The 57,279-nt window shown below is 65.5% G+C and carries 49 protein-coding genes, 1 tRNA gene and 1 pseudogene (2 of these 51 cut by a window edge); 25 read left to right on the top strand and 26 right to left on the bottom strand.

The features are described 5' to 3' along the window. Positions 1 to 85, top strand: partial view of a hypothetical protein gene (locus E5673_RS00550; RefSeq protein ID WP_132737344.1) — the final stretch only. 320 nt of this gene lie to the left of the window's left edge; only the last 85 of its 405 coding nucleotides appear in the window; its start codon lies off the left edge, out of view; the stop codon is at positions 83 to 85. 108 nt (positions 86 to 193) lie between these two features. Beyond that, positions 194 to 514, top strand: coding sequence for a DUF3297 family protein (locus tag E5673_RS00545; RefSeq protein ID WP_136188531.1), 321 nt, complete (start codon positions 194 to 196; stop codon positions 512 to 514). Positions 515 to 645: 131 nt separating this feature from the next. On the opposite strand, the gene E5673_RS00540 is transcribed toward E5673_RS00545, so the two are convergent. From E5673_RS00540 to ligA, 6 genes are all read right to left on the bottom strand, one after another. Beyond that, complete coding sequence (locus E5673_RS00540; RefSeq protein ID WP_136188530.1) at positions 646 to 2,514, bottom strand: ABC-F family ATP-binding cassette domain-containing protein; 1,869 nt, start codon at positions 2,512 to 2,514, stop codon at positions 646 to 648. Between the two features lie 442 nt (positions 2,515 to 2,956). Further along, positions 2,957 to 3,973, bottom strand: a complete 1,017-nt coding sequence (locus tag E5673_RS00535) for a cell wall hydrolase (RefSeq protein WP_136188529.1) — start codon at positions 3,971 to 3,973, stop codon at positions 2,957 to 2,959. 286 nt (positions 3,974 to 4,259) lie between these two features. Beyond that, entirely contained in the window at positions 4,260 to 5,057 is a 798-nt protein-coding gene (locus tag E5673_RS00530; RefSeq protein WP_031393111.1) for a LytTR family DNA-binding domain-containing protein, read from the bottom strand. Beyond that, entirely contained in the window at positions 5,054 to 6,199 is a 1,146-nt protein-coding gene (locus E5673_RS00525) for a histidine kinase (protein WP_082441718.1), read from the bottom strand. The genes E5673_RS00530 and E5673_RS00525 overlap by 4 nt, the downstream gene beginning before the upstream one ends. A 138-nt stretch (positions 6,200 to 6,337) precedes the next feature. Then, positions 6,338 to 9,808: a TonB-dependent receptor gene (locus E5673_RS00520; RefSeq protein WP_136188528.1), complete on the bottom strand. Its 3,471-nt coding sequence runs from the start codon at positions 9,806 to 9,808 to the stop codon at positions 6,338 to 6,340. A gap of 206 nt (positions 9,809 to 10,014) precedes the next feature. Continuing rightward, positions 10,015 to 12,138, bottom strand: a complete 2,124-nt coding sequence (gene ligA / locus E5673_RS00515) for an NAD-dependent DNA ligase LigA (RefSeq protein WP_136188527.1) — start codon at positions 12,136 to 12,138, stop codon at positions 10,015 to 10,017. Between the two features lie 116 nt (positions 12,139 to 12,254). Between ligA and E5673_RS00510 the strand changes: the two genes are divergently transcribed. Beyond that, positions 12,255 to 13,226: an SDR family oxidoreductase gene (locus E5673_RS00510; RefSeq protein WP_136188526.1), complete on the top strand. Its 972-nt coding sequence runs from the start codon at positions 12,255 to 12,257 to the stop codon at positions 13,224 to 13,226. A gap of 126 nt (positions 13,227 to 13,352) precedes the next feature. After that, complete coding sequence (locus E5673_RS00505; RefSeq protein WP_136188525.1) at positions 13,353 to 13,697, top strand: hypothetical protein; 345 nt, start codon at positions 13,353 to 13,355, stop codon at positions 13,695 to 13,697. A 129-nt stretch (positions 13,698 to 13,826) separates the two neighbouring features. Here the strand turns inward: E5673_RS00505 and recN are convergent, their stop codons facing one another. After that, complete coding sequence (gene recN, locus E5673_RS00500; RefSeq protein WP_136188524.1) at positions 13,827 to 15,491, bottom strand: DNA repair protein RecN; 1,665 nt, start codon at positions 15,489 to 15,491, stop codon at positions 13,827 to 13,829. An 80-nt stretch (positions 15,492 to 15,571) separates the two neighbouring features. After that, complete coding sequence (locus E5673_RS00495; RefSeq protein WP_056066724.1) at positions 15,572 to 16,546, bottom strand: outer membrane protein assembly factor BamD; 975 nt, start codon at positions 16,544 to 16,546, stop codon at positions 15,572 to 15,574. 169 nt (positions 16,547 to 16,715) lie between these two features. On the opposite strand from E5673_RS00495, the gene E5673_RS00490 reads away from it, so the two are divergent. Together E5673_RS00490 and E5673_RS00485 are read left to right on the top strand one after the other, a co-directional pair. Beyond that, positions 16,716 to 17,540 (top strand): class I mannose-6-phosphate isomerase, encoded by an 825-nt coding sequence (locus tag E5673_RS00490; protein WP_136188523.1) that lies wholly within the window; start codon positions 16,716 to 16,718, stop codon positions 17,538 to 17,540. Between the two features lie 287 nt (positions 17,541 to 17,827). Then, on the top strand, positions 17,828 to 19,003 hold the full coding sequence (locus tag E5673_RS00485; protein ID WP_136188522.1) for a glycosyltransferase: 1,176 nt from the start codon (positions 17,828 to 17,830) through the stop codon (positions 19,001 to 19,003). Between the two features lie 138 nt (positions 19,004 to 19,141). Here the strand turns inward: E5673_RS00485 and E5673_RS00480 are convergent, their stop codons facing one another. Genes E5673_RS00480 through yajC form a run of 4 tightly spaced genes read right to left on the bottom strand, consistent with a single transcriptional unit; the run spans position 19,142 to position 22,452 of the window. Then, positions 19,142 to 19,516 (bottom strand): MTH938/NDUFAF3 family protein, encoded by a 375-nt coding sequence (locus tag E5673_RS00480; RefSeq protein ID WP_136188521.1) that lies wholly within the window; start codon positions 19,514 to 19,516, stop codon positions 19,142 to 19,144. A 7-nt stretch (positions 19,517 to 19,523) separates the two neighbouring features. Continuing rightward, positions 19,524 to 20,489, bottom strand: coding sequence for a protein translocase subunit SecF (gene secF, locus E5673_RS00475; protein ID WP_132737393.1), 966 nt, complete (start codon positions 20,487 to 20,489; stop codon positions 19,524 to 19,526). A 14-nt stretch (positions 20,490 to 20,503) separates the two neighbouring features. Then, positions 20,504 to 22,108 (bottom strand): protein translocase subunit SecD, encoded by a 1,605-nt coding sequence (gene secD, locus E5673_RS00470; RefSeq protein ID WP_136188520.1) that lies wholly within the window; start codon positions 22,106 to 22,108, stop codon positions 20,504 to 20,506. Then, positions 22,108 to 22,452: a preprotein translocase subunit YajC gene (gene yajC, locus E5673_RS00465; RefSeq protein WP_056066746.1), complete on the bottom strand. Its 345-nt coding sequence runs from the start codon at positions 22,450 to 22,452 to the stop codon at positions 22,108 to 22,110. The genes secD and yajC overlap by 1 nt, the downstream gene beginning before the upstream one ends. Positions 22,453 to 22,622: 170 nt before the next feature. On the opposite strand from yajC, the gene E5673_RS00460 reads away from it, so the two are divergent. Both E5673_RS00460 and E5673_RS00455 read left to right on the top strand, forming a co-directional pair. Continuing rightward, positions 22,623 to 22,931 (top strand): antibiotic biosynthesis monooxygenase, encoded by a 309-nt coding sequence (locus E5673_RS00460; protein WP_136188519.1) that lies wholly within the window; start codon positions 22,623 to 22,625, stop codon positions 22,929 to 22,931. Between the two features lie 107 nt (positions 22,932 to 23,038). Next, positions 23,039 to 23,115: transfer RNA gene (locus tag E5673_RS00455), tRNA-Pro, on the top strand. 141 nt (positions 23,116 to 23,256) lie between these two features. On the opposite strand, the gene E5673_RS00450 is transcribed toward E5673_RS00455, so the two are convergent. Beyond that, complete coding sequence (locus E5673_RS00450) at positions 23,257 to 25,539, bottom strand: NADP-dependent malic enzyme (RefSeq protein WP_136188518.1); 2,283 nt, start codon at positions 25,537 to 25,539, stop codon at positions 23,257 to 23,259. A 522-nt stretch (positions 25,540 to 26,061) separates the two neighbouring features. On the opposite strand from E5673_RS00450, the gene E5673_RS00445 reads away from it, so the two are divergent. The 5 genes and pseudogenes from E5673_RS00445 (at position 26,062) to E5673_RS00425 (ending at position 29,956) form a co-directional block, all read left to right on the top strand. Next, complete coding sequence (locus tag E5673_RS00445) at positions 26,062 to 26,598, top strand: glycosyl hydrolase 108 family protein (protein ID WP_136188517.1); 537 nt, start codon at positions 26,062 to 26,064, stop codon at positions 26,596 to 26,598. 87 nt (positions 26,599 to 26,685) lie between these two features. Beyond that, a pseudogene (locus tag E5673_RS00440) lies at positions 26,686 to 26,919 on the top strand (3TM-type holin); the annotation flags it as partial. A 231-nt stretch (positions 26,920 to 27,150) separates the two neighbouring features. After that, positions 27,151 to 27,693 (top strand): ATP-dependent protease subunit HslV, encoded by a 543-nt coding sequence (gene hslV / locus E5673_RS00435; RefSeq protein WP_107954625.1) that lies wholly within the window; start codon positions 27,151 to 27,153, stop codon positions 27,691 to 27,693. A 119-nt stretch (positions 27,694 to 27,812) separates the two neighbouring features. Beyond that, the gene (gene hslU, locus E5673_RS00430) at positions 27,813 to 29,108 is read left to right on the top strand and encodes an ATP-dependent protease ATPase subunit HslU (protein WP_136188515.1); all 1,296 of its coding nucleotides are present in this window, start codon (positions 27,813 to 27,815) and stop codon (positions 29,106 to 29,108) included. Between the two features lie 182 nt (positions 29,109 to 29,290). Next, a complete protein-coding gene (locus tag E5673_RS00425; protein WP_136188514.1) occupies positions 29,291 to 29,956 on the top strand; it encodes a nitroreductase in 666 nt (221 codons plus the stop codon). 223 nt (positions 29,957 to 30,179) lie between these two features. Here E5673_RS00425 and E5673_RS00420 read toward each other — a convergent pair whose 3' ends face one another. The 4 genes from E5673_RS00420 to E5673_RS00405 all read right to left on the bottom strand — a co-directional run bounded on the left by E5673_RS00420 (position 30,180) and on the right by E5673_RS00405 (position 33,314). Beyond that, positions 30,180 to 30,446: a hypothetical protein gene (locus E5673_RS00420; protein ID WP_056051816.1), complete on the bottom strand. Its 267-nt coding sequence runs from the start codon at positions 30,444 to 30,446 to the stop codon at positions 30,180 to 30,182. Positions 30,447 to 30,502: 56 nt separating this feature from the next. Beyond that, positions 30,503 to 31,945, bottom strand: a complete 1,443-nt coding sequence (locus E5673_RS00415) for a DEAD/DEAH box helicase (protein ID WP_136188513.1) — start codon at positions 31,943 to 31,945, stop codon at positions 30,503 to 30,505. A gap of 226 nt (positions 31,946 to 32,171) precedes the next feature. Then, positions 32,172 to 32,906 (bottom strand): Crp/Fnr family transcriptional regulator, encoded by a 735-nt coding sequence (locus E5673_RS00410; protein ID WP_247599497.1) that lies wholly within the window; start codon positions 32,904 to 32,906, stop codon positions 32,172 to 32,174. 177 nt (positions 32,907 to 33,083) lie between these two features. Then, complete coding sequence (locus tag E5673_RS00405) at positions 33,084 to 33,314, bottom strand: hypothetical protein (RefSeq protein ID WP_136188512.1); 231 nt, start codon at positions 33,312 to 33,314, stop codon at positions 33,084 to 33,086. 151 nt (positions 33,315 to 33,465) lie between these two features. Between E5673_RS00405 and E5673_RS00400 the strand changes: the two genes are divergently transcribed. The 5 genes from E5673_RS00400 (at position 33,466) to E5673_RS00380 (ending at position 38,570) form a co-directional block, all read left to right on the top strand. Further along, positions 33,466 to 34,485, top strand: a complete 1,020-nt coding sequence (locus E5673_RS00400; RefSeq protein WP_136188511.1) for a fumarylacetoacetate hydrolase family protein — start codon at positions 33,466 to 33,468, stop codon at positions 34,483 to 34,485. Positions 34,486 to 34,624: 139 nt separating this feature from the next. Next, positions 34,625 to 35,914, top strand: a complete 1,290-nt coding sequence (locus E5673_RS00395; RefSeq protein WP_056490339.1) for a thiamine pyrophosphate-dependent enzyme — start codon at positions 34,625 to 34,627, stop codon at positions 35,912 to 35,914. Positions 35,915 to 35,970: 56 nt separating this feature from the next. Then, positions 35,971 to 36,978 (top strand): alpha-ketoacid dehydrogenase subunit beta, encoded by a 1,008-nt coding sequence (locus tag E5673_RS00390; RefSeq protein WP_056053047.1) that lies wholly within the window; start codon positions 35,971 to 35,973, stop codon positions 36,976 to 36,978. Further along, complete coding sequence (locus E5673_RS00385) at positions 36,978 to 38,342, top strand: dihydrolipoamide acetyltransferase family protein (RefSeq protein ID WP_136188510.1); 1,365 nt, start codon at positions 36,978 to 36,980, stop codon at positions 38,340 to 38,342. Before E5673_RS00390 ends, E5673_RS00385 begins: the two co-directional genes overlap by 1 nt. Before the next feature lie 6 nt (positions 38,343 to 38,348). Continuing rightward, positions 38,349 to 38,570: a polymer-forming cytoskeletal protein gene (locus E5673_RS00380; RefSeq protein ID WP_136188509.1), complete on the top strand. Its 222-nt coding sequence runs from the start codon at positions 38,349 to 38,351 to the stop codon at positions 38,568 to 38,570. Positions 38,571 to 38,577: 7 nt separating this feature from the next. Here E5673_RS00380 and E5673_RS00375 read toward each other — a convergent pair whose 3' ends face one another. From E5673_RS00375 to E5673_RS00355, 5 genes are all read right to left on the bottom strand, one after another. Next, positions 38,578 to 39,204, bottom strand: a complete 627-nt coding sequence (locus tag E5673_RS00375) for a hypothetical protein (RefSeq protein ID WP_136188508.1) — start codon at positions 39,202 to 39,204, stop codon at positions 38,578 to 38,580. A 25-nt stretch (positions 39,205 to 39,229) separates the two neighbouring features. Further along, on the bottom strand, positions 39,230 to 40,006 hold the full coding sequence (locus E5673_RS00370; RefSeq protein WP_210731781.1) for an SDR family oxidoreductase: 777 nt from the start codon (positions 40,004 to 40,006) through the stop codon (positions 39,230 to 39,232). Between the two features lie 145 nt (positions 40,007 to 40,151). Then, positions 40,152 to 41,348 (bottom strand): acetyl-CoA C-acyltransferase, encoded by a 1,197-nt coding sequence (locus tag E5673_RS00365; protein ID WP_136188506.1) that lies wholly within the window; start codon positions 41,346 to 41,348, stop codon positions 40,152 to 40,154. 65 nt (positions 41,349 to 41,413) lie between these two features. Beyond that, the gene (locus E5673_RS00360; protein WP_136188505.1) at positions 41,414 to 42,862 is read right to left on the bottom strand and encodes a glucoamylase family protein; all 1,449 of its coding nucleotides are present in this window, start codon (positions 42,860 to 42,862) and stop codon (positions 41,414 to 41,416) included. Positions 42,863 to 42,937: 75 nt separating this feature from the next. Next, entirely contained in the window at positions 42,938 to 45,883 is a 2,946-nt protein-coding gene (locus E5673_RS00355; RefSeq protein WP_247599496.1) for a carboxypeptidase regulatory-like domain-containing protein, read from the bottom strand. A 324-nt stretch (positions 45,884 to 46,207) separates the two neighbouring features. Between E5673_RS00355 and E5673_RS00350 the strand changes: the two genes are divergently transcribed. Continuing rightward, on the top strand, positions 46,208 to 46,999 hold the full coding sequence (locus E5673_RS00350) for an enoyl-CoA hydratase/isomerase family protein (protein ID WP_136188504.1): 792 nt from the start codon (positions 46,208 to 46,210) through the stop codon (positions 46,997 to 46,999). Positions 47,000 to 47,077: 78 nt separating this feature from the next. Here E5673_RS00350 and gorA read toward each other — a convergent pair whose 3' ends face one another. From gorA to pgi, 3 genes are all read right to left on the bottom strand, one after another. Further along, entirely contained in the window at positions 47,078 to 48,451 is a 1,374-nt protein-coding gene (gene gorA / locus E5673_RS00345) for a glutathione-disulfide reductase (RefSeq protein WP_247599495.1), read from the bottom strand. Positions 48,452 to 48,557: 106 nt separating this feature from the next. Further along, positions 48,558 to 48,935 carry a DUF4174 domain-containing protein gene (locus E5673_RS00340; protein WP_136188502.1) on the bottom strand — a complete coding sequence of 126 codons (378 nt, stop codon included), beginning with the start codon at positions 48,933 to 48,935 and terminating at the stop codon, positions 48,558 to 48,560. A gap of 198 nt (positions 48,936 to 49,133) precedes the next feature. Beyond that, on the bottom strand, positions 49,134 to 50,624 hold the full coding sequence (gene pgi, locus E5673_RS00335) for a glucose-6-phosphate isomerase (RefSeq protein ID WP_056489844.1): 1,491 nt from the start codon (positions 50,622 to 50,624) through the stop codon (positions 49,134 to 49,136). 125 nt (positions 50,625 to 50,749) lie between these two features. Here pgi and lepB point away from each other — a divergent pair, with 125 nt between their 5' ends. The 3 genes from lepB (at position 50,750) to era (ending at position 53,421) form a co-directional block, all read left to right on the top strand. Continuing rightward, positions 50,750 to 51,559, top strand: a complete 810-nt coding sequence (gene lepB / locus E5673_RS00330) for a signal peptidase I (RefSeq protein ID WP_136191269.1) — start codon at positions 50,750 to 50,752, stop codon at positions 51,557 to 51,559. Continuing rightward, positions 51,556 to 52,218: a ribonuclease III gene (gene rnc, locus E5673_RS00325; protein ID WP_056065532.1), complete on the top strand. Its 663-nt coding sequence runs from the start codon at positions 51,556 to 51,558 to the stop codon at positions 52,216 to 52,218. Before lepB ends, rnc begins: the two co-directional genes overlap by 4 nt. A 279-nt stretch (positions 52,219 to 52,497) precedes the next feature. Then, complete coding sequence (gene era / locus E5673_RS00320; protein WP_247599494.1) at positions 52,498 to 53,421, top strand: GTPase Era; 924 nt, start codon at positions 52,498 to 52,500, stop codon at positions 53,419 to 53,421. A 313-nt stretch (positions 53,422 to 53,734) separates the two neighbouring features. On the opposite strand, the gene E5673_RS00315 is transcribed toward era, so the two are convergent. Beyond that, entirely contained in the window at positions 53,735 to 54,466 is a 732-nt protein-coding gene (locus E5673_RS00315) for an NAD-dependent deacylase (protein WP_136188501.1), read from the bottom strand. 172 nt (positions 54,467 to 54,638) lie between these two features. Here E5673_RS00315 and E5673_RS00310 point away from each other — a divergent pair, with 172 nt between their 5' ends. The 3 genes from E5673_RS00310 to E5673_RS00300 form a co-directional block, all read left to right on the top strand. Further along, positions 54,639 to 55,052, top strand: coding sequence for a hypothetical protein (locus E5673_RS00310; protein ID WP_136188500.1), 414 nt, complete (start codon positions 54,639 to 54,641; stop codon positions 55,050 to 55,052). A 248-nt stretch (positions 55,053 to 55,300) separates the two neighbouring features. Then, positions 55,301 to 56,089, top strand: coding sequence for a hypothetical protein (locus E5673_RS00305; RefSeq protein WP_136188499.1), 789 nt, complete (start codon positions 55,301 to 55,303; stop codon positions 56,087 to 56,089). A gap of 217 nt (positions 56,090 to 56,306) precedes the next feature. After that, on the top strand, positions 56,307 to 57,279 hold the 5' portion of the coding sequence (locus E5673_RS00300; RefSeq protein WP_136188498.1) for a fumarate hydratase. 545 nt of this gene lie beyond the right edge of the window; only the first 973 of its 1,518 coding nucleotides appear in the window; it begins with the start codon at positions 56,307 to 56,309; its stop codon lies off the right edge, out of view.

Here is a 57,279-nt window from a genome sequence, read left to right as displayed (position 1 = left end):
CGAAGATTACCGCCCGCGGTGCTGGAACGAGTGGCGCGTCGACCCCTATTACGGCGACCGGGTCGCGGTGCAGGTCTGCAGCTGATCCGATCACACGATCGCACGGAGGCGTCGGGAGCAATCCCGGCGCCTCTTTTGCGTCCGGTGCCTTTTTTCTGGCGCGTGCCCAGTGCTTGCCGCTAGACGCGCGACCATGACCGACACGCCAAACACCCCCGAGACCGAAGCCGCCGCCACCCCGGCCGCAACCGGCGACACGCCCCCCGATCGCCTGTCGATCAACCAGCGCAGCCCGTTCTTCCAGCAGGACCTGCTCGAACGCGGCATCGGCATCCGCTTCAAGGACAAGGTCCGCCACGACGTCGAGGAATATTGCATCTCGGAAGGCTGGATCCGAGTCGCGCTCGGCAAGAAGGTCGACCGCAACGGCAACCCGCTGACACTGAAGCTGGTCGGCCCAGTCGAGGCTTGGTTCGAGCGTCCGGCAGCAGGCGCGGACACTAACGAGGGCTGACTCGATCTTCCCCCCTCCCTGAAAGGGAGGGGTCGGGGGTGGGTAGGCCAGCTTGAGCCGCAACCGCCTGAACACGCGGAACCCGACCCACCCCCAACCCCTCCCTTCCAGGGAGGGGCGTAAGGAGAGGGTTAAGCCTCCACGCCCTCCAGCGCTTCGCTAGCCTCCAGCCACTTCGCCTCGCTAGCCTCGAGCTTCGCATGCACTTCTGCGCGACGCTTGCTCAGATCCCCCATCGACATCCGCGAGAACCGCGGCTCCGCACTCGCCGGATCGACCATCGCGCGGTCCAGAGCATTGCGCTCCTTGGTGAACTTCGCGGTCTGCTCCTCGATCTCGCGCAAAGCCTTGCGCAAAGCCGCGTCGTTGCTCTTCGCCTCGGCCGCAGCCTTCTTGCCCGCCTTCTTGTCGGCCTTCGACGCCGCATCGCCCTTGCCGCCATCGCCCTTCAGGACGAACGCGATGTAATCGTCGAGGCTGCCGTCGAATTCCTTCGCCGTTCCGTCGTCGACCAGCACCAGCCGATCTGCGGTCAGCTCCAGCATATGCCGGTCATGGCTAACCAGCACCACCGCGCCGGTATACGCGTTGAGCGCCTGCACAAGCGCCTCGCGCGCATCGACGTCCAGATGGTTGGTAGGCTCATCGAGGATCAGCAGGTGCGGCGCGTCGCGCGTGATCAGCGCCAGCGCCAGACGCGCCCGCTCGCCACCCGACAGCTTGCCGACCCGCGTCGTCGCCTTGTCGCCCGAGAAGCCGAACCGCCCCAATTGCGCGCGCACGGCAGCCGGAGTCGCGCCCTTCATCAGATGCGACATATGCTCGATCGGCGAATCGGTCGGATCGAGTTCCTCGACCTGATACTGCGTGAAATACCCGACCTTCATCTTGCCCGACGACGACATCTCGCCGTCCATCGGCGTCAGCTGTGCCGCCAGCAGGCGCGCGAGCGTGGTCTTGCCGTTGCCGTTGCGCCCGAGCAGCGCGACCCGGTCGTCGGGATCGAGCCGCATGTTGAGCCGCTTCAGGATCGGCACGTCGGCATAGCCAACGGTCGCCATGTCGAGCGTGATCAGAGGCGGACGCAGCTCGGTCGGGTTGGGGAAGCCGAACGACAGCGTCGGATCGTTGTAGCTCTCGGCGATCGGCTGCATCTTCGACAGCATCTTCTGCCGCGACTGCGCCTGCTTCGCGGTCGAGGCCCGCGCGGAGTTCTTGGCGATATATTCCTGCAGCTTCTCGCGCTGCACCGCCTGGTTGGCGCGCGCCGCCTCGATCTGCGCGAGACGCTCGGCACGCTGCCGCTCGAACGCGTCGTAGCCGCCCGGATACAGCGTGATCTTGCCGCCCTGCAGATGCAGGATGTGATCGACCACGTTGTTGAGGAAATCGCGCTCGTGGCTGACCACCACGATCGTCGCCTTGTAGCCCTTGAGGAAGTCCTCGAGCCACATCACCGCTTCGAGATCGAGATGGTTCGAAGGCTCGTCGAGCAGCAGCAGGTCGGGCTGCGAGAACAGCAAAGCGGCGAGCGCGACGCGCATCTTCCAGCCCCCTGAGAAGCTGTCGAGCGTCCGCGCCTGCATGTCCTCGTCGAACCCGAGCCCGAGCAGGATCTGCGCGGCGCGGGCGGGCGCGGTGTAGGCGTCGATCGCCATCAGCCGCTCGTACACGTCGCCGAGCCGGTCGGGATCCTCGCTGGTCTCGCTCTCGATCATCAGCGCGGCGCGCTCCAGGTCGGCTTCGAGCACGGTCTCGAACGGCGTCTTCACGCCGTGCGGCGCTTCCTGCGCGAGGTAGCCGATCCGTGCGCCCTTGGGCATGTCCGCCGAGCCATCGTCGGGCTCGAGCTGCCCTGCGATCACGCGCACCATCGTCGACTTGCCCGCGCCGTTGCGCCCGATCAGCCCGACGCGCGAGCCCGGCGGCAACGCGGCCGTGGCGCCATCGAGGATAACGCGTCCGCCCAGGCGCACCGTGATATTGTTCAGGTTCAGCATGGCGCTGCCGTTAGCAGATGCAGCATGGTTTTGCGAGGGTTGGGGTTTGCGCGTTCCGGGAGCCGAAGCTTCCGATCGAGCGGGGCTAGTTCCCCCGCGAAGGCGGGGGCCCAGGATCACAAACGCCACCGCCCGAGATCCTGGACCCCCGCCTCCGCGGGGGAACAAGAAGGGGCATATTGAGGCCCATGACCACTCCGCATGGCCACCACCCCGGCGAAGGCCGGGGCCCAGCTGGAAAGGTGGTCGTAACGAAGCGCGGTTCGCAGTTGGCTACGTCCCCCAACTGGGCCCCGGCCTTCGCCGGGGTGGGGCAGGTATTGGAATAGGGAGCCTCTAAAACTCCCTCCCCTTTAGGGGAGGGCTGGGGTGGGGCACCGCCCCGAGCGATACGTCCGCGGAAACGCCCCACCCCGACCCTCCCCTGAAGGGGAGGGAGCTATTAGGTTTCGTCCGACACTACCGCATCGGCGGCGTTACCGCTGCCGATCATCGCAGACGCCCGCCCACCAACGTGAACCCGGACCCCAGAAACCAACCGCGTCTGCATGACCGCCGCCCCCGCAATCGCCGAGCCAGAACGCAACACCCCCCGGTGCACCGTCACCCCGTGCAGCGCATCGGCCGGCTCCGCACTCGAGTCCGCAACGTCGTCCCGATTACCATAATGCACCGAAACGCCAGCAACCTGCGCCGCGACCGCCGCCACGCCACCACCGCTCGCCAAACCAACACCCCGAACCCCAGGCTCGACCCCGGCATAAGCCTGCCGAAACGTCAGCGCCCGCTCCAACGCCCCCTGCCAGCGATAGAACACATGCGCCCCGACCGTCGTGATCCGCGCAAGACTAGACGCCCACCAAGGCAAAATGCTCGTCGTATGAAACGACGTCGCCGCCCCAACCGGCGCATACACGCTGCCACCAAGCGCCGCCGCCGCCACCGCCCGCGCGCGGTCCCAAGCCCCCGGCTCCCGCGCCCGGTTCATCGAACCGTCGCAGGTAAAGCTGAACTGGCACCCGGTCCGCCGCTCGGCCCCCTGGTACACGACCCCGCAAACGCTGTTCGGAAAAGCCCGGTCACGCACCCGGTTCAACACCACCTGCGCCACAGCCCGCTGTCCATCCTCGGACTGCGACCGCGCCTCGTAATACACCGCCGCAGTCAGGCAGTCGGCTGCACGGCTAGCGTCATCGACAGAGTTCGAATTCAAAAACGGCGGAGCAACGAACGGCGTCGCAGCCGCAAACGGCGCATCCGGCGCTGCCGTCGCGATCTTCGCCGAGATGTCGTCGGGCACATGCAACGCCATCCGGCTCAGCAAGGCGCGCGAGTTCCGCTCCGGCTGGACCCGAGCGATCGCCGCCGGTCGATCCGCCGGCACGCACGACGTCGCCATCACCAAAGCGGGCAGGCTGATCAGCACATGCGGATAAAGGCCGTAACCCGACGTCTTCATCCCCTCGCTCTAGGACGCGGGGTTTAGGGACTGGTTAATGGCCACGGGAAACGGGGGAAGCGCTCGCTAACGAAGCGCACCCCCGTCATCCCGACGAAAGTCGGGACCTCGATCGGCAAGGACGGACGTGGAAGAGCACGCTCCTAAAAGCCCGCCCCGACCACACGCCCCGCGTCCGTCATCCTGACGAAAGTCAGGATCCAGGGTAGCAAGCGTTGCCCTAAATGACTCTGGATCCTGACTTTCGTCAGGATGACGGGGACGCGGCTAGACGACGGGCTCGAACTCAGTGAACGAACCGCGCCACCACATCACGATAAGACCGCGAAACCTTCACGCTCGCACCGGAATTCAACACCAGGAAACACTCGCCATTCGTATGCGGCTTGACCTGCTTCACCAGATCCAGGTTCACGATCGTCGACCGATGCACCCGCTGGAACCGGCGCGGATCGAGCCGCTTCTCCAGATCCTTCATCGTCTCGCGCAAAATCAGGGTATTATCGCCGGTATAGATGCACATGTAATCGCCGGCCGCATCGATCCGCTCGATCGTATCGACATCGACGCGGAAGATTTGTCCGCGATCCTTGATGTTGATGAGCTTCTCGAACCGGTTCGCGGACACCGCGTCCCCATCCGGCATGTCCGCCGCCGCATCCGGCGCGACATCGGCGAGCACTTCGCGCAACCGATCGACTTCCTCGACGCCACGCTTCTCGCTCAAACGCTGCCGAACCCGCTCGATCGTGTCGGCCAGTCGCGATTCCTCGACCGGCTTCATCAGGTAATCGACCGCCTGTGCCTCGAACGCACGCAAGGCATGGTCCGAATAAGCGGTGACGAACACGAACAAAGGCGGCTCGACCTCCATCAGGCCCTGCACGACGGAGAATCCGTCGAACCCCGGCATCTGGATATCGAGGAAGACCAGGTCGGGCTTGTGCGTCTTGATCGCGCGAATCGCCTCGCGGCCGTTCGAGCATTTTTCGATGATCTCGACGTCTTCATGGGCCTGGAGTCGGAGTTCCAGCCCCTGGATCGCCAGCGGCTCGTCGTCGACGAGAATGGTACGGATGGTCATGCGGCCTCTCTGTTCACGTCTTCAAGCTGATACGGAATCTCGATCTCGACCGAGAAGCCGCCAGCGGGCGTGGAGCGGGTTTCGAAACGGTGGTCGGGCCCATATGCCTGAGCCAACCTGTCTCTAATATTAGCGAGCCCCACGCCTGTGGATTGGCTTGAACCGATCCGGCCCTCGATCAAGCCCGGACCGGTATCGGATACGGCGATCTGCACGCGTTCCCCGGCGAGCCGCACTTCGACGCAGATTTCGGCGCCTTCCTCCTGCGGCGTGACGGCATATTTGATCGCGTTTTCGACGAGCGGTTGCAGCAGCAGCGAAGGCAGGCGGGCGCGTTCGGCGCGCGGATCGATGTCGAACTTCGGCCGCATCCGATCCTCGAAGCGCATCTTCTCGATCTCGAGATACAGCTTCAGCTGGTCCACCTCCTGCGCGACGGTGACGTGCGCGGTCGGTTCGTTAGCCAGCGTGTAGCGCAGGAACGACGACAGCCGGCTCAGCATTGCGTTCGCCCGCTCGGTCTGCTTGAGCAGCACCAAAGTCGAGATCGAGTTCAGCGTGTTGAACAGGAAATGCGGATTGAGCTGGTACCGCAGCATCGCCAGCTGCGCCGACGACGCCTGGTTCTCGAGATGCTCCATCTGGTCGATCTGCTGCTCGACGATCAGATAGAAGTTGATCCCGAAATACAGCGCCGACCACCCGAACAGCACCGTGAACGTGACGTACACCGACCCCAGCAGCCGCGTGAGCGTAACCCCCGGCGTCGCGGTCGCGATGAACGAGAAGGTGAACGCGTCGAGCACGGCGTACAGGAACGTCGCGGCGGCGAGCGTCGCGATCGTCAGGAAAATCCCGACCAGCCGGTTCATCCGGCGATACTGCCCGTACATCGTCGAGAGCAGCAGCGTAATGCAATATCCGACGATCGCCTCGACGATCACCGGGATCACCCCGTCGAGCGACAGCCCATTCGAGATCGACACGACCCCGCGCAACAGCAGATACCCGCTCCACCCGACCGCCTGCAGGATCCAGAACGCCCGCGCCTTGTTCTCGAAAAACGGCCGCGCGGTGAAGGGCAGGCGCCGGGTCGAGTTCAAGGCGGACGAGCCGGGGGGCGGGACGGAAGAATTAGCCATTGGCCCACCGTCTTACACGCCGCGCAAGGCACACGCAAAAGCCGAACGGTCTGGTCGGGCGCAAGGCCGCAAAACGAAAAAGGCCGCCGCATCCCGAAGGAAGCGGCGGCCAATTCGACCGATCAGGTCGGACGCGCTTTAGAACGTGAAGCGCGCACCGATACGGATCGAGTAGAGCGACTGGTTCACGTACACCTGGTCAGGCTGCGGCGTGAAGTTCGCGCTGCCGCCGACTGGCGAATAGCGATACTGGGCGCAGGCCTGTCCGGCGTTGGTCGCCACGGCGCCATAGGTGCCACCGGCAGGATTGGCCGCACCTGGCGCGATGCCGGTCGGCACCGCGGTCTGCAGGCACTGCACGCGGACCACCGGGGTGTTGTACGGGAAGACGTACTCGCGCTGCTGGCCCCAGTTCTTGTTCAGGAAGTTCGTGAAGTTCTCGATGTCCGCGAACAGCGTGACGCGCGAGCCGCCGACGAAGGTCGGAATTTCCTGCGCGACGTGAAGGTCGAGACGCGTGAACCACTTCGAGTTGAAGCCGTTGCGCGGCGCAGTCTTGCCACGATACTTGCCGAGACCCGACGAGTCGATGAACGCGTTGACCGCATCGCGGACTGCGGCGCTGCTGTACGAAACCTTCGCATCGTCCAGTGTCGGCACGTACATCAGGTAACGGTTGCCGCCTGTGGTCGAGTTCGAGCTGACGCCAGTGGTACCGAATACCGACGCGCGGCCGCTGCCGTTGTTGCCGAAATCCTGGAACGTGTAGCTGAACGGATGCCCGATCCGCGATTCGCCGAACAGCGCGAACGTGGTCTTGTAGTCCCCGAAGAAGGCGTGGTCGTAGTTCACGCCGTACTTGAAGAAGTACTTAACCTGGTCGTTCGAGATGCCATAGGCAACGTTGTTGGGATCGACGAATGCACCGTTCGAATAGTTCGAACCCGCGGTCGACGACGTTGCCGGCGCTGCGTCCTTGACGTCTTGGTACGTGAAGCTGCCGTTGATGCTCAGCCCCGAATCCCATGCCTTGTCGAGACGCGCGACCGCGATGTAGGCGCGGCCCTTGTTCGTGTTGGTCAGCAGGATGTCGGTGTTGGTGTTGGTGCTCGTCGCACCGCCATCGATCAGGTTCTGGTAGCGCTGGCGGCCGTCCGGGGTGAGCGAACCGGCGATCGGCACCGAACGGATGTCGGTGAAATACACCTGGTTGCGAACCTTCGAGTACAGCAGGTCGGCACCGAATACCCAGTTGTCGCCGAGCGGGCCGAGGTTTGCACTATATTCGCCCGTCAGCGTGGCGCGCCACTGCGACGGGATCTTGAAGTTCGGGTCGAGCGCATTGACCGTCGAGTTGGCCGGAACCGAACCACCCGTCAGGAACGTGTTGGCCGCGGCTGGAACCGACGTACCGGTAACGCCGGTCAGAAGGGCCGAGGCGGTGGCTGCCTGCGTGGCAGCCGGGGTGCCGGCCGGGAAGCCGTTGAACCCGGTCGCCGTGCGGCTGACGCTGAACGAGTTGGTCAGCACGCCGGTGTTCGAGAAGCTGTTCGACACATAGACGTCAGGGGTGCCGCCGCCGAAGACACCGCCGCCGCCGCGGATGCTGATACGCTGCGATGGCTTCCAGTCGAAGCCGGCGCGCGGCTGGAACAGGTCGAACCCGGAGATGTTCGCGCTGTTGTTGTTGATGTTGATGCGCTGGCCGTTGACGATCGCACCGTTCGCATAGCGGCTGGCGAAGGCAGCGCTGAGCGGCGGATTGTCGTCCATCGCATACAGGTCGTAGCGTGCGCCGAAGCTGACGTTCAGCGTCGGCGTAACCTTCCACGAGTCCATCACGCCGAACGTGTAGCTCTGGTAGCCGAACTGCGCGGCGGCTGCGTTCGGATCGAGCGCGGCCAGGCCGTTATTGCCGACGATCGCGTTGCCGTACGCAAATGACCCTGCATTGCGGTTCTGAAGGTCTGCGATCGAGTCGAAATAATAGCTGCCCGCGCTGTTCTGCAGGAACGAGTTGAAGATCGATACGCTCGAGACTTCGGTGAAAACGCGAACGTCATGGTCGTTCATGGTCAGGCGCGCCTGGACCAGGCCACCCCATGTCTCGGTGCGCAGTTCGTTGGTCTGGCGCGAGCTGTCAGGACCGAACGACACGGTGCCGGCGTTGTTCTCGCAGGCGGTCGGCGAGACGGTCAGACCCGCTGTCGCGGCCGTGCTCGTCGGGTTGGTGCAAACACGGAACTGCGCGAAACCACGGCCGAGTAACGGATCCTGGATACGGGTGTAGTTCTTGTAGAAGCCGCGGACTTCGGTCGAGAAGCTGTCCGACCATTCCGAGTTCAGCTGCGCAACACCGGTGTGCAGGCGGTTGCCCTGGATATAGGCGTTCGACGCCAGGCCCAGACCGGTCGGTGCCGTCGGGAACGTGTTCTGCAGCAGGTTGATGGCGTCGTTGGCGTAGGTGTAGGTCAACGACAGACGCTGCTTGTCGGTGATGTTCGCGTCGATCTTGGCGACGACGCGGTCGTCCTTGTCGCCGAGGTTACGCAGCACGCCGCCGGTGTCGTAATTGTAGACCGACTTCGCGATCGCGCTGATCTGGTCGACCTGTGCCTGGCTGATGCCCAGGATGCTGGTGCCGGCATTGTTGTCGGTCGGACCTTCGGCGATCGGACGGCCACCGCGGAGGCGCTCGCCGGCGACCATGAAGAACAGCTTGTCCTTGATGATCGGGCCCGACAGCTCGGCGCCGTAGTTCTCGGTCTTGAAGTTGGGGACGCTGACGCGCAGGTCCTTGGTGCGCTTGCCGACGAACTCGTCGCGCGACTGCGAGTAGAAGCCGGTGCCGTGGAAGTCGTTGGTGCCCGACTTCAGCACGATGTTGATCGCGCCGCCCTGGAAGTTGCCCTGGCGCACGTCATATGGTGCGACCTGTGCCTGGAACTGGCCGATCGCATCGAGCGGGATCGGCGAACGGCGGCTGGGCAGGCCATCGCTGTTCAGGCCGAAATTGTCGCTGACCGACACGCCGTCGACGGTGAAGCGGTTATAGCGCGCGTTCTGGCCGGCGAACGAGACCGAACGGCCGCCCGAGGGGCTGTCGTCGAGGCGGGCGAACGGATCGCGACGCTCGAGATCGCGGATGTCGCGGTTGACCGAAGCGATGTTGGCGATCTGGCGCGCGTTGAGGACGGTCGTCGGCCCCTGCGAGATAGACCGCGCGTTGGGCAGGCTGGCGGCGGTCACGACGATCTCGTCGGCGCCACCAGCAGCGTCGGTGGCCAGATCGATCGGAAGATCGAACGCCTGCGCGACGGTGATGTTGACGTCGGTGACCTGCTTGCTGCCATAGCCGGCTGCTGCGACGGCAACGGTGTAGGGGCCGCCGGGACGGAGGCCGTTGACGTTGAACGTGCCCGATGTGTCGGTGGTCGCGGTCGAGCGCGAACCGGTCGAGGGGCTGGTGATCTCGACAGTCGCGCCGTTAACCGGCGCGCCATTCGCGGTCACGGTGCCGCGGATCGAGGAGGTGGTTTCCTGCGCGGACGCAGTCATCGGGGCGATCAGCGCAATCGCTGCCGCACCCAGGAATAGGTTGTTACGCATTGAAGTTCCCCTTTGAGCTTCTGCTCGAGATCCGCGACTTTTCGTTCGGCCTGCCGCGCCCCTGCACGCCGGATATTTCGGTTCTGTGACATTGGCGAGTCGGGAAGTGTCACAGACACACTCGGTCATGGTGCGTTGCAAAAAAGCCACGCAATCGAACCCTTTCGGGGTAGCCGGAACCATTGTGGGGGAGTGTGGTCCGCGCCTCAGCTGGCGGCGACGATCTCGGCCCATTCGGCTTCGGTGATCACGCGGATGCCGAGGTCGGTGGCTTTCTTGAGCTTCGATCCTGCGCCGGGGCCGGCAATGACGAGGCCGGTCTTGCTCGACACCGACGCGGCAACGCGGGCACCGAGCGCTTCGGCTTGCGCCTTCGCCTCGTCGCGGCTCAGCGTTTCGAGGCTGCCGGTGAAGACCAGGATCTGGCCCGTCACGGGTGACTCACGGGTCTCGTGGACGACGTCCGCGGGCTTCACTTCGCGCAACAGGTCGAAAACGACTCGGCGGTTGTGCGGCTCGGCGCAGAAGCCGACGAGGGCGCTGGCGACCTCGGGACCGATCCCCGCGGTCTCGATCGCGCCGACCAGCAACTTGTCGCGGCGGAGGACGAATTTCCGCTCGGGTTCGCCGATGACCGGTTCGATCTGACTGCGAAGGAACACCGCGTGACGGAGCACCGTGCCGAGCGCGCGTGCGGACACATAGCGTCGCGCAAGGTCTCGTGCGGTAATCTCGCCGACGTGGCGGATGCCGAGCGAGAACAGGAAGCGGTCGAGCGGAATCGTCCGCTTGGTCTCGATCGCCGCGATCACCTTGGCCGCCCACACCCGCCCGTCCTTCTTCCGCGCCGCGAGTTGCTCCTCGGTCAGGCGGAAGATGTCGGCGGGCGACTCTATCAACCCGTCGCGGAAGAACGCCTCGATCAGCGTCTGGCCGAGCCCGCCGATGTCGAACGCGTGGCGCGAGGCGAAGTGGATCAGCCGCTCGACTCGCTGCGCCGGACAGATCAGCCCGCCGGTGCAGCGATAGACGACCTCGCCTTCCTCGCGTTCGGCGGCGGACCCGCATTCGGGGCAGACATGCGGGAAGACATACGCCTCGCGCTCGGCGTCGGGGGTCAGGTTCTCGACGATCTGCGGGATCACGTCGCCGGCGCGCTGGACCAGCACGCGGTCGCCGGGGCGTACGCCGAGTCGCTCGATCTCGTCGGCATTGTGCAGCGTCGCGTTGGTCACGACGACGCCGCCGACCGTGACGGGCGACAGCCGCGCGACCGGGGTCATCGCGCCAGTCCGTCCGACCTGGATGTCGATCTTTTCGAGCAGGGTCTGTGCGCGCTCGGCCGGAAACTTGTGCGCAATCGCCCAGCGTGGCGCCTTCGCGACCTGACCCAGTCGTGCCTGCCAGTCGAGCCGGTCGACCTTGTAGACCACGCCGTCGATGTCGAACGGCAGGTCGGCGCGCTCGGCTTCGATCTTGCGATAAACGTCGAGCGCCGCGGCCGTTCCTTCGACCCGCGCGAACCCGTCGGCGATCGGGAAGCCCCAGCCGCGCAACGTGTCGACGACCTCGGCCTGTGTCTCGCCCGGCACGACGCTCGCCTCGCCCCAGCCATGCGCGAGGAACCGGAGCGTGCGGCTTGCGGTGACGCTCGCGTCCTTCTGGCGCAGCGATCCGGCGGCGGCGTTGCGCGGATTGGCGAACTGCCGCGCGTCCTTGCCGCTCTCCTCGGCCTCGGCAAGCAGGCGCGCGTTCAAGGCGGCGAAGTCGTCCTTCGCCATATACACCTCTCCGCGAACCTCGAAGATCGCGGGCGCTTCACCCTTCAACTGCTGGGGGATGTCGCCGATGGTGCGGACGTTCGCCGTCACGTCTTCGCCGACCTGCCCGTCGCCGCGCGTGAGGGCCTGGACCAGCCGCCCATCCTCATACCGCAGCGAACACGAAAGCCCGTCGATCTTCGGCTCCGCGGTCAGTGCCACCGGCGCGTCGTCCGCCAGCTTCAGGAACCGGCGCACGCGTGCGACGAACTCCTCGACCTCCTCGTCCGCAAACGCGTTGTCGAGGCTCATCATCGCCTTGGCATGCGCGACCTTCGCGAGATGCCCTGCGGGTGCAGCACCGACGGTGCGGCTCGGCGAATCAGTCCGCACCGCAGCCGGAAATGCCGCCTCGAGCGCCGCATTGCGCCGCACCAGCGCGTCATAGTCGGCATCGCTGATCTCGGGCGCGTCGTCGGTGTGATAGCGCGCGTTATGATACGCGATCTGCGCGGCGAGCGTTTCCAGCTCGGCGGCGGCTTCGGTCTCGGTCGCGGAAAGGTCGGGCATCGCGCCGGGTTAGGGGAGGGCGCCACCTTTCGACAAGACCTGGATCAACATGGCGTGAACATTCGCCCGACTTGCGCGCTGACATCCCAAGGCAATTTTTCGCAGGACACGCCATCATGACCGACACCAGCCGTCGAGACCTCTTCAAGGGCGCCGCCGTCACCGGCCTCACCGCAGCCGCCGCACCCGCCTTCGCGCAGGGGGCCGCGCCGCTCGCGGATCCGAAGACCAAATATCCCTCGCAACCCTTCCCCGAACAGCGCCAGAAATGGCCCGCACTTCAGCGCAACATGCACCCCGTTCCGGATTGCGGTGAAGCGAGCTACCGCGGGTCCGGGCGACTGGCCGGTCGCAAGGCACTCGTCACCGGCGGCGATTCGGGGATCGGTCGTGCCGCCGTCATCGCGTTCTCGCGCGAAGGCGCCGACGTCGCGATCAACTATTACCCGACCGAGGAACCCGACGCGCAGGACGTCGCCAAGCTACTCCGCGCGGAAGGCCGCAAGGTCGTCCTGATCCCCGGCGACCTGACCGATGCGAAATTCTGCAACGACCTGATCGCGCGCGCCAATCGTGAGCTCGGCGGGCTCGACATCCTCGTCAACAACGCCGCCTATCAGCAGTCGAAGGACTCGATCGCCGAGATCAGCTTCGAGCAGTTCGATCGCACCATGAAGACGAACGTCTACGCGATGTTCCACCTCTGCAAGGCGGCGATCCCGCTGATGAAGCCGGGTGCGTCGATCATCAACACCGCCTCGGTCAACTCGGTCAGCCCCGAGAAGGAGTTGCTCGATTATGCCTCGACCAAGGGCGCGATCCTGATCTTCACCAAGGCGCTTGCGAAACAGCTCGCCAAGCAGGGCATCCGCGTCAACGCGGTAGGGCCGGGCCCGATCTGGACGCCGTTGCAGGTCGCAGGCGGGCAATTGCCGGGCAAGATGGGCGAGTTCGGGCAGGATACGCCACTCGGTCGCGCCGGCCAGCCGGCCGAACTGGCGGGTCTCTACGTTGCGCTGGCGGACCCGAGCGACAGCTACACCACCGGCAGCTTCTTCGGCGCGAACGGCGGCACCGGCGCGTCCTGAATTCGCTAATCACCCCGGCGAAGGCAGGGGCCAGTTGGCAAGATCGTTGTAAGGGAGCACTGTGTTCCCCCAACTAAACTTTGCCAACTGGGCCCCGGCCTTCGTCGGGATGAAAGCGGGGGTGCGATGAAAACAGCAGTTATGATCATCGCCATCGTCCTTGCCGCTCCCGCCGCCGCCCAGCAGACTCACGTCTCCCCTAAGCCGGCCCCGGCGATCGGCTATGACTGGAACGACGATTCGTCCGCGGACGACCGCGTCCAGCAATCGCTATGGCCGCGCTCCGACGCCAGTGCCGCCGGGCTCGACGACATGATCCACACCGAACAGGCGCCGGTCCGTGCGGTGATCCACGAAGACGGCGATTTCGGCAGCCGGGCGCTGCACGGCCTGCGCAAAGTCGGCGGCGATTACATCGTCGTGCCGGTGCTGAAGATCCACTTGGGGCACCCGCGGCAGGCGATGCCCTGAGATTAGCCTTTCGCGGCACCGTTCTCCCGCGAACGCGGGAGTCCAGGGTCACAGGCGCTGCGGGTGGTACCCTGGACCCCCGCCTCCGCGGGGGAACGGTATTGGCTTCGCGAAGTCGAGCCTAAAGCCTCAACCCTGCTCGAGCAACCGCTCCGCCTGAGCCCGCGCTTCATCCGTAATCTGCGCGCCCGACAGCATCCGCGCGATCTCTTCCCGCCGTTCGTTCTCGGACAAGGCCCGCACGCCAGTCCGCGTGACCGTCCCGTCACTGCTCTTGGCGATCAGCAGATGCTTCGCCCCCCGCGCCGCGACCTGCGGGCTGTGCGTCACCACCAGCAACTGCGTGCTCAGCGCCAGCCGCGCGAGTCGCTCGCCGATCGCGCTCGCCACGGCGCCACCGACGCCGCGGTCGATCTCGTCGAACACCATCGTCGACGCGCCGCCCTCTTCCGCCAACGCGACCTTCAGCGCGAGGATGAAGCGCGACAACTCGCCGCCCGACGCGATCTTGGTGAGCGCCGCGAACGGCGCCCCCGGGTTGGTCGAGATCTCGAACTCGACGCGGTCCTTGCCCGCCGCCGACCAGCCCTCTTCACTCAGCGGCGCGACCACCGTCTGGAACCGCGCCGCGTCCAGCTTCAACGGCGCCAACTCACCCGCCACCGCCACATCGAGGCGCTTCGCCGCCGCCAACCGCCGCTTCGTCAAAGCATCCGAAGCCGCATCGAATGCCTTCCGCGCTGACGCAACGCGTGCCTCGATCTTCGCGATCCCGCCCTCGCCCGCATCGAGCCGTTCCAGCCGCGCGCGCATCTCGTCCGCCAGCGCGGCCAAGTCATCCGGCTGCACGCGGTGCTTGCGCGCCATCGCCCGCAGCTCGAACAACCGCGCCTCGTCGTCCTCCAGCGCGCGCGGATCATACGCCATCTCCGCCCGAGCATCGCGCAGGCTCTCCTCCGCCACCGAAGCCTCGATCACCGCGCGATCGACCGCCGCCAGCGCATTGCCCAGCGCGACATGATCCTCCGCGATCCGCTCGAGCACGCGCGCGGCCTGGCGCAGCTTCGCCATCCCGCCGTCCTTGCCCTCGAGGAAATCGTCGATCGCCGCCAGGTCGTCCGCGATCTTCTCCGCGCGCTGCATCGACCGCCGCGTATCCGCCAGCGTCTCCTCCTCGCCCGCGACAGGCGCCAGCGCGGTCAGTTCGGCAACCGTATGCTCAAGCCACTCGCGATCTCGCGCCGCCGTCTCGATATCCGCGCGAGCCGCCGCCAACTCCGCTTCGGCCGCCCGAAACGCAGCGTACGCCTTCCCGGTAGCCCCAGGCTCGGTCCGCCCGAAGATGTCGAGCAGCGCCCGATGCCCGCGCGCATTCAGCAACCCGCGCTCGTCATGCTGCCCGTGGATCTCAACTAGATGCGGCGCCATCTCGCGCAGCAGACCCGCCGACGCCGGCTGGTCGTTGACGAACCCGCGACTGCCGCCGTCCGCCTTGACGATGCGCTTCACGATCAACGGTTCGCCGTGCTCGATCTCCAGCCCGTTCTCGTCGAACAACATCGCAAGCGGCGATTCGGGGGCAGGGGCATCGAACGTCGCGGTCACGACAGCTTGAGCAGCGCCATGCCGCACCAGCCCGCTGTCGCCGCGGCCACCCAGCGCCAGCCCCAGAGCGTCGAGCAGGATCGACTTGCCCGCGCCGGTCTCGCCGGTCAGCACGCCTAGCCCTTCGCCGAATCCCAGATCCAGCGCCTCGATAAGCACCACGTCGCGAATGGAAAGATCGGTCAGCATCCCGCGCGTCTTAGACGATCCGCACGCGAAGTTGATCCCCCATTGTTCTCACGCCCGGGTTCTCATGGCGGATTCGACGATCAGTTGCCGGGGCCGGTCCGCGTCGCGCTGCCCGGACCGACGGGTGCGGGGCTGGAAACGCTGCCCGCGCCCGTGCCACCGGTGTTGCCGTTCGCCTTGGGAAGCTCCAGCGCCCCGGTACCCGGCGTGCCTGCGGTTCCCGTCGGCACGACTGGCTCGCCCGGTGCCAGCGGTGCGATCGGCTTCACCGGATGGTCCTGCATCAGCTTGTAGGCGTGATCATACCAGTCGGTGCCTGGATAGTTGCGGCCCAGCACCGCGGCGGCCTTCTCGGCCTCGATCGGCACGCCGAGCTGCAGATACGTCTCGGTCAGCCGCATCAGCGCCTCGGGTGTGTGCGTGGTCTGCTGGAACTTGTCGATCACGGTGCGGAAGCGGCCGTTCGCTGCGAGCCACTGGCCGCGCGTTTCGTAGAACCGCCCGATCTCCATCTCCTTGCCGGCGAGATGGTCGTTGACCAGATCGATCTTCAGCCGCGCATCCGACGCATAGCGCGTGTTCGGATAGCGACGCATCAGTTCGCCGAGCGAATCGAGCGCTTGGCGCGTGATCTTCTGGTCGCGCGTGACGTCGGTGATCTGCTCGTAATAGCCGAGTGCGATCAGGTAATAAGCGTAGGGCGCGTCGCGGTTACCCGGATGCACCGCGAGAAAGCGCTGCGCCGAGCTGATCGACGCGGTGTAATCCTTGGCGAGGTAATAGCTGAACGCCGACATGATCTGCGCACGACGCGCCCAGATCGAATAGGGATGCTGCCGCTCGACCTCGTCGAACAACTGCGCCGCCTCCTTGTAGCGCCCCTGGTCGAGCCGCGCCTTGGCGGTCGAGTAAAGCGTCCCCACGTCACGCGCGACGTAAGGAAGGTCGCCCTTGGCGGAACGACCCGCACAACCGGCCATGGGGAGCGCAAGCGCTGCGATGAGCGTGACAGCAAAGGCACGCGACATGCTCGGAAGGGACTGGGGGATACGCATCGGCGTTGTCCTTAGCGTATGCGGGGCTTCGCGAACAATCCCTTTCGCCACCCCCGTTCGGCGCCCGAAACGCGGCCCCGCGGTTGCCGACCATGGGGGGTTTCCGTGAGCCGGATCACACGGCAATAGTCGTGCGTTGCCGACCCGTCATTCCAGTCGAGGATATCCCATGCCCGCCACCCTGCTGCATACCCACCGCGTCGAGAAGCCCTGGGGTCGCGACACGCTCTGGCCCGGGTTCGAGGATGCCGCCCCCGGTACGCCGCCGATCGGCGAAGTCTGGTTCCAGGAGCCCGGCAACACCACGCCCGATCTGCTGATCAAATACTTGTTCACCAGCGAGAAGCTGTCGGTCCAGGTTCATCCCAACGACGAGCAGGCACACGCCCGCGGCCTGCCGCGCGGCAAGGACGAGTGCTGGACGGTCCTCGCCGCCGAGCCGACCTCGACGATCGCGGTCGGCACGAAGCAGCCGATCTCGAAGGACGAACTCCGGCAGTCGGCGATCGACGGCACGATCGAGGACAAGCTCGACTGGAAGTCGGTCAAGCCGGGCGACTTCATGTATTGCGCGTCCGACACGATCCACGCGATCGGCGGCGGGCTGACGGTAATCGAGGTCCAGCAGAACTCCGAGACCACCTACCGTCTCTACGATTACGGCAGCGACCGCGAGCTTCACCTCAAGGACGGAATCGACGTCGCCGACCCCACGCCCTACGTCCCCGTCGCGCCGCCGATCGAAGTCGAGACCGGCCGCACGATCATGGTCGAAGGCCCGAAATTCGTGATCGAGCGCTGGAAGGGCGGCGACCACGTCGTCAACCTGCCCGAAGGCACGACCGGCTGGGTAATCCCGATCACCGGCTCGGGCGATGTCGCAGGCGTCGCGTTCAAGGCCGGCGAATGCGCGACGATGACCGGCAGCGAGACGGTCTCGACGAGTGCGGATGCGGATGTGCTGTTCGCGTATCCGCTGTCGAAGCGGATCTGAGGGCGTAGCACCTCAACGTCCGTTCCACCCCCCCTCCTTGTTCTCCCGCGAAGGCGGGAGCCCAGTCTGGGTCCCCGCCTTCGCGGGGAAACAATGTAATCGAGAGCAAACGCCACCCCAACCACCACCACCCCGGCGAAGGCCGGGGGCCCAATTGGAAAGGTGGCAATAACGGCGGGCTGTCCTTCGTTAGCAACGTCACCCAATTGGCCTCCGCCGGGGTGGTAGTTGAGGATGATACGCCCCCACTCACCCAGCATTAACCCACCCCCTGTAACCCCGAGCCCATGCTCCGCATCCTAACTCTCTCCACCCTGTTCCCGGATGCGACCCGCCCCAATTTCGGCGTCTTCGTCGAACGCCAGACGCTCGGCCTCGCCGCGCACCCCGACGTCTCGCTGCAAGCGGTAGCACCGATCGGCCTCCCCCCTGGCCCGCTCCGCCACCTCGGCCACTACGCAACCCTCGCCACGCTCCCGACGCACGAACGCTGGAAAGGCATCGACCTCCACCGCCCGCGCTTCACCGTCCGCCCCTTCCTCCAGGGCCGCCATCACGCCGCAGCGTTGCACCGCGCGCTCGTCCCGGTCCTCGACGCGATCCGCGATGACTTCGCGTTCGACGTCATCGACGCGTCGTTCTTCTTCCCCGACGGTCCCGCCGCGGTCGCGCTCGGCAAGCGCTACGGCGTCCCCGTGTCGATCAAGGCGCGCGGCTCCGACATCCACATCTGGGGCAACGCCCCCGCCACCGCCGCGCAGGTCCGCGCCGCGGGCCGCAACGCCGCGGGCATGCTCGCGGTCAGCGCCGCGATGAAGGCCGACATGGTCGCGATGGGATTGCCCGCCGACCGCGTCCGCGTCCACCACACCGGCGTCGACCAGGACCGCTTCCACCCCGTCGACCGCGCCACCGCCAAGGCAGCCCTCGGCGTCTCTGGCTCGCTAGTCGTCTCGGTCGGCGCGCTGATCCCGCGCAAGGGCCACGACATCGTCATCGACGCGGTCGCCGCGCTCCCCGGCGTCACTTTGCTAATCGCAGGGCAGGGCCCTGCACGCGCGACACTGGAAGCACAGATCGCGCGACTAGGCATAATCGACCGCGTCCGCCTGCTCGGCGCCGTACCCCACGCCGAAATCCCGAAGCTGATCGCCGCTGCCGATGTCAGCGCGCTTGCCTCCGAGTCCGAGGGCCTCGCCAACGCCTGGGTCGAATCGCTCGCCTGCGGCACGCCGATCGTCATCACCGACGCCGGCGGCGCGCATGACGTGGTGACATCGCCAGAAGCAGGCCGCGTCACGATAGGCGACTCGCTAGCGTTCGCCGCCGCGATCGGAGCCCTCCTGGCCGACCCGCCTGCGCCCCAAGCGACGCGCGCCACGGTCGCCAGCTTCACCTGGGAAGCCAACACGGCCGCGCTCTACGAGCACCTGATGACGCTAGCCGCGGAACACCGGATTTAGAATCCTCCCCCGCCAGGGGGAGGTGGCACCGAAGGTGACGGAGGGGGAGGACACGGAACGGCGGTTTCCCTTACCGCCCCCTCCGTCTGGCAAGTGCCAGCCACCTCCCCCTAGCGGGGGAGGATCAGAAGTCTCAGATCACCCTTCGAGCGGGTACAGCGCCGCCACGATCCAGCGACCTTCGCCACGCAGGACAGCCCAAGCCCGAGCAGCAGCCCGGCTGTCCATAGCCTCGATCCCGAACCCCCGCGCCTCGACCGCCTTCTTGAACGCAAGCGGCGGCTGACGAAGCGCGGAACCGGTCCCCAGCAACAGGAACTCCGGCGGCGGATCGAGCGCCAGCAATGCCGCCACGTCCGCCTCGCCAAGCGTCTCGAACGCCGGCGGCTCCCAGCCATCCGCGCGCTCGGGACTGATCGACAAAGCGGTATAATACCCGTCGTCGACCTTGAACCCGGCCCGACCGATTGCCGAGATCATCGGCCCATCGGTCTTCTCGCGGTCCATCCTCATGACGTGATCAACGCTCGACCTTCGGACCAACCCGTTCGGCGCCATCCTGCACGCCGCCCTTGCGCGGCGCAGGATCGGCCCGCAGACCCAGCGTGATCAGCAGCGACGACGACACGTAGATCGACGAGTACGTCCCGACCACGATGCCGAGGATCATCGCCGCGGTGAACCCGCGCAGCACATGGCCGCCGAGCACCAGCATCGCCACCAGCGCGAGCAGGATCGTCACCGAGGTCATCACGGTGCGCGGCAGCGTCTCGTTCACCGACAGGTCGATGATCTCGCGCATGTCCATCTTCCGGTACCGGCGCATGTTCTCGCGGATACGATCGTCGATCACGATCTTGTCGTTGATCGAGTACGAGATGATCGTCAGCACCGCCGCGACGATATTGAGGTCGAACTCGAACTGCGTCAGCGCGAAGAAGCCGAGCGTCATCAACAGATCGTGGACGATCGCGACGACGGTCGACACGCCGAACTGCCACTCGAACCGCACCACCGCGAACAGCGCGATGCCGAGGATCGCGAGACCGACCGCGAGCAGACCCTTGCTGATCAGCTCGTCCGAGACCTTGCCCGAGATCGTATCGTACTTGGAGAAGGTCGCGCCGGGGAACTTCACCGCGAGGTCGTCCGACACCTTCTTGACGAGGCGGTTGGTCGCGCCTTCGTCCCCGGCGGGCACCGGCAGGCGGATCGACAGCGTCTTGGGATCGCTGAACGACTGGATCGAGGCTTCGCCGACGCCGAGGCGGTCGACTTCGGTGCGAACCGCGTCGATCGACGGCGGGGTGGCGAACTTTTCTTCGATCAGGACGCCGCCGACGAAGTCGACGCCCATGTTGAGGCCCTTCGTCACGACCAGCCCGATCGCCAGCAACGACAGCAGCAGGGTCAGCCCGAACGCCCATTTGCGGAGCGAGACGAACTTCAGGTTCGTGTTGTCGGGAACGAGTTTCAGCAGGCGCATGGTTATCTCCCGCCTCAAATATTGATCGTGGTGGGGCGGTTCTTCCGCAGCCACAGCGCGACCATCATCCGCGTGAACGTGACGGCGGTGAACACCGACGTGCAGATCCCGATCAGCAGCACGACCGCGAAGCCCTTCACCGGACCCGAGCCGAGCAGCAGCATGATCACGCCGGTGATGGCGTGGGTCACGTTGGCCTCGAAGATCGTCCGCGATGCTTCCTTGTAGCCGAGCTCGACCGACTGGACGACGCTACGCCCGCGTCGCCGCTCTTCGCGAATACGCTCGTTGATCAGCACGTTGGCATCCACCGCGGTACCGATCGTCAGCACGAACCCGGCGATTCCCGGCAGCGTCAGCGTCGCGTTCAGCATCGCCATGACTGCGACGATGACCAGGATGTTGATGACCACCGCGAGGTTCGCATACAGCCCGAACCGCCCATAGGTGACGAACATGAACACGATCACGAGCAGCGCGGCGACGATCGACGCGAGCACGCCAGCGCGGATCGAATCCTTGCCGAGATCGGGGCTGACGGTGCTCTCGGCGATCGTCTTCAGGTTGACCGGCAGCTTGCCCGACCGCAGCGAGATCGCCAGCGCGTTCGCCGATTCGACGGTGAAGTTGCCCGAGATCGACGCGCGACCGCCCAGGATCGGCTCGTTGATGTTCGGCGCAGAGATCACCGAATTGTCGAGGATGATCGCGAACGGCTTGTTGGTGTTCTCGGTCGTCACCTTGGCGAAGCGACGGCCACCGACCGCATCGAACGTGATCGCCACCTGCGGCGCGTTGGTCTGCGACTCGAACTCCTGGCGCGCATCGGCGAGCTGGTCGCCCGAGATGATCACCGATCGCTTGACCGCGATGAACGGCACGCCGCGCGGGTTGCCCGGATACGGCAGCACCTGGCTGCCGATCGGGGCGATCCCCTTGACCAGATCAGCCGGGTTCGCGGTCTCGTCGACCAGCTTGAATTCGAGCTTGGCGGTCTTGCCGATCAGCTCCTTCAGCGCCTGCGGGTTCTTCAGCCCCGGCACCTGGACGACGATCCGCGTCGCGCCCTGGCGAACGATCGTCGGCTCCTTGGTGCCGAGCGCGTCGATACGACGACGGACGACTTCGGTCGCGTCCTTCATCGCGGTGTCGACCGCCTGGGTCAGGCCGGCCTGGGTCGGCTTGAGCACGAACCGGCTCGTGTCGACGACATTGATGTCCCACTCGCGCTGGCCGCTCATCCCGGCGCCACCGCCGGTGATCGCCAGCAGGCGCTCGCGCGCCGCGTCGACCTGGCTCGGATCACGCAGCAGGAAGGTCAGCTGGCCGCCCCGCGTCGAAATGTCTCCGATCTCGATCCGCGGCGTCCCGTTGCGCATCGTCCCCGCGACGCTGTCGCGCATCGCCTCGATCCGCGTCGCGGCGAGGTCGGCGGTGTCCGCCTCGAGCAGCAGATAGCTGCCGCCGGCGAGATCGAGCCCGAGGTTGATGTGCGGATGCGGGATCCGCCCCCATTGGCTCGTGGTGCTCTCGGGAAGGAAGCTCGGGATCGCCAGCAGGCACAATGCCGCCAGCAACCCGATGATCGACCCGATTTTCCAGCGCGGGAAGTCGAGCATCAGTCGTTCGCCGGCTTCGTGTTCGGGCTGGTGATGTCGGTCAGCGTCGCCTTGACGACCCGAACGCGGACATTCGGCGCGATCTCGACCTCGACGACATTATCCTCGACCTTGGTCACCTTGCCCAGGATCCCGCCCGACGTCACGACGCTGTCGTTCTTCTTCACCGCCGCGACCGACGCCTGCAGCGCCTTCATGCGCTTTTGCTGCGGGCGGATCATCAGGAAATAGAACACGACGAACACGAGGAAGAGCGGCGCGAGGCTCAGGAACGAGGCGATCCCGCCTCCCGCCGTCGTGGCGGCGCCGTCTGCGGCCTGGGCGTATGCTGGTGAGATGAACATGGAGTTCCGTATCTGTGAAGGGTGGCTCGGTTCGCGCGCCGCGCGGCCGGTCGCATTGGTCCGCCCGCTATCATCGCTTGATGTCGCGTGCAACTGAGGTGGCGGCGGACGGTTCGTGTAGAGACCACGATGAAGTTGCGGCGAAACCGGCGCAAAACAGGAGAGATGCGATGATTCTGGTGATGGGACATATCAAGCTGGCCGCAGGCGAGGGCGCGAAGATCGCCGACACGCTGATCGCGCACATGGCCGCCTGCGCCGCGGAAGACGGCTGTGAATTCTACAATCTCGCGCTCGACCTGGTCGATCCCGACCTGATCCGGATCTCCGAACGCTGGGCCAGCCCTGAGGCACTCGCGGCGCACGGCGAGGCGGAACACCAGAAGGCATTCGGTCGCGCCCTTCGCGGGTTCACGATCGAACAGATCAGCGTGAAGGCCTATGACGGCAGCTTCTGGCGCACGCTAATGGGCGAGTGAGGGCTGGGCGAATGAGGCAATCTTCGCGGGGAACGGCGTTGCGACTTGCATCGCACGCCGACCCTGCGTAGAGCGCGCGGCTCGGGCTGCTATGCGGCCCGTTCGGTCGGAGCGTAGCGCAGCCTGGTAGCGCACCACACTGGGGGTGTGGGGGTCGCAGGTTCGAATCCTGTCGCTCCGACCATTTTCTTGCATCGATGAACGACAGCCAGCCGATCAGGTCTTGGCAAACCTCCTTGTTCCCTCGCGAACGCGGGGGCCCAGGATCACGAACGCTGCCGCCCGCAACCCTGGGCTCCCGCTTTCGCGGGAGAACCGTTAGAGGTCAGGCAGTCTCGCTAACCGTCGCGGCATGACCCACGGCAACCGCGCTAAGATTCACGATCCCGCGCGCGGTCACGCTCGGCACCATCATCTGCAACGGCTTGGCGAGCCCCAGCAGCATCGGCCCCAGCGGCAGCGACTCGGTCGACGCCGACAACAGCGACACCGCGATGTTCGCCGCGTCGATGTTCGGCATCACCAACAGATTCGCCGAGCCGGTCAAAGGACTGTCCGCGACCAGCCGCCGTCGCAGCGCCTCCGACAGCGCCGCATCACCGTGCATCTCGCCGTCGAACTCGAACTCCGGCGCGAACTCCTTCAGTAACGCATGCCCCGCCCGCATCTTCTGCGCCGACGGCGACCGCGACGCACCAAAGCTCGAATGCGACAGCAGCGCCGCCTTCGGCTCGATCGCGAACGCGCGCACAGCCTCGGCCGCGAGCAGCGTCATCTCGGCAATCTGCTCGGCGGTCGGATCGACCGTCACGTGCGTATCGCAGAAGAAAAGACTGCCGGTCCGCAGGATCACTGCCGACATCGCGTACAGCCGCGACACGCCCGGCATCCGCGGGATCAGCGGCATGACGTACGTCATCTGCGTCCACCAGTCGCCGATGCCACCACACAAGGCCGCATCGACGCGCCCCTCGCGCAGCAGCATCGCCGCCGCCACGCTCGGCCGAGTCCGCAGCGCGCGCTCCGCACTATCAGGCGGCGATCCGCGACGGCCGACCAACGCGTTATACCCTGCGAGCAACGGATCGAACACCTCGCGGTCGGTCCCCGGATCAAGCACCTCGACATCGGTGCCGATCGCCATCCGCAACCCGCTCGACTGGATCTTCTCGGCGATCACCTCGCGCCGCCCGATCAACACCGGCCGCCCGATACCCTCGTCGATCACCGTCTGCACCGCGCGCAGCGTGCGGTCGTCCTCGCCCTCGCCATACGCGATCGAGCGTCCGGCCTGCTTGGCGCGCGCGAAGATCGGCCGCATCAGCTGGCCCGAGCGATACACGAACACTTCGAGATCACGCAGATACGCGTCGAAATCCTCGATTGGCCGCGTCGCCACGCCCGACTCCATCGCCGCCTTCGCCACCGCCGGCGCAACGTGCAGGATCAGCCGCGGATCGAACGGCTTGGGGATGATGTAGGTCGGCCCGAACACCGGCGTCGCGCCGCCGTAGGCCGTGACGACAACATCGGAGGCCGTCGCGCGCGCCAGGGCCGCGATCGCGTCGACCGCAGCGACCTTCATCGCCTCGTTGATCTCGGTCGCGCCGACATCGAGCGCCCCGCGGAAGATGAACGGGAAGCACAGCACGTTGTTGACCTGGTTCGGAAAATCCGAGCGGCCAGTGGCGATGATCGCATCGGGCCGCGTCGCATGCACCAGCGCCGGCTGGATCTCCGGCTCAGGGTTCGCCAGCGCCAGGATCAGCGGATCGGGTGCGAGCAGATGCAGCCATTCCTGCTTCAGCACGCGCGGCGCCGACAGGCCGAGGAAGATGTCCGCCCCCTCCAGCACGTCCGGCAAGGTCCGCGCGTTGGTCGTGCGCGCGTACCGCGCCATGTTCGGCGGCATCACGTCGCCGCGATCCTTGTGCACCACGCCCGCGATATCGGTCAGCGTCACGTTCTCGGGATTGAGCCCCATCGATACCAGCAAATCGACCGTTGCCAGCGCCGCTGCGCCCGCACCCGACGTCACCAGCTTCATCTGGTCGAGCCGCTTGCCGCGCAGTTCGAGCACGTTGCGAACCGCGGCCGCACACACGATCGCGGTGCCGTGCTGGTCGTCGTGGAACACCGGTATGTTCATGACCTCACGCAGCTTCGTCTCGATCTCGAAGCATTCAGGCGCCTTGATATCCTCGAGATTGATCCCGCCGAACGTCGGCTCGAGCACGCGGACAGCCTCGATGAAGGCCTGCGGATCGAGCTGGTCGATCTCGATGTCGAAGCAGTCGATGCCCGCGAATTTCTTGAAGAGCACCGCCTTGCCCTCCATCACCGGCTTCGACGCGAGCGCACCGATCGCACCGAGCCCCAGCACCGCGGTCCCGTTGGTGATCACGGCGACGAGGTTGCCGCGTGCGGTATAATCGCGCGCCTTGTCCGGATCGGCGGCGATCTCCTCGCACGCGGCGGCAACGCCCGGCGAGTACGCAAGCGCGAGATCGCGCTGCGTCGCCATCCGCTTGGTCGCTTCGACCGAGAGCTTACCGGGCTTGGGATAGCGGTGATAATCGAGCGCGGCTTTGCGGAAATCGTCTTCCATGGTCTTCCTAACCTGTCGGCCGCGGCGGCGACCGGGTTGAGCGCGCAGACAGAGCCCGCGGCGAATGTTCAAGGGAGCGCATAGCCTTAGGCACACCAATCCGCCAACCCCGCGCGGACGTAGCGTCGGTTTGGGGTGGTGGGTGGGCGGCGGTCGCGACCCGGGACCCGGGACCCACACCACAGCACTACCCCGCCATAGCACCACCCCGGCGAAGGCCGGGGCCCAATTGGAACGTCGGACATAACGAAGCGCCGTCCTCCGTTACAACCGTCCCCCAATTGGACCCCGGCCTCCGCCGGGGAGGTGCGCAACCCAGCAATCCTCCCCCGCAAGGGGGAGGTGGCACCGAAGGTGACGGAGGGGGAGGCAAGCGGTCACCCGCGTTGCGTGTCCTCCCCCTCCGTCTGGCAAGCGCCAGCCACCTCCCCCTGGCAGGTGAGGATCGAAGAACCGCCAAATTCCCCTGTCCTACAACGAACCAATATGTTTCGCTCGCGCCGACAAAACCGGGAGCCAGCCATGACCATCGACCACCTAATCGACGCCGTCATCGACCGCGAAGGCGGCTACTCGAACCACCCCGCAGACCGAGGCGGCCCCACCCGCTACGGCATCACGGAAAGCGTAGCCCGCACCAACGGCTACCCCGGAGACATGCGCAACTTCCCCCGCGACCAGGCGGAAACCATCTACCACCGCCTCTACTGGACCCGCCCGGCCTTCGACCAGATCGCCCCCCGAGCCCCGAAAATCGCCGAAGAACTCTTCGACACCGGCATCAACATGGGCCCCGCGGTCGCCGCCACCTTCCTCCAGCGCGCCCTAAATGCGCTCAACCGCGGCGCCACCGACTACCCCGACATGATCCTCGACGGCCGCATCGGCCCCGCGACTGTAACCGCCCTCGATGCTTTCCTAGCCCGCCGCAAACCCGGCGGCGAAACCGTGCTCCTGAAAGCGATCGAGGCCCTCCAAGGCGAACGCTACGTCGCGCTAGCCGAGACCCGCCCGGCGAACGAAGCCTTCCTCTACGGCTGGCTCGCCAACCGCACCTGAGGCCCCTGCGAAACGCTCCCAGCGTGTGAACTTTGTGCACTTCCAGATTGCCGGAGACAGCCAATGACCCCGCAACCCCTTGATCCAGCACCAGACCCCTGGATCACCCGAGCCCGCCCGACCTTCCTCTACGTGATGTACACATTGCTGCTCGGCGCGATCCCCGCAGGCCTGATCGCCGCCGTCCGCCCGCAAACGGCGCAGGCGATCGCCGCCGGAATGTCCGCGTACCTCAACGCAATTCCCGAGCCGCTCTACGCGCTCTTCGGCACCGGCTATCTCGGCTACACGGTGGCGCGGGAGTGGGGGAAGGGGCGCTGACCCCTCGTTACCCCATCCTTCTCCGTCATTCCCGCCACCTCCTTCGTCATTCCCGCGGAGGCGGGAACCCATACGGGCAAACCTCAATGATGAACGGGTGAGGTTCGAGGGTCTGGATCCCCGCCTGCGCGGGGATGACGGATGATGGGAGAGGGGGATGGGAGGCGGCAGGGGCGTTGCACCCCCAAAACCAAACCCTACATCGCGCCTATGAGCAACGACCCCCACGCCATGCCGACATGGCACGGCACCACGATCCTCTCGGTCCGCCGCGGCGGCAAGGTCGTCGTGATCGGCGACGGCCAGGTCTCGATGGGCCAGACCGTCATGAAACCCAACGCGCGCAAAGTCCGCCGCCTAGGCGACGGCAGCGTCATCGGCGGGTTCGCCGGCGCCACCGCCGACGCCTTCACGCTGTTCGAACGCCTCGAACGCAAGCTCGAAGCGCACCAGGGCCAGCTGCTGCGCGCCGCGGTCGAGCTCGCCAAGGATTGGCGCACCGACAAGTTCCTCCGCAATCTCGAAGCCATGATGATCGTCGCCGACAAGGACGTGACGCTGATCCTCACCGGCAACGGCGACGTCCTCGAACCCGAGAACGGCGTCGCCGCGATCGGCTCCGGCGGCAACTACGCGTTGGCGGCAGCCCGAGCGCTGGTCGAATACGAGACGGACGCGGAGGTGTTGTGCCGCAAGGCAATGGGCATCGCGTCCGAACTCTGCGTCTACACCAACGACCGCCTCACGGTCGAAACGATGGACTCGACTAGCTAATCCCCCTCCCGCTTGCGGGAGGGGTTAGGGGAGGGGCTGAAATACACCCCACCCACGCCTTCCGCTTCGGCCACGCCCTCCCCCGACCCCTCCCGAGCGGGAGGGGAGAAGGTAACAAAATGAACGACCAACTCACCCCAAAGGCCATTGTCGCCGCGCTCGACGCCCACATCATCGGCCAGGCCGCCGCGAAACGCGCCGTCGCCGTCGCGATGCGCAACCGCTGGCGCCGCCAGCAGCTCAGCGAAGACCTCCGCGACGAGGTCACGCCCAAGAACATCCTGATGATCGGACCGACCGGCTGCGGCAAGACCGAGATCAGCCGCCGTCTGGCCAAGCTCGCCGACGCGCCGTACGTGAAGGTCGAGGCGACCAAGTTCACCGAGGTCGGCTATGTCGGCCGCGACGTCGAACAGATCGCCCGCGACCTCGTCGAGGAAGCCATCCGCCTCGAAAAGGAACGGCGTCGTATTGCCGTCAAGGACAAGGCGGAGGAGGCGGCGATGGGACGTCTGCTCGACGCGCTGGTCGGCAAGGATTCGAGCACCGCGACGCGCGAAAGCTTCAAGCAGCGCTTCCTCGACGGTCATCTAAACTCCGCCGAAGTCGAGATCGAGGTCGAGCAGGCGCCGACCACGCCGTTCGAAATCCCCGGCGGCGCGCCGCAGATGATCAACCTCGGCGAGATGATGAAGTCGTTCGGCGGCGGCCAGCAGCTGAAGCGGCGGAAACTCACCGTCCACGCGGCGTGGGACAAGCTCGTCGAGGAAGAGGCCGACAAGCGCCTCGACCAGGACGAGGTCAGCCGCGCAGCGCTCGCCGATGCGGAAGCCAACGGCATCGTCTTTCTCGACGAGATCGACAAGATCGCGGTCTCCGACGGCCGCGGCGGTTCGATCAGCCGTGAAGGCGTCCAGCGCGACCTGTTGCCGCTGATCGAGGGCACGACCGTCGCGACCAAATACGGCCCGATGAAGACCGATCACATCCTCTTCATCGCCAGCGGCGCGTTCCACGTCGCCAAGCCGAGCGACCTGCTCCCCGAATTGCAGGGCCGCCTGCCGATCCGCGTCGAACTGAAGGGCCTCACCGAAGCCGATTTCGTCGCGATCCTGTCGGACACGAAGGCCTCGCTGCCGCTGCAATACAAGGCGCTGATCGCCACCGAAGGCGTCGGCATCGAGTTCACCGAAGACGGCATCGCCGCGATCGCGCGCATCGCCGCCGAGGTGAACTCGGAGATCGAGAACATCGGCGCCCGCCGCCTGCAGACGGTAATGGAAAAGCTGCTGGAGGAGGTGAGCTACAACGCCGAAGACCGCAGCGGCTCGAACCTCGTCATCGACGGCGCCTACGTCGACAGCCAGTTGAAGGAAATCGCCCGCAACACCGATCTGAGCCGGTTCGTGCTGTGATTGGGAGCCGGTCGGTTTTGCATCCTCCCCCGCGAGGGGGAGGTGTCGCCGAAGGTGACGGAGGGGGAGGACACGGAACAGAGGTGATCCCTTACCTCCCCCTCCGTCTGGCAAGGGCCAGCCACCTCCCCCTGGCGGGGGAGGATTGATGCGTTAAAGGCTGGCGCAGTCAGGAGAAACACATGGACGTGACCGAAGCCATCGCCGCTCGCCGTTCCGTTCGCGGTTTCCTCGACACGCCGGTCGATCCCGCACTCCTCCACAACATCGCGGTAAAAGCGTCCCGAGCAGCAACCGGCGGCAATCTCCAACCTTGGCACGTTGCCATCGTCCAAGGCGAACCGCTGGTCCGCCTCAAGGCGACGATGGCGGACACGCTCGCCACCGGCGCAACCGAAACCCCAGCCTACGACGTCTACCCTCGCGACCTCGTTGCCCCCTACCGAGATCGCCGCTACGCCGTCGGCGAAGCCATGTACGCCCACCTCGGCATCCCGCGCGACGACAAGCCGGCGCGGCAGAAATGGTTCGCTCGGAACTTCGAATTCTTCGGCGCTCCCGCCGCCTATTTCTGCACGGTCGACAAGCGCATGGGCCCGCCGCAATGGTCGGACCTCGGCATGTACCTGCAAAACCTGATGCTGCTCGCGGTAGACGCCGGCCTCGCCACCTGCCCGCAGGAATGCTGGGCGATGTATCCGGAAACGGTCGGTAGGGTCTTGGACATGCCCGAAGACCGCATGCTCTTCTGCGGCATGGCGATCGGCTACGAGGACAAGAGGGCACCTGCCAATGCGTTGCGCACGGAGCGCGCGGACGAAGCGGAATGGCTGACGACGATCAGCTGATTTAAGCCATCGACGCTAACCAAAACACCACCCCGGCGAAGGCCGGGGGCCAATTCGGTAACGATAGTAACGGAGCGAAGCGCCTCGTCACGTCGGCCTTGCCAATTGGGCCCCGGCCTCCGCCGGGGTGGTGCACGCACTCGATGTCTCCGGTCGCAAAGCTTGTTCACCCGCGAAGGCGGGTGCCCAAACTGGGTCCCCGCCTTCGCGGGGAAACAAGTTTTTAGAGGACCACCGTAACCGGCTTGGCACCCTTGATCCCCGCAAGGATCATCGCTTCCCAGACCGCCGGATCACCCGCAGCAGCCATCGCCTTATCCGGCTCGCGCAGAGTCTTCAGCACCGCCAGCGCATCGGGCAGATAGTCCGCCCACGCATCGTCGATCAGCCGCGACGCCGATTCAGCATCGCCGCCGGCGTTCGCGCTGATCCGCTGTCCCGCAAGCACGCGTGCGACGCGTTCGGCAACAGGTGTAGTGGAAACGTCCATGAGCATTCTCCTCGCGGGCTAGCGTATAGCAAACCCGCGAGGCGAACGAATGCTCCTTAGCGTGCCGAGCTCGGGCCCGCGCCGCGGCTCGGACCACGGCCACCGCCGCCAGCCGGACGGCCACCGCCACCCTGACCGCCGGGACGACCACCGCCCTGCGGACGACCGCCGCCGCCGCCCTGACCGCCGCCACCCTGGCCACCACGGCTAGCACCCGCATAGTTGCGCCCGGTCGTCCCGGTCGTCCCGGTCGCCCGCGGCGAATGCGTCGCACGCGGCCGTGCCGGATCGCGCGGACGGTCGATGCGGACCTCGGGATCGGCACCCATCGTCTTCACGCGCGTCTGCTTGATCTGGTTCGACAGGTTCACGAAATCGTCCGGCAGCGACCGGACCTGCACCTTCTGGCGGGTGATCCGCTCGATGTCGCGCAGGTACGCCTTCTCGTCATCCGCGCAGAACGCGACGGCAATGCCGCTGGCGCCCGCACGCGCGGTACGGCCGATGCGGTGGACATACTGCTCGGCGACGTTCGGCAGCTCGAAGTTGATCACGTGGCTGACGCCCGAGACGTCGATGCCGCGTGCGGCGATGTCGGTCGCGATCAGGACCTTGACCTTGCCCTGCTTGAACTCGCCGAGTGCGCGCTCACGCTGGCCCTGGCTTTTGTTGCCGTGGATCGCGTTCGACGCGATGCCGTTGCCCGCGAGCAGCTTCACGACGCGGTCGGCGCCATGCTTGGTGCGCGTGAACACGAGCGCGCGGTCGATCGCCGGATCGGCCAGCGTGATCGTCAGCAGCGCCTGCTTCTCCGACTGGTTGCAGAAGGTGACATACTGGTCGACGCGCTCGGCAGTCGTCGCGGCCGGCTTCACCGACACTGTCTTCGGGTCGAGCAGAAACTGGCTGGCCAGTTCGCGGATCGCGACCGGCATGGTCGCCGAGAAGAACAGCGTCTGGCGCTTCTTCGGCAGCATGCGGACGATCTTCTTCAGCGCGTGGATGAAGCCGAGATCCATCATCTGGTCGGCCTCGTCGAGCACGAGGATCTCGATCATCGACAGGTTGCAGAAGCCCTGTTCGATCAGGTCGATCAGGCGGCCCGGCGTGGCGACGAGGATGTCGACGCCGCGGCTCAGGTCCTGGCGGTTCTTGTTGATGCTGGTGCCGCCGAACACGGTGGTCACCGACATCTTGCTGAACTGGCCGTAGGCGCGGGCGCTGTCGGCGATCTGGCTGGCGAGTTCGCGCGTCGGCGCGAGCACCAGCATGCGGCAATGCGTCGGCAGGACGCGCTTCTGGGTTTCGGTCAGGCGCTGGATCGACGGCAGCACGAACGCCGCGGTCTTGCCGGTGCCGGTCTGCGCGATGCCGAGCAGATCGCCGCCTTCGAGCAGGATCGGGATCGACTGGGCCTGGATCGGCGTCGGCTCGGTATAGCCCTTGGCTTCGAGCGCACGGACGAGCGGCTCGGCAAGGCCGAGGTTTGCAAATGACATGAATAGTCTCTCAAATAGATGCCGGGCTCGCGAATCCACACAAGGACGCGCGAGGGGCGGTGGTGTTTTGACACCCCGCGTGAAAAGGGAAGCCCGTTGGAAACGACCGAGGCGGAGCTAAGACCGGCTAGGGTCCAATCACGCTGCATTACGCCTCGATAGCGGCCATCTGGCGTATCACGGTCGAAAGGTCAACCTTCGGCCCCTTTTTGCACCCATGGCGGGGTCAGCGGCGGATCTGGCCGAGGTGCAGATAGCGCTCGTTGAACTCGGCGGCATCGCGCAGGCGGGGCCAGTCGATCACGCTCACCTGGCGCTTCTTGCGCGCGATCAGGCCGTCGGTCTCGAGCGATTTCAGCACGCGATTGACGTGTACGGGGGTGAGCCCAAGCGCATCGCCCAACTGCTCCTGCGTCATCGGCAACTCATACGCCATCGCATCGGCGAGCGTCGATTTCTGGAACCGCACCGAAAATTCACACAGCAGATGCGCCAGCCGGCTCCGCGCATTGCGCCGTCCGACATTCAACAGCCACTCGCGGTGGATCGACGACTCGACCAGCGCATCGATCCACAAGGCCTGGCCCGCCGCCGGGCACGCCTCGATGAAAAGGCGCAATGCCGCGATCGGCACTTCGGCCAGCGTCAGTCGCGTCAGGGCCTGGATGTCATGATCGGATTCATCGAGGAACAGGTTCTGCAGATCGACGAACTCGCCGGGCATCAGGATCGACACGATCTCGCGTTCGCCGTTGGGCGTCAGCTTCTGTCGATAGGCTAGGCCGTCCAGAATGAACGCGCAGCGCGTCGGACGCTGGCCCTCGCGCAGCATATAGGTCGACGCATCGATCGTCCGGACCTTGAACGGCAAGGCCGCGATCTGCGCGCGATCGTCCGCACCCATCGCCATCCGCGATTCGAATTTCCGTAACACCTTCTCAGTCACGGTGGAGATATCCACGTGCACTCTCCGCATCCAGTGCAGGAGCACTCGTTTCTCGCTGTCACCCTCTCTGGAATAGCGCGTTGCAACAATACGCACCTTATCCCAGGATTGACCGGGCCGACAAAACCCATGTTATGACATTTATGCGCCCGATTGCCGGGGCCGTGGCGAAAAACGACGCCAGCCGTTCGGCTAGCTCGTTTCGTCGATCGTCACCATGACCGTCAGCAGAACGCTACCCGCCTCGTTCCGTACGGCGACGCTGAACCGAGCGCCGTCGCGTGCGATCCCCGGATGATCGCTGAGATAATCGCCGGCGAAGATCACCGCCTGGACGCGTGCTTCCTCGTCGTCCGCCAGGTTCGTGCCGTCGTCGTCGTTGACGTGTTTATGGTTGTCGATATCGAAGAAGTATCTGGGCATGCTCACCTTCCTCGACCGTTACGCAAGTTCGAACCTATCAGGTCGACATTGGCTCCGCTCTTACCAAAATCAGGTTTGCTGCACGCTGGATGCTCGACTTGAACTCCGTCACGGGCGTAGGATGCGTACAAACATATAGAGGATCCGCCCCATGAAACTGGCCAGCCTGAAGCATCCCGACACCACCCGTGGACGAGACGGCAAGCTCGTGGTCGTCTCCAACGACCTCGCCTGGTACGCCGATGCGAGCCACATTGCGCCGACGTTGCAGGCCGCGCTCGACGACTGGGACCGGCTTTCGATCGACCTCAAGAACCTGTCGACCGATCTCGAGCACGAGATGATCCCGATGCGCCGCTTCCACGAGCATGATGCCGAGTCGCCGCTGCCACGGGCGTATCAATGGGCGGATGGCTCGGCATACGTGAATCATGTTGCGCTCGTACGACAGGCGCGAGCCGCGGAAATGCCCGACAGTTTCTGGCACGATCCGCTGATGTACCAGGGTGGCTCGGACGGGTTCCTCGGGCCCCGCGATCCGATTCCGCTCGCCGACGAGTCCTGGGGTTGTGACATGGAGGGCGAAGTCGTCGTCGTTACCGGCGACGTCCCGCTCGGCGCGAGTCGCGACGAGGCGCTGGCGGCGATCCTGCTGGTCGGGCTGACCAACGACGTCTCCTTGCGCAACCTGATCCCCGGCGAACTCGGCAAGGGCTTCGGCTTCTTCCAGTCGAAGCCGGCCAGCGCGTTCTCGCCCGTCTTCGTCACGCCCGATTCGCTCGGCGACTGGTGGAAGGACGGCAAGCTGCACCGCAAGCTGATGGTCGACCTCAACGGCCAGCCGCTCGGTCGCGCCGAGGCCGGGGAGGACATGACGTTCGATTTCGGCACGCTCGTCGCGCACGCCGCCAAGACCCGGAAGCTCGGCGCAGGGACGATCGTCGGCTCGGGCACCGTCTCGAACCGCGGCCCCGATGGCGGTCCGGGCAAGTCGGTGGCCGAGGGCGGCGTCGGCTATTCCTGTCTCGCCGAAGTGCGGACGATCGAGACGATCCAGGGCGGCAAGCCCGTCACGCCGTTCCTCAAGCAGGGCGACGTCGTCCGCATCTGGGCTGAGGACGACAAGCGCCATCCGATCTTCGGGGTCATCGAGCAGACCGTCGGCGGCTGATTCCAACACAGGGGGAGAAAAAATCCGCGCGGCACATCGTGAATGCGCAACTCCCCCTCGCAATCTGCGTTGAAATTTAATAACAAGCCTCGGTAAGAGTGTTCCGCGGTCACAGCGGCCTCATGGAGATGGAATGACGATGGCAAGCGAGCATCCGCGCGCCAATTTGCAGCCCCTTACGCTGCATATCCCCGAGCCGAAGTTCCGCCCCGGCGACGCGGTGGACTTCGCCGAAGTCGACGTGCCGCCCGCCGGCGAGGCGCGCCGTCCCGACACCGCGGACAAGGCGTCCGACTTCATCGATCTTGCCTACACGCTGGTCCGCGTACTCGACGACGATGGCAACGCGGTTGGCCCCTGGGACCCCAAGCTTTCGCCCGACGTGATGCGCCGCATGTTGCGCAGCATGGCGCTGCTCCGCGCGTTCGACGAGCGCATGTTCCGCGCGCAGCGTCAGGGCAAGACCAGCTTCTACATGAAGGCACTAGGCGAGGAAGCGGTCGCAGTCGCGGCGGCCTACGCGCTCGATTACGAGGACATGTGCTTCCCCTCGTACCGCCAGCAGGGGCTGCTGATCGCACGGGGCTGGAGCCTCGTCGACATGATGAACCAGATCTATTCGAACACGGCGGACCGGCTCGGCGGCAAGCAGTTGCCGATCATGTATTCGGTCAAGGAAGCCGGGTTCTTCTCGATCTCGGGCAACCTCACGACGCAATATCCGCAGGCTGTCGGCTGGGCGATGGCGTCCGCCGCCAAGGGCGACACGCGGATCGCCGCGACCTGGTGCGGCGAAGGCTCGACCGCGGAAGGCGACTTCCACTCCGCCTGCACCTTTGCCGCGGTCTACCGCGCGCCGGTGATCTTCAACGTCGTCAACAACCAGTGGGCGATCTCGAGCTTCTCCGGGTTCGCCGGTGCCGAGGCGACGACGTTCGCGGCACGCGCAGTTGGCTACGGCATCGCCGGGCTCCGCGTCGACGGCAACGACGCGCTGGCAGTCTATGCCGCGACGGAATGGGCTGCCGAGCGCGCGCGGACCAACCAGGGCCCGACGCTGATCGAGCATTTCACCTACCGCGCGGAAGGCCACTCGACCTCCGACGATCCCGGCCAGTATCGCAGCGAAGGCGAACCCAACGCCTGGCCGCTCGGCGACCCGATCAAGCGCCTCAAAGATCACCTGATCGCGATCGGCGAATGGGACGAGGAGCGCCATGCCGCGCAGGACAAGGAACTCGCCGAGCAGGTCAAGGCCGCGCAGAAGGAAGCCGAGAAGAACGGTATCCTCGGCCACGGCCTGCACCAGCCGCTCGAATCGCTGTTCGACGGCGTGTTCGAGGAACTGCCGTGGCATCTGAAGGAGCAGCGTCAGCAGATGCTCGACGAAGAAACGGCCAGCGGCCGTCCATGGGATCGCAAGGCATGAGCGACATGATCGAGGCATCAGGGTCAGAGGCAACGGACGCCGAGCCCACCACCCGGATGAACATGATCCAGGCGATCAACTCCGCCATGGATATCATGATGGAGCGCGACCCCGACGTGATCGTCATGGGCGAGGACGTCGGCTATTTCGGCGGCGTCTTCCGCGCGACCGCCGGGCTTCAGGCCAAGCACGGCAAGACCCGCGTCTTCGACACCCCGATCACCGAATGCGGCATCATCGGCGTCGCGGTCGGCATGGGCGCCTATGGCCTGCGCCCGGTGCCCGAGATCCAGTTCGCGGACTACATCTACCCCGCGCTCGACCAGCTCGTCTCCGAAGCCGCGCGCCTGCGCTACCGCTCGGCCGGCGAGTTCACCTCGCCGATCACGGTGCGCTCCCCCTTCGGCGGCGGCATCTTCGGCGGCCAGACGCACAGCCAGTCGCCGGAGGGGCTTTTCACCCACATGTCCGGCATCAAGACGGTGATCCCGTCGACGCCCTACGACGCCAAGGGCCTGTTGATCGCCGCGATCGAGGACAACGACCCGACGCTCTTCTTCGAACCCAAGCGCATCTACAACGGCCCGTTCGACGGCTATTGGGATCGCCCGTCGCAGAACTGGTCGAAGCACCCGGCCGGCGAAGTCCCGACCGGCTATTACAAGATCGAACTCGGCAAGGCGAAGATCGTCCGCGCAGGCGAGGCGCTCACCATCCTCGCCTACGGCACGATGGTCCATGTCTGCGCGGCCGTCGTCGCCGAAGCCGGGATCGACGCCGAGATCGTCGATCTGCGCACGCTCGTCCCGCTCGACATCGAGACGATCGAGGCGTCGGTGAAGAAGACCGGTCGCTGCATGATCGTCCACGAGGCGACCCGCACCAGCGGCTTCGGCGCGGAGCTGTCGGCGATCGTCCAGGAACGCTGTTTCTACCATCTCGAGGCGCCGATCGAGCGCGTGACCGGGTTCGACACGCCGTACCCGCACAGCCTCGAATGGGCCTATTTCCCGGGGCCGGTTCGCATCGGCGAAGCCCTGAAAAAGATCATGAAGGACGCATAATGGCTCGCTTCACCTTCAAGCTGCCGGACATCGGCGAAGGCATCTCCGAGGCCGAGATCGTCGCATGGCACGTCGCCATCGGCGACCGCGTCGAGGAGGATTCGCCGATCGCCGACATGATGACCGACAAGGCCACCGTCGAGATGGAATCGCCGGTGACCGGCATCGTCGTCGAACTGGCCGGCGAAGTCGGCGACCAGGTCTCGATCGGCGCCGCGCTGGTGGTGATCGAGACGGATGCAGTGGATGCGGCAGACGAAGTCGTAGCCGCGCCGCTGACCTCGGCGCAGGCCGAAACCGCCGAACAATACGAAGCCGAAAACCCGGGCGTCGAAGAGGTGGTCGAGACAACTCCCTCTCCCCTCCGGGGAGAGGGCCGGGGTGAGGGGCAGCCCCAGGCGGAAACGCCGGCAACTGCCCCAACCCCTCACCCCAGCCCTCTCCCCAACGGGGAGAGGGAGCAGAAGGCGCAAGCCGTTCCTGTGGCTGACACGGAGCAAAAGGCCCACGCGCTAGCATCCCCCGCAGTCCGAGCCCGCGCTCGAGACCTCGGCATCGACCTCGCCTCCGTCAAAACCGACTCCGACCGAGTCCGCCACGCCGACCTAGACGCCTACCTCCGCTACGGCTCCGGCGAAGGCTACCACCCCCCGCACGCATCACGCGCCCGCGAAGACCAGCCCATCAAGGTCATCGGCATGCGTCGCCGCATCGCCGAGAACATGGCCGCGTCGAAGCGCGCGATCCCGCACTTCACCTATGTCGACGAGATCGACGTCACCGCACTCGAAGCGATGCGCGCCGACCTCAACGCCAACCGCGGCGGCCGCCCCAAGCTCACCATGCTGCCGCTGATGATCGTCGCGATCTGCAAGACGATCCCCGACTTCCCGATGCTCAACGCGCGCTACGATGACGAAGCGGGCGTGGTCACGCGCCACGGCGCCATCCACCTCGGCATGGCCGCGCAGACCGACGCCGGGCTCACCGTTCCCGTGATCCGCGACGCACAGGACCGCAACGTCTGGCAGCTCGCCACCGAGATCACGCGCCTCGCCGAAGCCGCCCGCGCCGGCAAGCTCGCCCCCAGCGAGATGGGCGGCGGCACTATCACGGTAACCTCGCTCGGGCCGCTCGGCGGCATCGCCACGACCCCGGTCATCAACCGCCCCGAAGTCGCGATCATCGGCCCCAACAAGATCGTCGAACGCCCCGTCTTCAAGGGCGACGAGGTCGTCCGCGCGAAACTCATGAACCTGTCGATCAGCTGCGACCACCGCGTCGTCGACGGCTGGGACGCTGCGAGCTTCGTCCAGGGCCTCAAGAAGTACCTCGAAACCCCCGTCCTGCTGTTCGCCGACTGAGCGAGCATGAAGGGCATGCACCGCGGCGACCTGACGATCGAGGGTAAATTCGAGGGCATGCTCGACGGCACCGCGATCGTCCCGGCCGGCGCCACCGCCGAGATCGCCGGGATGATCGATGGCACCCTGATCGTCGAACCCGGCGCGACGGTGCTGATCAGTGGCATGGTCGACGGCGAGATCGTCGATCGCGGCGGGCAGATCACCGTAACCGGGATGGTCAGCTGACAATCGCCTAGGGGCAGGGGGCCCCAAGCGTCTGCAGAACGCGTTCGAGAGTTCCACGGGACGGTCCGCTGATCGCTATGCGACCCAACACGATGGGATCATAGGGAACCGGTCGTGCGATCACCGCACCATCCAGACGGATGGCGATCCGCGCATTGATCGACCGGCTGATGACCGTCTCCAACACGGCAGCGGCATCTTGCGTCAGTTGGATGGAGAGCGCGGGAGGATCACCGCTGATCATCGAGTCCAGCACATCTTCGGGACAGACGTGTATCGCTCCGATCCACAGCCCTCCATCTATACCCGGCGTGGCGGATCTGAAAGCAGCGGCGTGGGCATCGAGCGCAACGTCGATCCGGTGCAGCGCCGCACGAACTTCGTTGCGATGGCAGATCCGGTGCGCGATCGTCGTGTCGTCCTCTGCCTCCAAATCGCGAAGTGGTCCCCAGACGCCTTCCGACTCGGATCGTTCCGCGACGTATCGAGTGTTACGCTTGGCAAAGTCCTCCGCACGAAGCGCAGGATGCGTCTCAAGGCACATGTCGACGAACGCGATGTCGACGTCGGCCGCAGCCAACGACGCCGCGATGGCCGGTGGCGGCGTGAGACTGACGGCGTTCGACAGCAGCATCGCAATCGCAACCAATACCATGGGGCTATCCACGGGCTTTTTGAAGCGACCCCGCGATCCGCCGCGCAAGACTCCGCGGCGTAAACCGTATCCCCTCGGCCATCGCGAAGTTCAGCGCACCGGACACCTTCACCGCCCGGTTTGCGGCCAGCGCCGCCAACCCGTCGCGCACGACCGCCGCCGGATCGCTCGCCAGTCGCTCGAACAGCGCGGTATCGCCAAGCCCCGCGACATCGGCGAACTCGGTCCGCGTCGGCCCGGGGCACAGCGCCGCCACACGCACGCCCTTGTCCTTCACCTCCTCGTGCAGCGCTTCGGAAAAGCTCAGCACGAAAGCCTTGCTCGCGTAATAGACCGCCATCCACGGCCCCGGTTGGAACGACGCGACCGAGGCAAGGTTGAGTACCCCGCCAGACCCACGCGCGATCATCTGCGGCAGCACGGCATGCGTGAGCGCCACCAAGGCACGGCAATTCAAGTCGATCATGCCCAGTTGCAGCGCGCCATCAAGCTCTGCGAAATCACCCCGCGCACCGAACCCGGCGTTGTTGACGAGTATGTCGATCGGCAACGCGGCGGCTGCGATGGCAGCAATGAGCGTGTCCGGACCAGTCTGATCCGCAAGGTCGGCAGCAAACACATGCACCGTGACGCCGTGCGCCGCACGCAGTTCGGTCGCCAGCGCCTCCAACCGATCGACCCGACGCGCGGTCAAGATCAGCGCATCGCCTTGAGCAGCAAGCGCCCGCGCAAAGCCTTCGCCCAACCCCGCCGATGCGCCGGTGATCAATGCCGTCGTCATAGCGCGCGTCCCCATCCGAGAAGCCACGAACCTGCGCCGCTGCCGATGTCTGGGCAACAACACCCTCTCCCATCGGGGAGAGGGAAGGGGCCCGCGGCGCCTTCGCCGTGGGAAGGGTGAGGGCACGCCCAGGTCGGCGCCCGCGTCAAACGATCTCGAACAACCCCGCCGCGCCCATGCCCCCCGCGGTGCACATCGACACCACGACATAGCGCACCCCGCGCTTGCGCCCCTCGATCAGCGCATGCCCGACCAGCCGCGACCCCGTCATCCCGAACGGATGCCCGACCGCGATCGCGCCGCCGTTGACGTTGTACTTGTCCGGATCGATCCCGAGGAAATCGCGACAATACAGGCACTGCGACGCGAACGCCTCGTTCAGCTCCCACAGCCCGATGTCGCCCACCGACAACCCCACCCGCTCGAGCAGTTTCGGAATCGCGAAGATCGGCCCGATACCCATTTCCGCCGGACTGCACCCCGCCGCCTGGAACCCGCGATAGATCCCCAGGATATCCTTGCCCTCGGCCTCCGCGGTCTTGCGATCCATCAGCAGTTGCGCCGACGCGCCGTCCGACAATTGGCTGGCATTGCCCGCGGTCACGCTCGATCCCGGCCCGGAGAACTCGCCGCCCGGCCACACCGTCTTCAACCCGCGCAATCCCTCCAGCGTCGTCCCCGCGCGAATACCCTCGTCCTGCGACAAGGTGACGCTCTCGATCCCGGCATGCGCGCCCTGCTTGTCGTACAGCGCCTTCTCGACGGTGATCGGCACGATCTCCTCGGCAAACGCTCCGCTCGTAAGCCCTGCGGCAGCGCGCTGCTGGCTCATCGCGGCATATTCGTCCTGCGCCTCGCGGTTGATGCCGTATTTCTCGGCGACGATCTCGGCCGTCTCGATCATCGGGATATACGCCGCGGGCTCCTTCGCCACGACGCTCGCATTGACGAACCGCGGCGCGTCCTTCGTCACGGTGTAGCTGATCGACTCCATCCCGCCCGCCAGCGCGACATCCGCCTCGTCACACATGATCGTCCGCGCCGCGAGCGCCACTGCGGTCAGCCCCGACCCGCACTTCCGGTCGAGTGTGAACGCCGGTACCGACTCCGGCAGCCCGCCCGCAAAGATCGCCATCCGCCCGGCATTGCCGCCCTGCGTACCCCATTGATTGCCGACGCCCCAGAACACCTCGTCGATCCGCGCCGGATCTACCCCTGCGCGTTCAACGACTGCGTTCATCACGTGCCCCGCCAGCACCGGCGCCTCGGTCGCGTTGAACGCGCCGCGATACGCCTTGCCGATAGCGGTACGGGCAGTCGAGACGATGGCGGCTTCACGCATGCTGGAACCTTTCGAGGATAGGGTATGCACTCGACCTAGGCGTTCCGACGCGATGGCGAAACCCCTTAAGGAGCGCGCGCGAGCCATCCCCCGGTAAATCCGGCACGGTCCAGCCCGCGTCGGATATGCGGGCTCCGCCGCATCGTGTTCCACACCATCCCGGTCCGCCAATTCTCGATCATCGCGACGATCGGCCCCTGGTCGATACCGAGATAGTCGATGTCGACCCAGCCCACGCCGGGCACGATCCGGCCATGCTTCAGCGGTTCGCCCATCTCGGTCAGCGTCGGGTTGAAGGCGTCGAAGAACCCGTATTTGCCGTATATCCCCTTGCCGTAGCGATCGTGCATCGCGGTGATCGTGGGGATGACGAGATCCGGCGCAAACACGATCGATCCCACGGCAGCGGTAGGTGCGAGCGTACCGTCGTCGCGCGCGCCGGGCCCGCGTTCGGAGTAACTGAAGAATTCCCGCGCCCGCCCGCCGATCTTCGCCTTGAAGTCGCCGGGACCGTCGCACGCGGTCAGTCCCCAGATGTCGGGGCCATAGCCCGCGAACCCGCCCGCATTGGCGATCGCATAGTCGCGCTGTGCGATCGTCGCGCGCTTGCTGTTCTCGAAATAATCGATGCCCTTGGTCGCGATGTACGCGTCGCGGATGCCGCGGAAATCGACCCAGACGTGGCTGTACTGGTGCACGAACATCGGCGGATAATGGAGATGATCGCCGCGCCACGACGGCTCGAACTTTTCGGTCAGCGCCCCCCATGTCGATGGCGGCAGCGGATGCGTCGGCGATCCCAGCGCGAGCAGATACATCAGCATCCCCTCGTTGTAGATATTCCAGTCGCTCGGGATGAAGCCGCTTTCGGGATGCCAGCCCATCGACAGGAACGGCGCACGCGGCGTGATCCACGTCCAGTCGACAGCGCCGTAGATCTGGTCGGCCAGCGCGCGGATCCGCTGTTCCTCGGGGTGATCGCCATCGAACCAGCTCTGCGCGAACAGCATCCCGCCCAGCAGCAACGCGGTATCGATCGTCGACAGTTCCGCGCGAGCGAACCGCTGGCCCTTGGTGATGCCGAGAAAGTGGTAGAAGAATCCTTTGTACCCGCTGTTGCCGGTCGGCTCGGGGCCCATCGGTGCGATCGCGAAGAACTCCATCGTCGCCAGAGTCCGCTTGCGCGCCTGTTCCCGCGTGATCCAGCCGTTGACGACGCCGATCGGATAGGCGGTCAACGCGAACCCGACCGCGGCGATCGACGAGAAGGACGGCGTCGGCCAGCGATCGAGCGCCAGCCCGGTGACCGGATCGGTCGTGTCCCAGAAATACAGGAACGCACGCTCCTGCAGATTGTCGATCAGCGGGTTGGCGGACGGCGGCGGTGCAGGCGGCGCCGTGCCTGTAACGCTCTCGATCGCCTTGACCAGCGGCCGCCCGACCGATGTGCATCCCGCGGCAAGTCCACCGAGCGAGATCGCCCCGGTGCCGAGAAACTGCCGTCGATCGAGCATCCGAACTCCTGATCAGGGTACGCCACGACCATGAGGTCAGGCGGGCGACTGGAAGGGTCGCCCGTCCTTAACGCATCAGAACCTGTAACCAACCCTGAACTGGATCCGCCGCGGCAACGTCAGCAGGTTGGTTGGCGCGTTGGTGGTGCGGTCGAACGAATAGGCCTGCCCGACGCCGAGATACCCGGAATAGCCGCCGTAATTCTTGTTGTTGAACGCGTTGAGCAGGTCGACCGCGACGTTGATATTGTGCCTGTTGAACACCTTGATGTTGTTCTGCAGCGTCAAATTGACCTCGCAGAACGCGAAGACGCTGCCCAGGCAGTTCTTCGGCCGGTACAGCGACCGGATCACCTGCTGGTTGACGCTGGTCCCGGCCGACTGGTCCTGCAACTGGAACGCGGTGCCGGTGCCGAGCGTCGTCAATGTCGAGAACTGGAAGCCCAGCGGGAGGTCGGCGATGCCCGACAGGACGATCCGGTGGCGCTCGTCCTGGTCGGCAATCGGCCGCCAGCCATACTGGTCCGGCGTCGGCTTATCGAGGCTGAACAGGTCTCCGCCGTCCTGCTCGGCCTTCGACAGCGTATAGGCGAGATTGAAGCCCCAGCCCGACGCGACGGTATAATCCTTGTCGATCGTCACCAGCAGCGCCTTGTAGCGCGTCCGCAGGCCATCATAACCGATCAGGACGTTGCCGAAGCCATTCGCCCGCGGGATCGTCGTGTCGCAGCACGATCCATCTGCGTTGCGCGTCGCGAACAGGTGCGTGTAGCCGTTCTGGCCGCGAACGTACGAGCCGGTCACCGACGCGCGGAACACGCCGAACTTCTGGCGCACGCCGAAGCTGAACTGATCGGTGGACGGCGCCTTGGCGTTGTTCTTGACCGCGAACAGGTCGGGCAGGCCGGTTTGTGCGGTAGCGCGCAAGGCCAGCAGGCCGTCGCGGGTCAGATATTGCGGATCCCACCGGACGGTCGGGTTCCCGTCGCGCGGCTGCCCATCGCGCGAGAAATTGAAGACGCCGGTCGCGTATTGCAGGCGGAATTGCTCGTCGAGCGTGTTGTTGAACACGTTGCGATCGTAATATTTGCCATAGCCGCCGAAGATCACGGTGCGCTGGTCGTCGTTCACGTCGTAGCTGAAGCCGATACGAGGCTGGAACATGTCCTTGCGGGTCGGGCGATCGCTACCGTCGGTGATGTAGTTCGCGGGGTCGAAATACTCGGTCCTCGGCAGCGCGTTCAACGTCGCGACCGCCGCTGCGGGGGTGCGATATTTGTTGTTGAACAGGTTGCTCTCGTAGTCCCAGCGCAGGCCGATGTTGATCTGTAGCTTGTCGGTGACGTCCCAATCGTCCTGAATGTACGCGCCCAGCTGCGAATTGGAGGCGATGATCCGCGGGTTGCCGACACCAAGCTGCGCCTGCGCCGGGAAGCTGAAATCGAGTCCCTTGGTCGCGTCGTTCTGGAAGAAGTAGCGCGGCTGGACGAAGAAGTTCTTGGTAAAATCGTAATCCTGGAATGCGAACCGCAGGCCGCCCTTGATCGCGTGGTTCTGAAATCCGTTATACGTCAGGTCGTCGCGCAGGACATAGCTCTGCTGGCTGATCCGCTGCGTCGAATCCTTGCCGCCAAAGGTGATGACGCCCTGATATTCGAAGCTTGGATCGTCGGGGTTCAGCGACGACGGATTATACACCGCGTCGAGATAGGTCAGGTTGGCTTCGTTGACGAAGCTGTCGCCGGTGTACGTCCATTTATAGGTATAGGTGTCGGTCTTGTTGATCTTGTTGACCGCCGCCGAATACGCGATGTTGGCGGAGCCGAAATTGGCGCCGAAGCCCGAGACGTCGGTCTCTTGGCGACGGCTGAACGACAGGTCGAACACCTGGGGCTCGTCGGGGGTGAAGGTCAGCTTGCCGAAGTAGAAATCGCCGCGATACGGGCTGACATAAGTGCCTTCATACTGGCCGAACCGGGCGAGGTTTTCCGGTGTGCGCTGGCCGACCGTCACGCTCGATGCACGGTTCTGGTCGTTGCCTTCGTACGCGCCGAAGAAGAACAGCTTGTCCTTGATGATCGGGCCACCCAGCGAGATGCCGTATTGCTTGCGTTCGAACTTCGGCTTGCCGCGATCGGCACGCTGATCGAGGATGTTGGCCGCGGTCAGGCTGCGATCGGTATATTGGCCGAACATCTCGCCGTGGAAGTCGTTGGTGCCCGACTTGGTGATCGCCGTGACGATGGCCGACCCGGCCTGCTCGTATTCCGCCTTGTAGTTCTGCGTCAGCACGCGGAACTCCCCGACCGCGAGCTGGCCGAACGGATTGCCCCGGCTGTCGGTCTGGCCGGCGATCCCGCCGAGCGTCTGGCTCTTCAGGCTGGTACCGTCGATGAACACGTTGACCTGGCTGGCGGGCGAGGCACCGGCGACGATGCCCTTGTTGGTCTCGCTGTCGTTGTAGCGAACGCCAGGGGCCAGCGCGGCGAAGGTCAGGAAGTTGCGATCGCCCTGCGGCAGGATGCGGATCTGGTTCTGGCTGACGTTCGTAGCGACTTCGGACGTCTTCGTCTCGACCAAGCGTCCGGCGGTGACGACGATGTCGCCACCGTCATTGGCAGCACCGCCGGTGGTCGCGTCCGTCTGCGTGGTGGACGCTGGCGCGGGTGCGGCCAGGACGGCGTCGAGCGTCGCCGACTGTCCGACGCCTACCGAGATCCGTTGCACCGAGACGTCGCCGTTCGGTCCGGTGACCGTGATCGTGTAGGGCGCCGGGCGCAGGCCGTTGAGGATATAGCTGCCGTTCGCGCTGCTCGTGGCGCGGAAGGTCTGGTTGGTGCTGGTATTGACCGCCACCACCGTCGCGCCGGCCACCGCCGCGCCCGCCGCATCGCGCACTTGTCCGCGGATCGCGGCAGTCGTCGTCTGCGCGGTCGCGGTGGTCGGCAGGGCGACTGCCGATCCGAGGATCGTCGTCGTCACCAGCGCAGCGCGCAGCGCCGCGACCATCATGGTCTTCATGTCGAATAGTCCCCTGTACTGGACGGGATCGGTGAATGGCTGGGCACAATCGGGGCCGTCCTGCCGATGGCAGTGCCGAATGCTGCTGCTCGCGACGGTCGCGACCCCATGCCCTGGACCTCTCCGGTTGCCGCTCCCGATGAAGACGGCCCCGGCGCGATGATCTTTGTCGCGCTGCCGGGATCGAGGCTCTACGCTCGCTTCTCGAACTCTGCCAATGGTTGGAAGACGTCGGGCGTGGATTCGGCGACGGTCCGTGTCATAATCGCCACAATCCATGTTTGCGGCCCATATTAGCTGCGTTCGACAGTAATGAGGCTGACGATGACCAATGATCCCTTGGGTTTTTCCGGCGTCGACGTCACCCGAGACGGGCATGTTGCGATCGTCACGTTCGTGCGGCCGCCGCACAACTTTGCCGATCTCGCACTGATCGAGGCGATCGGGGCTGCGTTCGCCGCTGCGGATGCCGACCGCGACGTGCGCGCGATCGTCCTGCAATCCGAGGGCAAGGTGTTCTGCGCGGGAGCGGACCTCGTCAACGCCAATCCGGTCGCCGCGGACCGGACCGAGGGTGAGCGCAACCCGTTCTACGTCGCCGCCGCCAAGCTATTCGCGGTCGAGACGCCGGTCGTCGCCGCGATCCAGGGTGCAGCGGTCGGGGCAGGGCTCGGCCTCGCGCTCGTCGCCGATTTTCGCGTGGCCTCGCCCGAGGCGAAGTTCGTCGCCAATTTCATCCAGATCGGCTTCCACCCCGGTTTCGGTATCTCCGCGGTGCTGGAGCGTGTGATCGGTCGCCAGCGCGCGCTGCTGATGACCCTGACCGCGCGCCGTATCCGCGCCGAGCAGGCGGAGGCCTGGGGGCTGGCGGACGCGGTGGTACCTGCGGACCAGTTGCGCGCTGAAGCGCTGTCGCTCGCAAGGGAAATCGCGGCCGGAGCACCGCTAGCCGTGGGGTCTACACGCAAGACGATGCGCGGCGACCTGTTCGCGCTGGTCCAATCGCAAACCGATCACGAACTCGCCGAACAGGCCTGGTTGCAGAAGACCAACGACTTCGCCGAGGGTGTCCGCGCCGTCAGCGAGCGCCGTCCCGGCAATTTCACGGGCACCTGAACGTGTTCCCCCGCCAAGGCGGGGGCCCAGACTGGGCTACCGCCTTCGCGGTACAACAAGCTTAAAGCGGGGCCGCCCCTACTTCATCAAGACAAGCTCTTCCGCCATCGTCGGATGCAGCGCGACCGTCGCGTCGAAATCGGCCTTGGTCAGTCCGGCCTTCACCGCCACCGCAGCCGATTGCAGGATCTCCGGACAGTCCGGCCCGATCAAGTGGATCCCCACCACCCGGTCGGTCTCGCCATCGCAGATCATCTTGTACAACGACCGCTCGTTACGGCCCGCCAGCACGTTCTTCATCGGCCGGAAATCGCTCGAATACACCCTGACCGAGCCAAGTGCTTCCCGCGCCTGCGACTCGGTCATGCCGACACCAGCCATCGGCGGGTGGCTGAACACCGCCGCGGGCACGTTGGCGTAATCAACGCGGGTTGGCTTGCCGCCGAAGAACGTATCGGCAAATGCCTGCCCCTCGCGGATCGCGACCGGAGTCAGCTGGATCCGGTTGGTGACGTCGCCGACTGCGAAAATCGAGTCGCAGCTCGACCGGTTGTCCTCATCGACGATCACCGCGCCGGCTGCGTCCATCTCGACGCCCGCCGTGTCGAGTCCAAGCCCCTTCGTGTTGGGCAAACGACCGGTCGCGAACATCACGAGGTCGACGACGATCGGCTCATGCCCGCTCATCTTGACCGTCAGGCAGCCATCCGAATCCTTCTCGATGCTCTCGAACGCAGCGTTGAAACGGAAATCGATGCCCTTGCTCATCGAGATCTGGAGCAGGCGGTCGCGGATCGATTCGTCATAGCCGCGCAGGATCACGTCGGTGCGGTTGACCAACGTCACGTGCGAACCGAACTGGTGGAAGATCCCGGCGAACTCGTTGGCGATATAGCCCGCGCCGGCGATCAACACGCGCTTCGGCACGTCATCGAGGTGGAACACCTCGTTCGAGGTGATGCCGTGTTCCGAGCCGGGGAACTCCGGCACCAGCGGATGCGCACCGACCGCGATCAGGATCTTCGCGGCGGTCTTCGTGGTGCCGTCGGCCAAGGTAACCTGGTTCGGCCCGGAGACGACCGCGCGCTGGTGGATGATGTCGACATGGTTGTTCTGGAGCGTGGTCGTGTAGGCGCCGTTGATCCGGTCGACCTCCTCCATCACGTTGTCGCGCAACGTCGGCCAGCTGAACGCACAGTTATCTGGGACCTGCCAGCCGAACCGCTTGGCGTCCTTCAGATCCTCGGCGAAATGCGCGCCGTAGATCAGCAACTTCTTCGGCACGCACCCGCGAATGACGCAGGTCCCACCGACACGGTATTCCTCCGCGACCGCAACGCGTGCACCGTGCGCCGCGGCAACGCGCGACGCACGCGTCCCACCCGAGCCTGCGCCGATGACGAACAGGTCATAGTCGAATTGGGTATCGGTCGCGGATGTGGTGTCGGTCACGGGCAGTCCTCGTAGGTCGCATGCCGCGGGGCGGCTTTGCATGCCATCTGGGGCAGGGGGCGCGAGGCGGCAACCCCAGCGCGGCGATCACGCTGATCGGCTCAGCCTATCGCTGCCCCGCCTTGCGCATCGGCATCGCGTCGATCGTCGCCTCCAGCGCGGCGGCAGGGAAGGGCTTGGCACTACGCAGTTTCTCGCCACCGTCCTTGCCAATGAGGATTGCGGTAAAGCTGGCGGGCAGGTGGTATTTGCGGCGGACCGCTGCGGCCGGGTCGCTCGCGCCGCGAATCGTGTCCCCAACGATTTCGACGACAGTGAGGTCGCGGGCGGAGGCGTTGGTTTTCCACGCAGCAAGGATGCGCCGTTGCTCGGTGAGTAATGCGTCATCGGCGGCTGGGGCGGACACGATTAATATCCGCCGCTCCCACTTCATCTGCGAGATGGTGGGTGAGGCTGCGAGCGCGATGGCAACGAGTAGAGGCATGAGAGGGTAACGCGGTACGTTGGAGAGTGCTCCATACCACCAACCCCCACCCCGGCGAAGGCCGGGGCCCAGTTGGCAAGGCTTCCGTGTGGCAAACTGCGGTTCACCCAACTGGGCCCCGGCCTTCGCCGGGGTGGGGAAACTTTGGATAGGGTAACCGGGTTAGAATAAGGGGAGGGGCCGCCCCCTCCCCAAACCTCACCCAAACGCGCGCTTGATCAGATCGTCCGTCGAAGGATCGAACGTCTGGCCGCCCTTCTCCGCAGCCTTCGCCATTTCCTTCCCCAGCTCGACCCCGAACTGGTCGAACGAATTGATCCCCAGCAGCACCCCGTTCACGAACACCCGGTGCTCGTAAAACGCGATCAGCGCCCCCAACGTCCGCGCATCCAGATCATCAAGCAGCAACGTCGAAGACGGCCGATCGCCCGAATAGCTCCGCGCCGGATCCTCGACCTGCTTGCCCGCCATCAACGCCGCACCCTGCGCAAATGCATTCAGCAACAGCGCCCGGTGATGCTCCTCGGGCAACGTATCGCCCGGCTCGATCACCGCGATGAACTCGACCGGCACGAGATGCGTGCCCTGGTGAAGCAGCTGGAACACCGCATGCTGCGCCTCGGTGCCCACGCCACCCCAGGTGATCGCCGCCGACGGACGCCCGAGCGGCTGGCCGTCGACCGTCACAGACTTGCCGTTCGACTCCATCTCCAGCTGCTGGAGATAGCTCGGCAGCAACCGCAACCGCTCGTCATACGCGAACGGCGCGCGCGTCTCGGCATGGCGGATCTGCGTGTAATACAGGTCCGCAAACGCCGCGAGCGCCGGCGCGTTCTCATGTAGAGCCGAGAGCCGGAAATGCCGATCCATCTCGGCCGCACCCTCGAGCAGTTCCTCGAACCGATCCCAACCGAGCGCGATCGCCGCCGGAAAACCGATCGTCGACCACAGCGAATACCGCCCACCGACGCTCTCCGCGAACGGCAGGATGCGCGTCTCGTCGACACCCCATTCCATCGCTTTCTCCGGCGACGCGGTCAGCGCGATCACGCGGCCATACGGATCCTCGACATTATGCTCGGTCATCCACTGCAGCACCGACTCGGCGTTCATCAGCGTCTCGGTCGTGGTGAACGTCTTCGAGGCGACCACGAGCAGAGTCGCCGCTGGATCGAACTTCGCGAACACGTCTTCCAGCGCGACGCCGTCGACGTTGGCGACGATCGCGACGTCGTAGCGCTTGTCGTCACGCCCCAGCGCATCGACCAGCAACTGCGGGCCCAGCGCCGACCCACCGATCCCGACATGCAGGATATGCCGCACCGGGCCGAGCGCTTCCGCCTCGATCGCATCGATCAGCGTCCGCATCCGCTGGTGGCTGGCCTGCGCGATCGCGACGCTCTCGGGCTTGCCCTCGCCGCGCTCGGCGGTGTGCTCGACCGCGCGGCCCTCGGTGACGTTGACGACCTCGCCCGAGAACAGTGCCTGGCGCTTGCCCGACAGGTCCTGCGCCTTCGCCATTTCCTCGAACGCGGTGACCATGTCGGTCGTCAGATGCGTCTTCGACCAGTCGAAGTGGATCCCCGCGACGTCGAGGCTCAGCTTCGAGAGGCGCTCCGAGTCCGCCGCGAACAGGTCGGTCAGCTTGGTGGCAGGCAGGGCTTCGATCTTGGACCAGTCGGCGGTCATGCTACTTCTCCGAATAGACGTGCGCGCCGGTCATGCTGCAAGCGCGAGACCGCGACAACGCTCTTTCGGTGACACGTATCCCGCACACGCTTGACGATAGGCGCAGGTTGAGCAAACCCGCGCGGATGGCAAATGACGTGAAGACTAAACCCGTACGCTCGGAAACCAGCGAAACCTTCCGCTTTCTCCTGAAGCTCGCGGTGGTCGTGCTGATCCTGCGCAGCTTCATCTTCGCGCCGTTCAGCATTCCGTCCGAATCGATGCTGCCCCGGTTGCTGATCGGCGACTATCTCTTCGTCTCGAAGTGGAACTACGGCTATTCGCGCTGGTCGCTCCCCGCGGGCATCCCGCTGATCCCCGGCCGCATCTTCGGCAGCACGCCGACACGCGGCGACGTCGTCGTCTTCCGCGCACCCGAAGTGCTCGACCACGACGTCATCAAGCGCGTCATCGGCCTGTCCGGCGAGACCATCCAGATGCGTCAGGGGACCGTCTACCTCAACGGCAAGGCGATCCCGAAACTCCGCATCGCCGACTTCACGATCCCGCTGACCGAGAACTTCAACGCCGAGAAATGCGGCGCGCCCTACGTCGACGTCGTCGCCAACGTCCAGATCTGCCGCTACCCCCGCTTCCGAGAAACGCTCCCTGGAGGCCGCAGCTACGAAGTGCTCGACCAGGCCGAACTCCCCGACCGCGACGACACCGGGCTCTACACGATCCCCGCCGGCCACATCTTCGTGATGGGCGACAACCGCGACGACAGCGGCGACAGCCGCTTCCCCGCACCGCAGGGCATGGGCTACGTCCCGCTCGAGAACGTCGAGGGCAAGGCGGTTGTCAACTTCTTCTCGACCGACGGTAACGCCGAATGGCTGAAGCCCTGGACCTGGGTCAGTGCCGCGCGCTGGAGCCGTATCGGGGAAGGCTTTTGAGCGACCTCGCCGGCTGGCTGAAGACGCTCTTCGGCCGCGCACCGACCAACCTCGCCCCCTATGAGCGCGCGCTCACGCACGGCAGCCAGGCCGCGGCGAACTACGAGCGTCTCGAGTTCCTCGGCGACCGCGTGCTCGGCCTGATCATCGCCGAGTGGCTCTACGAACTCTTCGCGACCGACCCCGAAGGCTCGCTGTCGAAGCGCCTCAACGCACTCGTCACCGGCCCGGTCTGCGCCGACGTCGCACGAGAACTCGGCGTCCGCGCGCACCTGAAGCTCGGCAAGCAGGCCCGCGACGACGGCGCGAGCGACAGCGACAACGTGCTTGGCGACGTAATGGAGGCGCTGATCGGCGCTTGGTACCAGGAAGCCGGCCTAGACGCCGCGCGCAAATTCGTCCGCGGCGCATGGGGCGATCGCGTCCAGGCCGGCGCCAAAGCCCCGCAACACCCCAAGTCCGCCCTCCAGGAATGGGCCGCTGCCCACAACCGCAAGCCCCCCGAATACACCATCGTCGAACGCACCGGCCCCGGCCACGCACCCAAGTTCACGATGCTGGTGTCAGTCGGCAAGCTCGCCGAAGCGACCGCAACCGGCTCCAGCAAACAGGAAGCCGAAACCGCGGCAGCCAAGGCGTTGCTGGAGAAGCTCGGCTAAGAAGAATGGTTCACGCGGAGACGCGGAGCCGCGGAGGCGGTGCGATTGGAACTCCGGCCTCGCCCCGAATGCCTCCGAGATAATCGGCGGCGCATGATGGCAGACGGCACGAGCCCCATCCACACCATCTCCGCGCCTCCGCGCCTCCGCGTGAACCATTTCTCCTTCTCGAACTGCGTACGTCGCGACGAGACCAAGGCCGCAGTTTGGCGGGAATGACGGACGGGCGTTTTGTCTGTATGACCGTCCCCGAATATCCCGATGCCGAAAAGAGCCTAAGTGACCGAACCTACCACGCCTGAAATCTCCATCCCCAAGCATTGCGGCCTCGTCGCCATCGTCGGCGCGCCGAACGCGGGCAAGTCGACGCTCGTCAACGCGCTCGTCGGTCAGAAGGTCGCCATCGTCAGCCCCAAGGCGCAGACGACGCGCGCAAAGCTGATGGGCGTCGCGATCGAGGGCGACACGCAGGTCTTGCTCGTCGACACCCCCGGCATCTTCGAGCCCAAGCGCCGCTTCGATCGCGCGATGGTCGCCGCCGCCTGGGGTGGCGCGGAAGGCTCCGACATCATCGCGCTGGTGGTCGACGCGAAGGGCGGCATCGGCGGCAAGGTGACGACGATCGTCGAGTCGCTGGTCGGCCGCACCGAGCCGATCTGGCTGATCCTCAACAAGGTCGACCTCGCCGATAAGACCAAGCTGCTGATCCACGCCGAGAAACTCAACGCGCTGCTCCCGTTCGCCGAGACGTTCTTCATCAGCGCCGGCACCGGCGACGGCCTCGCCCACTTCAAGACGCAGCTCGCCAAGGCGATGCCCGAAGGTCCGTGGCACTACCCCGAGGACCAGGTATCCGACTCGACCGAGCGCGCGCTGGCGTCCGAAGTCACGCGCGAGCAGCTCTATCTCCAGCTCCACGCCGAGCTGCCGTATGCGAGCACGATCGAGACCGAGCAGTATATCGAACGCCAGGACGGGTCGCTGGAGATCCACCAGCAGATCCTCGTCGAACGCCCGACGCAGCGCGCGATCGTACTCGGCAAGGGCGGCGTCCGCATCAAGGAAATCGGCGCCCGCTCCCGCATCGAACTCGCCTCGATCACCGGCAAGCCCGTCCACCTGTACCTGCACGTAAAGGTAAAACCCGGCTGGGACGAAGACCGCGAAGTCTACCGCGACATGGGCCTCGACTGGGTCGACTGACCCTCGTCCAAAAGACTGTTCCCCCGCGAGGGCGGGGGCCCAGACTGGACTCCCGCCTTCGCGGGAGAACAATCTTCCGTCGTCCACGAGGCGCGCAGTAATCCCAAACCTACCACCACCCCGGCGAAGGCCGGGGCCCAATTGGGGGACGCTTATAACAGCGGGCAGTGCGTAGTTACTGCGACCTCTCCAATTGGACCCCGGCCTTCGCCGGGGGGGGGGGGGGATGTAACGTAGCGTCCGCTTAAGAGAAGCATGTTCCCCCGCGAAGGCGGGGGTCCAGTCTGGCCCCCGCCTTCGCGGGGGAACATTCTTAGGACATAAGCTCGCCCACCCAAGCCGGCACCAGCACCCCCGCCGCACCGATCCGCGTCTGCTCGAAAAACACGCTCCCCATCGACGGATCAAGGTTCAGCTCCAGCGTCCGCGCCCCATGATACGCCGCGGTCTGCACGAACCCCGCCGCCGGATACACCGCGCCCGAAGTCCCGATCGACACGAACAGATCGGCCTTCGCCAACGCCGGCTCGATCCGCTCCATCTGGTACGGCATCTCGCCAAAGAACACGATGTCCGGCCGCAACGCCGCCGCCCCGCATGCGTCGCACACCGACCCCTCCGGCAACGCCTCCGTCCAAGGCTCACGCGCGCCGCAAACGGCACACAGCGCCGACAACAACTCGCCATGCATATGCAGCATCCGCGTCGCCCCCGCCCGCTCGTGCAAATCGTCGACATTCTGCGTAACGATCAGCAACTCGCCCTCCCAAGCCGCATCCAGCCGCGCCAGCGCGTGGTGCGCGGCGTTAGGCTCGACCGTCACCAGAGCCGCGCGCCGCAGATCGTAGAACCGGTGCACCAACGCCGGATCCGCCGCGAGCGCATCGGGCGTGCAGACATCCTCGATCCTATAGCTTTTTGGAGCCAGATCGCTTTCGTAAACATCCCAATAGGTTATGCCGCCTTTAGAGCGAAATGTCGGGACGCCGGACTCGGCGGAAACGCCCGCGCCGGTCAGGATTACAATGTTCTGGATATCGCGCATGGCGACAGAATAGGCGAGTGAGGGAATGTCGGAAAGTGGTGGAAAGCAGCCTTTCCGCTTTGGAGTGGGGCAATATCAAGTTTCGCCAACTCGGCGGCGGCAATAGCCAAGTATTGTCGATAGTTCGCAATCAGGATAAGCTGAAAGTATAAAATGTTTAGGGGAGGAAGAAATGCGTAGAGTCCTGCTTGGTATGATCGTCTCAATCATCGCATCGGCGGCCGGAGTACAGGCTCAACAAGGGGGCGCGGGAGCGGGGCCGAACAACAGCGGTCCTGTAGACTTAAACCGTCAGCGGGTTTTCGAAGAGTTCCAAGTAGGCTTTGCCGACTCCAATCGATTGACGACGCGGCCTGTGCCGACGTTACCGGGAGAAATTAGGCAGGGGCTGGACGTTCACGACTCAAAGGGATTGGTGATCGGCAAAGTCGAGTCCGTCGGTAAAAGCTTTGCGACGGTGTCGAGCGCGATCGGTAGCGTCGAGGTAGACTTCACCTCCTTTGCAAAAAACAAGAACGGGCTCTTGATCAATATGCCCAAGAGCAAGATCGACGTGCTGATGGCGCGAGGTCATCCGGCATCGTGAGGGGCCGATAGGCTCAGTCCCGGCCGTCGCCTCTTCACAGGGCCCAGTGTCCCCCGCCGCGCTGCGCCCCGCCGACGTCTGACTCGAAAAAGCGGACGGGCCGCAATCGCGTGATCCGATCGGACCGATGCGTCCGGTTTCTCCCGTCGGACGTTGAGCAGCATCGACCACGCCACCGTGGCCGTCCGCGACCCGTTCGCAGGTACCATGTCGGCGTCTAGGCCGGCAGAACTGAAGGATCCGATGCGATGTTGACGAAAAAGCTGATGCTGCTGAGCGGCGTGGTCGCGGTCCTTGGCGGCTGTGGTCAGACGACTTCGACGGACTCGAACACCTCGACCGCGAACATCGCCATGGGCAACACCACCGCGAGTGCGACCCCGGCCGTAAACCGCGTCCGCGGCGTCATCACCGCGATCGGCACCGACGCGCTGACCGTCCAGACCTATGACGGCAAGTCGGCCACCGTGCCGCTCGACGCCAATACCAAGTTCGCCTGGGTGGTGAAGTCCGACCTGTCGACGCTCAAGGACGGCGACTTCATCGGCACCGCGACGACCGGTCCCGACGACGCCCTGCGTGCGGTCGAACTGGTCATCTTCCCCGAGGCGATGCGCGGCACCGGCGAGGGGCATTATCCCTGGGACGTCCCCGGCGCGGTCGCGGCTGCAGGCGGCGGCATGAGCGGGTCGAGCGCGATGACCAACGGCACCGTCGACGGGCAGAGCGCGATGACCAACGGCACCGTCGATGGCCAGAGCGCGATGACGAATGGCACGGTCGCGCAGCAGAGCGGCATGACCAACGGCACCGTTACCGGCGGCGCAGGCAAGCCCGGCGAGACCAAGCTGAGCATCTCGTACAAGGGCGGCAAGGCACAGGTCGTCGTTCCCGTCGGCACGCCGATCGTCCGGTTCGAGCCGGCCGAGCGCACGGTCCTCGCCAAGGGCCAGAAGCTGTTCGCGATCGTCACGACCGACTCCAAGGGCGCCAAGTCGGTCGCCGTTGGCAAGGACGGCCTGACGCCGCCGATGTAATCGTACTAACACGTTAATATAACTAGGAAAGGTCGGGGTGGCGCTAAGGTCATCCCGGCCTTTTCCGTTTGGAGGCATCGGATACGCGAGGGCACGTTGGTGTGACCTTATCGTAACCTTTGGCCGTTTGCGCGCCGATCACCGCAACGACCCCGTCTTCAAAAATCGCACGATCGCCGCTAAGACGCTTGCAAACCTGTATCCGTAAAGGCGCTGCATGACCGTCATCACCGAAGCCGACCTGATCGAAAGCGTCGCCGACGCGCTCCAGTTCATCAGCTACTACCACCCGATGGATTACATCCGCGCCTTGGGCGTCGCGTACGAGGCCGAGCAATCGCCCGCCGCCAAGGATGCGATCGCGCAGATCCTGACCAACAGCCGGATGTGCGCCGAGGGCCACCGCCCGATCTGCCAGGACACCGGGATCGTCACGATCTTCGTCAAATGGGGCCAGGATTGCCGCCTCGACTCGACCCGCTCGCTCCAGGAAGTGATCGATGAGGGCGTGCGGAAAGCCTATCTCAACCCCGAGAACAAGCTGCGTGCGTCGATCCTCGCCGACCCCGCCTTCACCCGCCGCAACACCAAGGACAACACGCCGAGCGTGATGCATGTCGAGATGGTGCCCGGCAACACCGTCTCGATCGACGTCGCGGCGAAGGGCGGCGGCAGCGAGAACAAGTCGAAGTTCAAGATGATGAACCCGAGCGACTCGATCGTCGACTGGGTGCTCGAGATGATCCCGCAGATGGGCGCCGGCTGGTGCCCGCCCGGCATGCTCGGCATCGGCATCGGCGGCACCGCCGAGAAGTCGATGATCCTCGCCAAGCAGTCGCTGATGGGCTCGATCGACATGGCGCAGCTGAAGGCGCGGGGCCCCAAGAACGACATCGAGGCACTGCGGATCGAGATCTACGACAAGGTCAACGCGCTCGGCATCGGCGCGCAGGGACTTGGCGGACTTTCGACTATTCTCGACGTGAAGATCTTCGACTGGCCGACGCACGCCGCGTCGAAGCCGGTGGCGATGATCCCGAACTGCGCCGCCACGCGCCACGCGCATTTCGTGCTCGACGGCTCGGGTCCGGTGTATCTAGAGGCGCCAAAGCTGGAGGAATGGCCCGACGTCAACTGGACGCCCGACAAGGCCGCGATCCGCGTCGATCTCGACACGCTGACGCCCGACG

Origin of the sequence: Sphingomonas sp. PAMC26645 (genome assembly GCF_004795835.1) — a bacterium.
Classification (GTDB): Bacteria; Pseudomonadota; Alphaproteobacteria; order Sphingomonadales; family Sphingomonadaceae; genus Sphingomonas.
This window is presented reverse-complemented; position numbering and strand designations above follow the sequence as displayed.

What these genes read in the sequence shown, in the direction of transcription:
- E5673_RS00545 (WP_136188531.1), top strand. Translation starts at nt 194, where the DNA reads ATGACCGACACGCCAAACACCCCCGAGACCGAAGCCGCCGCCACCCCG.
- E5673_RS00540 (WP_136188530.1), bottom strand. Translation starts at nt 2,514, where the DNA reads ATGCTGAACCTGAACAATATCACGGTGCGCCTGGGCGGACGCGTTATC.
- E5673_RS00535 (WP_136188529.1), bottom strand. Translation starts at nt 3,973, where the DNA reads ATGAAGACGTCGGGTTACGGCCTTTATCCGCATGTGCTGATCAGCCTG.
- E5673_RS00530 (WP_031393111.1), bottom strand. Translation starts at nt 5,057, where the DNA reads ATGACCATCCGTACCATTCTCGTCGACGACGAGCCGCTGGCGATCCAG.
- E5673_RS00525 (WP_082441718.1), bottom strand. Translation starts at nt 6,199, where the DNA reads ATGGCTAATTCTTCCGTCCCGCCCCCCGGCTCGTCCGCCTTGAACTCG.
- E5673_RS00520 (WP_136188528.1), bottom strand. Translation starts at nt 9,808, where the DNA reads ATGCGTAACAACCTATTCCTGGGTGCGGCAGCGATTGCGCTGATCGCC.
- ligA (WP_136188527.1), bottom strand. Translation starts at nt 12,138, where the DNA reads ATGCCCGACCTTTCCGCGACCGAGACCGAAGCCGCCGCCGAGCTGGAA.
- E5673_RS00510 (WP_136188526.1), top strand. Translation starts at nt 12,255, where the DNA reads ATGACCGACACCAGCCGTCGAGACCTCTTCAAGGGCGCCGCCGTCACC.
- E5673_RS00505 (WP_136188525.1), top strand. Translation starts at nt 13,353, where the DNA reads ATGAAAACAGCAGTTATGATCATCGCCATCGTCCTTGCCGCTCCCGCC.
- recN (WP_136188524.1), bottom strand. Translation starts at nt 15,491, where the DNA reads ATGCTGACCGATCTTTCCATTCGCGACGTGGTGCTTATCGAGGCGCTG.
- E5673_RS00495 (WP_056066724.1), bottom strand. Translation starts at nt 16,546, where the DNA reads ATGCGTATCCCCCAGTCCCTTCCGAGCATGTCGCGTGCCTTTGCTGTC.
- E5673_RS00490 (WP_136188523.1), top strand. Translation starts at nt 16,716, where the DNA reads ATGCCCGCCACCCTGCTGCATACCCACCGCGTCGAGAAGCCCTGGGGT.
- E5673_RS00485 (WP_136188522.1), top strand. Translation starts at nt 17,828, where the DNA reads ATGCTCCGCATCCTAACTCTCTCCACCCTGTTCCCGGATGCGACCCGC.
- E5673_RS00480 (WP_136188521.1), bottom strand. Translation starts at nt 19,516, where the DNA reads ATGAGGATGGACCGCGAGAAGACCGATGGGCCGATGATCTCGGCAATC.
- secF (WP_132737393.1), bottom strand. Translation starts at nt 20,489, where the DNA reads ATGCGCCTGCTGAAACTCGTTCCCGACAACACGAACCTGAAGTTCGTC.
- secD (WP_136188520.1), bottom strand. Translation starts at nt 22,108, where the DNA reads ATGCTCGACTTCCCGCGCTGGAAAATCGGGTCGATCATCGGGTTGCTG.
- yajC (WP_056066746.1), bottom strand. Translation starts at nt 22,452, where the DNA reads ATGTTCATCTCACCAGCATACGCCCAGGCCGCAGACGGCGCCGCCACG.
- E5673_RS00460 (WP_136188519.1), top strand. Translation starts at nt 22,623, where the DNA reads ATGATTCTGGTGATGGGACATATCAAGCTGGCCGCAGGCGAGGGCGCG.
- E5673_RS00450 (WP_136188518.1), bottom strand. Translation starts at nt 25,539, where the DNA reads ATGGAAGACGATTTCCGCAAAGCCGCGCTCGATTATCACCGCTATCCC.
- E5673_RS00445 (WP_136188517.1), top strand. Translation starts at nt 26,062, where the DNA reads ATGACCATCGACCACCTAATCGACGCCGTCATCGACCGCGAAGGCGGC.
- hslV (WP_107954625.1), top strand. Translation starts at nt 27,151, where the DNA reads ATGCCGACATGGCACGGCACCACGATCCTCTCGGTCCGCCGCGGCGGC.
- hslU (WP_136188515.1), top strand. Translation starts at nt 27,813, where the DNA reads ATGAACGACCAACTCACCCCAAAGGCCATTGTCGCCGCGCTCGACGCC.
- E5673_RS00425 (WP_136188514.1), top strand. Translation starts at nt 29,291, where the DNA reads ATGGACGTGACCGAAGCCATCGCCGCTCGCCGTTCCGTTCGCGGTTTC.
- E5673_RS00420 (WP_056051816.1), bottom strand. Translation starts at nt 30,446, where the DNA reads ATGGACGTTTCCACTACACCTGTTGCCGAACGCGTCGCACGCGTGCTT.
- E5673_RS00415 (WP_136188513.1), bottom strand. Translation starts at nt 31,945, where the DNA reads ATGTCATTTGCAAACCTCGGCCTTGCCGAGCCGCTCGTCCGTGCGCTC.
- E5673_RS00405 (WP_136188512.1), bottom strand. Translation starts at nt 33,314, where the DNA reads ATGCCCAGATACTTCTTCGATATCGACAACCATAAACACGTCAACGAC.
- E5673_RS00400 (WP_136188511.1), top strand. Translation starts at nt 33,466, where the DNA reads ATGAAACTGGCCAGCCTGAAGCATCCCGACACCACCCGTGGACGAGAC.
- E5673_RS00395 (WP_056490339.1), top strand. Translation starts at nt 34,625, where the DNA reads ATGGCAAGCGAGCATCCGCGCGCCAATTTGCAGCCCCTTACGCTGCAT.
- E5673_RS00390 (WP_056053047.1), top strand. Translation starts at nt 35,971, where the DNA reads ATGAACATGATCCAGGCGATCAACTCCGCCATGGATATCATGATGGAG.
- E5673_RS00385 (WP_136188510.1), top strand. Translation starts at nt 36,978, where the DNA reads ATGGCTCGCTTCACCTTCAAGCTGCCGGACATCGGCGAAGGCATCTCC.
- E5673_RS00380 (WP_136188509.1), top strand. Translation starts at nt 38,349, where the DNA reads ATGAAGGGCATGCACCGCGGCGACCTGACGATCGAGGGTAAATTCGAG.
- E5673_RS00375 (WP_136188508.1), bottom strand. Translation starts at nt 39,204, where the DNA reads ATGCTGCTGTCGAACGCCGTCAGTCTCACGCCGCCACCGGCCATCGCG.
- E5673_RS00370 (WP_210731781.1), bottom strand. Translation starts at nt 40,006, where the DNA reads ATGACGACGGCATTGATCACCGGCGCATCGGCGGGGTTGGGCGAAGGC.
- E5673_RS00365 (WP_136188506.1), bottom strand. Translation starts at nt 41,348, where the DNA reads ATGCGTGAAGCCGCCATCGTCTCGACTGCCCGTACCGCTATCGGCAAG.
- E5673_RS00360 (WP_136188505.1), bottom strand. Translation starts at nt 42,862, where the DNA reads ATGCTCGATCGACGGCAGTTTCTCGGCACCGGGGCGATCTCGCTCGGT.
- E5673_RS00355 (WP_247599496.1), bottom strand. Translation starts at nt 45,883, where the DNA reads ATGAAGACCATGATGGTCGCGGCGCTGCGCGCTGCGCTGGTGACGACG.
- E5673_RS00350 (WP_136188504.1), top strand. Translation starts at nt 46,208, where the DNA reads ATGACCAATGATCCCTTGGGTTTTTCCGGCGTCGACGTCACCCGAGAC.
- E5673_RS00340 (WP_136188502.1), bottom strand. Translation starts at nt 48,935, where the DNA reads ATGCCTCTACTCGTTGCCATCGCGCTCGCAGCCTCACCCACCATCTCG.
- pgi (WP_056489844.1), bottom strand. Translation starts at nt 50,624, where the DNA reads ATGACCGCCGACTGGTCCAAGATCGAAGCCCTGCCTGCCACCAAGCTG.
- lepB (WP_136191269.1), top strand. Translation starts at nt 50,750, where the DNA reads ATGGCAAATGACGTGAAGACTAAACCCGTACGCTCGGAAACCAGCGAA.
- E5673_RS00315 (WP_136188501.1), bottom strand. Translation starts at nt 54,466, where the DNA reads ATGCGCGATATCCAGAACATTGTAATCCTGACCGGCGCGGGCGTTTCC.
- E5673_RS00310 (WP_136188500.1), top strand. Translation starts at nt 54,639, where the DNA reads ATGCGTAGAGTCCTGCTTGGTATGATCGTCTCAATCATCGCATCGGCG.
- E5673_RS00305 (WP_136188499.1), top strand. Translation starts at nt 55,301, where the DNA reads ATGTTGACGAAAAAGCTGATGCTGCTGAGCGGCGTGGTCGCGGTCCTT.